This is a genomic window from Sphaerospermopsis sp. FACHB-1194 (genome assembly GCF_014696235.1).
Classification (GTDB): Bacteria; Cyanobacteriota; Cyanobacteriia; order Cyanobacteriales; family Nostocaceae; genus Sphaerospermopsis; species Sphaerospermopsis kisseleviana.
On the sequence record NZ_JACJPU010000024.1, the window covers coordinates 1 to 57,671 of the forward strand.

Below are 57,671 nucleotides of genomic sequence, written 5' to 3' on the forward strand. Positions count from 1 at the left end.
AACCTAAAACCTTGATATATCAAAGGTTAGAGGCTGATAAACACAGAAATTAGTGCAAGGGTTTTGAAGGGTATACCGGAAAAAGTGTGCATTTTTTGGGATTTCAAGAGATGGCAAAGAAATTTTCAAATCTCCTCCTGACTCCTGACTCCTGACTCCTGACTCCTATGCCCTCACGGAAAGACTTTCTCAGCAAACCCCAATTAATAAAAAATGTAGAGACGCTACCTGGAACGTCCCTACAAATTAATTAGCTTATTTCAACGCTAACCGCTTGCAAAAACTGACAATTAATAATGTGCAATTGAAAATTACCTATCCTTGAAAGAAAAAAGATTGACTTGTCCAATGGAAAACTTTGATCTTTTTCCGCTGAAGAAAGGGAGACTTGAAGAATGGATCAATTATCAATTATCAATTATCAATTGTCAATTGGTAAATTAGCGAGATTTAGCCGTAGTTTTTCCGTCACCAGACTGAGCTTGTTGAAGTAACTGTGGTAGTAACTGCTCTAGTTTTTGCGCTGTTTGTTCTTCTTGCTGCAAATTCTGTTGTAGCAACTGTACCACTTGGTTTTGTCCCATCTGTTCAGCACCTTTGATCAAGCACCGATAACAAGCAATTTCCAAATGTTCTACTACTAACTGTCCACCTGCTATTCCCTGTTCGAGAATTTTTGGACTGTCAGCAGCCAAAAGCATGAATTTTTGACCGTCACTGATCACACCAGCAGCAGCATCACAAGTAACTCGTTGTGGTTGTTGTCCCAGAGTGGTGAAAACCTGCTCTAAATTTCTAATTTGTTGCTCAGTTTCGCGGATGTGTGTCTCAATTAAAGACTTCAATTGATTGTTTTGACAACATTGCCACATCATCTGTTGAGCTTCTAAAAAGCGATGTTCAGCATCATACATCGCACCAATTTCGTAAATGAATTTATCTTGTGAGCTAGAGATTTTTTTTACGCCAGGACGTTCGCTGAGTTGAACCATTGTTTTTCTCCTGAAGGTTAAACGCTGTTTCCAACAGTCGTTCCTTATAACCCTACGTTTAGCCTTCAGTATTCTCTTCATACCTAAGATACAGTTTATATGTTACATATAACGGCTATTTTTGTAGACAAACATAAGACTTGGGGTAGATTTGGTTGATTAAGTTAAAGTAAAGATAGGTAAAGATAGTGATTTCATATAAATGACTGCTCCCAACTTAGAGATAATTTCTACTCAGTTAGAAAGTCCAAATTTGCGCGATCGCATGGTAGCCCTTGCCAACCTCCGCGATATTCCCTCAGAAGATGCTGTACCTTTGATTAAAAAAGTATTGGATGATGAATCTCTGCAACTGCGCTCAATGGCTGTATTTGCTTTAGGTATCAAACAAACCCCAGAATGTTATCCTATTCTGGTGCGAATTTTGGAAACTGACCCAGATTATGGTATCCGTGCTGACGCTGCCGGTGCTTTGGGTTATTTGGGTGATAACAGAGCATTGGAAGCACTATCACGGGCATTTTATGAAGATACAGATTGGTTAGTTAGATTTAGTGCCGCTGTGGCGTTAGGTAATATCAAAGACTCCCGCGCCCATGATATTTTAATTCAAGCACTGAATAGCCAAGAAGTAGTTATCCAACAAGCTGCTATTTCAGCCTTGGGAGAAATACGGGATATAGAATCTGTAGATCACATCCTGCGCTTTGCCCAAGCCGAAGATTGGTTAGTACGGCAGCGTCTAGCAGAAGCTTTGGGTAATCTCCCTACTCCCAAGAGTGTTTCAGCCTTGAAATACTTAGAAAAAGATAGTCATCCTCATGTTGCCCAAGCTGCGACGATTTCTCTCAAGAGACTCCAAGAAATAGAAAATCAAGTTTAGGCAACGCTTCCTGTTAACGTTTAATAATAAAAGTGGTAAGCATTCAGCTATCAGTCGTCAGCAGTCAGCTTTTGAGGCTTACGCCCAAAATACCTATTTGATAACCAACAAATTTCTTAAACATTCTGACTCCTGAACGGCAGTTGCTCCACTTGGGTAAACCCCAAGACTGCACTGCCTCCTCCTGACTCCTGACTCCTGACTCCTGACTCCTTACTTACTTTGTATTTTGCGCCAGGATAATTTGATTCATGAATATTGAAGAGTTTTTTGAATTAAGTGCTGGGAAATGGTTCTCTCACCGTACAAGTCACCATTTAGCCTTTAAGCAATCGGAAGATGGTAAATCAGACATCGTGATTGAAATGCTGTCCGCAGATCATCCAGAGGTGATCAAACTGTGTGAACAGTATGAAGTTCATCCCAGTACAGCTTCCTGTGGTGCAAGAGTTACCTGGAAGGGAACAATGGAATGGGATGAAGAAAAACACGAAGGTTCTACGGTTTTAGTTACCGTACCTGATGCAGATAAACCCGGAGAAGGTAAGTTACTGCGAGAAATGGGTTATGCAGAAAAAGCACCCGTAGCAGGAACTTACAAAATGGGTGAAGATGGTGCTTTAACTTTAATTACTGAGTATGAAACCATGTGGTCTGAGGAAAGACTGTGGTTTGCTAGTCCTAATCTGCGGATGCGGGTAAGTGTCCTCAAGCGGTTTGGTGGTTTTAGTATGGCTTCTTTCACTTCTGAGATTCGCATGGGGGCGACGGAAGCATCTAAAAAAGCGATGGAAGCAGCTAATACAGTTAATACAGTTAACGCCAGCGCCGGTTAACACATTAGACTTCTCCGAAAATTACATAAGCGTAACCTGAAACCCATTCGTAGGGACAATTCATGAATTGTCCCTACATCTTTTTCGGAGAGGTCTAATATTTTGAACTCTTGTTTAACAGGCAAGATGCCTGTTCCACTTAGGGGTTGCTGAGAAAGTCTTTCCGTGAGGGCATAGGAGTCAGGAGTCAGGAGTCAGGAGTCAGGAGTCAGGAGTCAGGAGTCAGGAGTCAGGAGTCAGGAGTCAGGAGTCGTAGGGGCGAAGCATTCGGACGACAAATTATCAATTTTATGAAAAGGCTATTTTCCGAATGCTTCGCCCAGTCAGGAGTCAGGAGTCAGGAGGAGATTGGAAAATTTCTTTGCCATCTCTTGAAATCCCCAAAAATGCACACTTTTTCCGGTATACCCTTCAAAACCCTTGCACTAATTTCTGTGTTTATCAGCCTCTAACCTTTGATATATCAAGGTTTTAGGTTTATTCAGCAAGCCCTAAATACTTTCGTTCCCTTTTGCGTAAGTCCTGTTATACTTGGGTATCTTAAAAAAATAAGGCAATTAAACTTCGTGAAAATAACGATTAAATAAAGTCTGTGTAGCTTGACGATGTTGTTCTCTTAATTCAGGTGGAGACAATATTTCTGCTTTGTCCATATACCGATAAACCCAACGAATAAACTCACCTAAAGAACGGGGTGGTAATTCTACATGGTATTCTATAAATTTGTATTCTCCATTATTTTTGTCAATTTCTCCTAGTATAATTTTTTGGTTTAAATGACGACGCTCTCCTTCTAAAATAAAATTGGAGATAGGATAATAAAAGCGTACTTTAACCTTAACAAATTGAAGATTTCCTGTTAATTCTAACTGTTGTGATTCTGGATCACCTAAATTTAATCCCCAGCCATTTTCAAATAATTTATAGGCTTTCGTTAAACTTGCTCTTTGTTTTTCTAGTCCCCGTGCTGGTATTTTTACAGGATAACAATGACTATTAAAACGGTTGACGCGCCCCATTACTAAATGTCCATTTTCACAAAGTTCATATAATAAATACCAGGCAATATCATGATAAATTAATTGTAAAGGAAATACTTGAAAGCGACCAGTACGATTAGTACCATATAAATCTTTAGTACGCGAAATTTCTATAGCTTGTCCTTGACTTATAGCTTGTTCTAATAATGGTAATTGATGAAATAATGTATCTCTGTTTTCTCCTTTGGCGGCCATTTCTTCGGGGTCTGTGTGAATTATGGCACGATTGAGATGCTGACGGGTGGGATAAAAAAATTCTCCCTTGAGTTCCATATCCAAACCCCGCAGTCTTTTACTCAGGGTTTCATAAATACGTCTTGTTTGGGCATCACCTTGATATTGTGCCTGGGATGCCAAGGCGTTAAATGCTACCTTTAGTTCAGCAGTAGACAGCGCACCATTGCCTAAATAATATCCCCATCGATACATTCGTTGATCAAGAATACCGTAGCGTCTGAGTGTTTCTAAATCTTTGCGTAGTGTGGCAACTGCTGGATAATTATCTGGTAATTCTATGTTTAATTCCTGGGCTAATTGCTGTAGACATATTCTCACTATACTAATGGCATCATGATTTTTGTTGTCACCAGACTCTACATATTCTGGACTCCCCACACCTGGATATTTGAGTAAGGTAGCAATTAACACTAATAAACGCTCAAAGGCTAAACGTTCTGTGTAAGGATGAGTAGTTTTTTTAGGCATTGTCAAAATAATTACTTTGTTAGTAATTTATGGAAAATAATCTACGTACAAAAAGAAAATATTGAAACAGTTTTTAAAGTTTAGCTGTAAGTGTTGAAAATCTTGATTTGTAGCCGATTATTATCATAATTCAGTTTATCTTCTTTTCCTGGTTTTTGAGTGATTCTGAAGTTATGGTAGTCAATATCATCACTTTTGTGTCGGGTTTTTATTCATCATGTATATTTCCAGACGTTCCGCTACTGTTAGAAATGTTTCTGTCTCTACTGTTAATGGAACTATTACTCTGGTTATTTTGCTAATTGCACCTTTGGGTTTGGCAGCAGTAATTATGAATACTCTGTTAGTGACTTTTGCTACTTTTTGGATTTCCAGTATGGCGGATAGAATAGTGTTGTGGTTAGAACCAGAACAAAATGCAGAATTAACATCTGGTACTGGAGGTGAACATCGTACAAAGAAATCTAATTTACAACGTTGGTGGCGTTAATTTAATATGCAGACTCTTTATGTTTCTGAGCAGAATTGCTATGTCTGTTTACAGAAAGAATCTTTGATTGTTAAACAAGGTGATACTGTTTATATTGAAGTACAGTTGCCTTTGTTAGAACAGATTTTGATTTTTGGTTATTCTCAAATAACCACCCAAGTAATTCGTGCTTGTTTATGGCGTGATATTCCCATTGCTTATTTATCAAAAATGGGTTACTGCTATGGGAGAATTTTACCAATTTCTAGAGGATACCGACAATTATCACGTTATCAACAACAATTAACCCCTATAGACCGATTAATTACTGCTAGGGCGATAGTTAAAGGTAAATTGAAAAATAGTAGAGTGTTGTTAAGGAGGCAGAAGAAAAAAAGAGAATCTGAGGTTTTAGAACGGGTTTTAGAAAGTTTAGATTATTTAGCTCAACAAGCGGGACAAGCGGATAATTTAGAACGGTTAATGGGGTTTGAGGGTGCGGGTGCTGCTCAATATTTTTCGGCTTTTAGTGAATGTCTGACTAACCCTGATTTTGTGTTTTCCGGTCGTAGTCGTCGTCCGCCAGGAAACCCGGTGAATGCTATGTTAAGTTTTGGGTATCAGGTGCTTTGGAATCATTTATTAGCATTAATTGAAATCCAAGGATTAGACCCTTATTATGCTTGTTTACATCAGGCAAATGATGGTCACGCGGCTTTGGCTTCTGATTTAATTGAGGAGTTCCGCGCTCCGTTGGTAGATTCGTTGGTAATGTGGTTAATTAATCGCAAAATTATGGATGTTCAAGCTGATTTTGAGTTTAAAGATGGGGGGTGTTATTTGAATGATTCAGGTAGGAAAAAGTTTTTACGGGGATTTTTGCAAAGAATGACTGAAGAAATCCAAACGGATGAGGGAATTAAACAACCAAAATGGGATTTATTGACTCAGCAAGTGAGGGCTTTTAAACAATTTGTTTATAATCCCAGTCATGATTATAAACCATATCGAATTGATTGATTTTTGCTGATGTTTATGTTATGTTTTTGTATGTGATTGCTTACGATATTCCTGATGATAAACGACGGAAAAAGATAGCTGATGTATTGGAAGGATATGGACAGCGTGTACAGTATTCTGTGTTTGAATGTCAGTTAAATACAGAGAAGTACAATGATTTACGTCGTCGGTTAAGGAAGATTGTTAAGTTAGAGGAGGATAATGTTAGGTTTTATCCTTTGTCTCGACATACTCTTTCCCAGGTGGAAGCGTGGGGAGTGGGGATACCAGTGATTGAAACGCCGAGTTCGATTATTGTCTAGTTGTTAGGGAGGCGCGGCGTTAGCCGAAGGTCAGGTAAAATGGCTGAGATGTTGATTATTCCGTTGCGAGCTTCGGTTGCTTGCTGGGTAAGGGTTATGGGGATTTTTGAACGCTGTGGGAAGGCAATCTGTCCACCTTTTTTCGTGACCTTCGGAAACCGCCTCTGGACTCCTTGCACTGTCTGGGTTTAAAATGGAGGGGTCCCCACTCGCTGGGGACATTAATTGAATGGAAACTTCTTGAAGCTACGTATACTTGGTAAGCTTCGTTTGATGTTATACCGTCCCCACTCGCTGGGGACATTAATTGAATGGAAACGGAATCTTACTTCCATCCTTGTTGATTGCGGGGTTCATTAGGTCCCCACTCGCTGGGGACATTAATTGAATGGAAACATTATTTTTAAATTCCTATGATTTTATTAATTTCTCTTACTTGAGTCCCCACTCGCTGGGGACATTAATTGAATGGAAACTTGTCTAATCTCACAAAACGGATAACCGTTTTTAGGTCTAATGTCCCCACTCGCTGGGGACATTAATTGAATGGAAACTTTTTAATACTCTTGTTAGCTTTGCTCCATTCGGCAAGTCCCCACTCGCTGGGGACATTAATTGAATGGAAACTCTCTTAAATTGTAGTCAAGAATACTTACATACTGTGTCCCCACTCGCTGGGGACATTAATTGAATGGAAACTTTATCGAAAAGCAGGATATCTAGAAAACACGCAGAAGTCCCCACTCGCTGGGGATATTAACTACATAACCAATTACCGTAGGGGTTTAGCACTGCTGAACCCCTACTTAGGGGTTGCTGAGAAAGTCTTTCCGTGAGGGCATAGGAGTCAGGAGTCAGGAGTCAGGAGTCAGGAGAAGATTTGAAAATTTCTTTGCCATCTCTTGAAATCCCAAAAAATGCACACTTTTTCCGGTATACCCTTCAAAACCCTTGCACTAATTTCTGTGTTTATCAGCCTCTAACCTTTGATATATCAAGGTTTTAGGTTTATTCAGCAAACCCTACTTAATAACATTTGAGTATCAACAAATCGGCATAAAAATACACAATTTGCAATTAATGTCAAAAAATAAACAATATTTTTAATTAAACTAAATAAACACCTCAAAGCCTTATACACAAAGGATTTCAAGGTGATTTATATTGAAAATTAAATATTGTCAATCAATAGACAAATACTAAATCCCGTCATTACAATATAAATATTGGCTACACAGGGGAATCACCGATGACAGCAGAATATTGGCGGGCTAAGATTTGGGGGTTACTGCATGACCCTATACTGAAGGCATTACATAACAATAGCGGACGGGGTAAAAATAGCTTCTATAAAAAGCTAAAAGTAATGCAGCCTTGGGTAGAAATTGACAAAACCCCCGAAGATTCCCGTGGTAAGGCATTAGCAAACATACTGTTAGCAGACCATGTTGCTTCAGCGAGTGATAGATCCGCCATTGGTGGGACTACAGAATTTATCAACTATGCAGAAGGTAACAACCCTGAAAAGGGATTAGAGATTAGACATTTACTATCTGGGGAAAACCAGGATTTTAAAGTTAAGTTCCATCAGGAATTAATCAAAGATAACCGTGCAAAGTTTTTATTTGAAAAAGAAGAAAGATTATTAGAAATACTAGAAACAGCACCACAGAAATTTCAAGAAGATATTGAAAACAACATTCCTAAAATTAAAGAATTATATTGGTGGCTATGGCGTTGTTTACCCCAAGCAACCTGTGATTTATTTGATAAAGATAATTCATTAATGTTAATGCCGGCAGAAACCAGGATTCCCGATGCTTCAATTTGGAGTCATGTTAGTATGACCGCAGCATTAGCTGGTGGGTTTGCTGGATATGATTTAACATTAGATGAAGTCAAAAATTGGCCAAGAGGTAAAGCTGTTTCTCATCCTTATTTAGCGGTATTTAGTTTTAGTCCAGTACAGGAACTAATTAAATCTAGTCGCAAAATGCGCGATTTTTGGGCGGGTTCTTGGTTATTACATTATCTATCAGCTAAAGTTTGTTGGAAACTCGCCAATCAATATGGACCGGATACATTAATGTATCCCAGTTTATATGATCAACCATTAATTGATTATTGGTTATTGCAACAATATCGAGACTTTGCACCATATATAAACCAACCATCACCAGAATCATTATTAACCGCAGGGTTTCCTAACGTTATAGTATTGGTATTACCAGAAGGCAAAGTACAAGCTGCCATGCAGACAGCCCAGCAAACCCTGTTAGAAGCATGGTTAGAAGTTGGTGATTTAGTATTCAAAGAATTGCATGATAAACGTCATTGGATGCCAGGTTTGAACCCCAATCATATCACATGGAAAGGATGGTTAAAATCCCAGTGGCAAACTTATTGGACAGCATTACCCATAGGTAAATCAGGAACAGAATTTAAATTTTCTGCTAACAAAAATAAGAATCAAGAATTTGAAAGCTGGTCAACAGCACAAAATGAAACTTACAACTTAATCAACAATAATAATCGGCTGTTTAAGGAAGAAGAAAAAGATTTATTACAAGAGTCTTATGAAGTTCGTCAACAGATATATAAAAGGGGATTTAGTGCTAACATAGGTTCATGGTGGGGTTATATATTCGATGCTACCCGTGCTAGTTTAGCATCAGTAAAAAACGCGAGAAACTGGGAACTCCCCACAGCTTTTGGACCACGTTCGACAATTTCTGGTATTGGTCCGGTGGTGAATCCTGGTATTAAGGATAAAGCCAAAAAAGATTGGATAACAGAAGGTGATACTAAGGAATTATGGGGAAAACATGATGCAGGGTTTTTTGATGGTACAGAACAACTAAATGCAACGGAAGTATTAAAGCGGGGGTTACATAAAGTATTACCTCACTTGTTGGGAATCCCAGAAAAAGATATTGCCGCATCTTATCCAGATTTAACTTCTGGGGTGGCGGGGTATTTAAAAGTTAATGCAGAAAATCATAAGCATCAAGAAAATTTTGATCATGTCTGTCAAGAAATATTAGCAAAATTTCTTAGTGTTAAAACCATAATTGATGAAATGTCTGAGAAATGGGGTATTCCCTGGATAGATAATCCAAATATTAATCATCATCATTTGCAAGAATATCATTGTCGCTTATTAAATGCTGGTTGGTTAGTAGAAGATTTACAAACTCCAGAATTAAACATATTACAAGTACAATTAGATAAAGCTAATGAAGAAAATAAAGAGGTAATCAGAAAAGAAATCCTTGCCAAAAAACGTGATTATCGTGAGGAAATTCAAAAGATACTTACTAAATATTATCCCAGTAATAATCCATCAGATTGGTATGTATTAGCCGCAGGTGATGGTGATAGCATGAGTGAATGGCTAAAGGGTGCAAAAATGAAACCCTATAGCAAATATATTCCCGATGGTTTTGCTGAAAAAGTTGCCACAGCAGAAAGACCACTAACACATTTTCCAGAGTTCTTAAAACTCACCAAAAGAATGGGACCAAGTACCCACAGCGCATTAAGTCGAGCATTATTAGACTTCTCTAATCAACTTGTACCTTACCTCACTCAAAACCGTTATGCTGGTAGATTAATTTATGGTGGTGGTGATGATGTTTTAGCTTATACGAATCTGTGGGAATGGGATAAATGGTTATGGGATATCCGCCAATGTTTTAAAGGTGCAAAAGATCCCCGTGATCAGTTTAGTAATGAGGGTGATTATTGGAAATGGAGGGATTACTCCACACTACCCAAGGGTATCCATGACCGCCCCCTATTCACAATGGGCAGCGCAGCCACCATCAGCTTTGGTATCGTAATTGCTCATCACTCAGTACCGTTGGCGATCGCCCTCGAAAGTCTCTGGGAAGCAGAAAAAAAAGCCAAAGATCATGTTTATATTGATGAAAACGGTGACAAAAAAGCCAAGGATGCAGTACAAGTGCGGGTAATCTACGGAAACGGTAACACCCTGAAATCCACCGCTAAATTTGATGTTTTCTATCAGTGGCAACAATTAATTCAACAGGATTTAGAAAGTGCGATATTTGAACAAGCAGCGAGTCTGTGGAGTCAGCACCCAGCACCGAGTCAGGAGGCCATAATACCCTGGAGTAGATTGTTTTGCGATCGCCGTGACCAATTCCAAGAAGATAAAGACAACAAAAAGCAATTTCAAGAAGCCCTTGCAGACTTCCTCAAAGCATTGTTTATCACTACCCAAACTGAAGACTTGGACAGCGAAATTCAAAATTGGCTCAAACTTGCGGCTTTCGTTAAACGCAACCGTCACATCAAACTAGGAGGTGATAAATGATGTACTGGTACAAACTGACACCGTTGAATATTTTAATGTTAAGGGATGCCAAACCATTTTCACCACAAGAAAGGGCGTGGGCGGGTAGTGTGTTTCCTCCCAATGGTCATACTATTGCCGGGGCATTGCGGGGGTTGTTGGGAGGTGGTGAATTTGATATTACTGGTCCATTTTTGAGTTATGAAAACACCTTATATTTACCCCGTCCGTTGGGGTTTGCGGGTTCTATAGACCTTGTACCTTTAGTGTGGGCAAAAGAATCTTATATCAATAATGCTCTCTGGGATAAAACTCAACCTTGTCCATTGGTGAAATCCTATAATAGCAAAGATGAGGAGGAAGAAGAAAACTATAATTCTGGCAAAGAACAAAGCCCTGAATTTAGGCAATATTTACCTTATGAAGTTGTCAAAGAATATTTAGAATCTGGTAGAATTAATAAGGAAAATTGGCAAGCCATTGAAGGTAGACACGAAGATAAACCATACACCATAGAAACCCGTTCTCATAATAGCATTGAACCCGGAACAAAACAAGTTAAAGATGCCGATGGTTACTTTGTAGAAAACGCTATTAGATTATATCAAGGTTGGAGTTTGACAATCGGAATCAACGAAGAAATTGAAACACCTGCTACAATCAGATTAGGAGGAGAAGGACACAGGGTAATTGTAGAATCTTGTCCAGAATTGGGGGAACAATGGCAAGAGTTACAACAACTATCCGATGATAATTTTCAACATGATGGTAAAGCAATAGCCTATTTAGTTACTCCTGGAGTTTTTGAAAGACCACATAAATATAATCCTGAACAACGGGCAAATTTATGTCGTCCTTATCCTTGGGAATGGAAACTCAAAGACGGTATTTTTGTGAGTATGTCCACAGATAAAGCTGTACCGATTAGTTGTAGAATTAGGGAGAACGAAGACAATACAAAAAGCATTACAAAAAGCATTACAAAAAGCATTCCTGCACCCCAAGTATTTGCAGCACCACCGGGGAGTTTGTACTATTTGAATAAACCTCAAGGGTTGTTTCAGGATCAAGAAAAAGTAGAAAGGAATGGATCTAATAAAGATAATCGTGTTAATAACTGGCGAAAACTGGGTTACTCAGAAATGTTGTGGATTAAATATCAAGGAAATTAGAGAAATATGAATTATTTAACCTATAGCTATCTTTTGACACCATTACATACAGGTGCTAGTACCCAAGCTGGTAATCTATTAGGAATTGCCCGCGAAGCACAAACAGAATTACCTTATATTCCTTCATCTTCCTTGCGGGGTAAATTACGTTCATCATTAGAATCTATAGCTGAAATAAAGTCCGAAGCTGGATCTTTTTTTGGAGAACGGATTAAAGATGGACAACAACCCACAGAAGGAGAAGTATGGTTTGCAGATGCTACTTTATTATTCTTTCCTGTTGGTTCATTTAGCCATCAATTTCTGTGGATTACTTGCCCATTATGGTTAAGCAGATGGGGGCGTTGGTTAAGAAATGATAAATTAAATCAGTTAATTGAACAATGGCAATCAGATTTATTAACTAATGGTAAAAAAGCTATAACTTCAGCATCAGGTAAACAAATTTATTTACAAGGTGCTATTCTTAATGAAGATAACATTAAGAAGATTGATATCAGTCATGACTGGGATGTATTTAAAGATATTCCTGATGGTAATGGTATTTTAGACTTGAAAAATAAATTAGTCATTCTTTCTAATGAAGATTGTGGAGCAGTAGTAGAAATTGGATTACAGCGAGAAGTGCGTATTGCATTAGATGAAAATGAAAAGATTGTTGCTGGTGGTTCTTTTCGTTCAGAAGAAGCAATACCATCGGAAACTATTATGTTTTTCCCTTGGGGTATGAAGCCAGAAAAAGAAGCTAATAAAACTCATAAAGTTAGAGAATTTCTGATCAAAATTTTGAATGATAGGCTTCAATTTGGTGGGCTAGAGGGATTAGGTAGAGGTTGGACTGAGAATCAAACTATTGCAGTTAATAAAAAGGAGGAATAGTTCATGCAGAAATTAGACACTAGAGAGTTTAGTCGTCATGCTTATAATGGGTTAATTGAAATTAAAAATAAAGTGCGGACAGTTGACCATAAAAAAGCGAGTGGCATTGTTCAAGGACTATCAGCATACATTTCAACATGGGGATTACATCGTCTCTCTGGAGACGGTTTAAAGTATATAAACAGTCGTTCTGATGAAACTAAGTATAAAGGTTACGTATATCAAGAATTTCTCAGAACTTTGCAGACATTAAGTCAAGTAGCTTTTGCTTATGATGATGCCAGTAGTTTAATTAATCTGGAATTAGAGAAATATACTGGTTTAAATCGTTTAGCAATTGAATTAGCAAAAGAGTGGTCATTTTGGGCAGTACCTATTCTTGGGGAGGCAGAACAAGAATGAAAAATCAAAAATCAGAAGCAGATATATGGCGGGATTTTGTCCAAACAGAAGTTAAGAGCAAATCCAAATTAGGAAAAATCTTAGAATCTTCTCAATATGGTGGTTATGAAAAACCAGTATTAACCATTTATTTTCCTGATGAAAATTCTCGTAAAGCTGCCCAAGGACAAACAGAAGCCATTAAGAAAAAACTCAGAGAACAATATAGATTATTGTGTGATCGCATTAACTTTAATTCTGGTTCTACGACTTCTACAATGGTGAGAAATACTCCTGTTCCCAGAGCTAATTCTACATCAGTTTCACGCGCTCCTAAAAATCATAATCCCTTACAAGCTCTGTATTGGGTTGAACCTAATCTTCCAGAAAATGATGCTAGTCAAAGGATGTCAATTCTCAGAGAAACAGTGGCAGCAGAACAAGGTTGTAATCAAATTTATACCAAACTTTATGAACGGACTTTACAACTAGCCAACGGTAAAGAAAATACAGTTTCAGTTTCCTTTAACTGGCGAATGCGTATTGGGGGAACTCGTGGTTTTAGAGAATTACTATTACCAGTATTACATCCTATATTTGGTATTCCCTATATTCCCGCTTCTACATTAAAAGGAGCAGCAAAAGCTTGGGCAAGAAAAAATGACGCACCAGCACGAGTACAAGAACTATTAGGGATGCTCAATGGTAAAGATGCTAAAGCTGCCAAAATTGAATTTTTAGATGCTTTCCCTACTAAACATTGTCTGAGTATAGATGTAGCAACACCTCAATGGGCATGGAAAGATAATAAAGTCATGTATGGACCAGTGCCACATCCTCTTTTAAGTTTAGAACAACCTCAATTTTTAATAGGATTACGTCCTACTAGTAGACAAAATTCTAATTGCCAGGATGATCTTAAAACCGTTAAATCATGGCTAGAAAATGCTCTTAATAGTGGCATAGGTTCTCGCGTCAGTAGTGGTTATGGTAAGGCGTTAGGTACAATTCCTATCACCAATACTCGAAAAAGTTATGACTTTGAATTGTGGACTCAAGGAATGTATGGGAGTAATCCTCCATCAAGAGAAAATAGTTATCAAGGAACTCCAGAATTTAGACCATCTGCTGTGAGAGGAATACTTCGCTATTGGTTTCGTGCTGTAGCATTAGGATTATATGATGTACCAAATTGTCAAAAATTGGAAGAAGAAATATTTGGTAATTTAGGGAAGCAAGGTAAAATTTCTCTTAGCACTAAAGTTAATCCATCCAATAAAAAAGATCCTTGTTTTTATGCTGGTAAAATCTACTTAGAAGCTACTGAAATCAAGTATCTAAATTTAGCAGAGAAATTATTATTTTTAGCAGTACAATTAGGCGGTGTAGGACGTGGTTCTCGTCGTCCTTTGCATTTACTTAATCGTCGTATGCGTGGCTGTCACTGGCAAATAGTAGGAAAAGATTTACCTCTTCATTATGATGTTGAGCAATGGCGTAAATTTTTCACACAAATAACAAACGCATTTGAAAAAATACAAAAACCCATAGGTTCTTATACAATTAGCCCTGGTAGACCTAGAGCAAGACAACAAGATGTATTAGATAAAAACACTCAAATTTGGTTATTAAAATCACCATCACAAATTCATCCTGAAAAAGTCACTAACTGGCAAACCGATGGAAATTCTAGTAAAGTGCGTGGCACAGCATTAGACTTGCTTTATAGTGATCCTCGGTTTAAAGGACAAAGCCAAGGACAAGGAAATGCTAATGTTGGAGGTGCATTAGAAACGCCTTCATTTGTTTGGATTAAGTCAATATTTACTGATAGCTTACCTTATCAAGTTATTACAATTTTTGGCAGTGATTACCCAGATAGAAAAGAGTTTGCTAAGGAGTTAAAAAAACAAGGTGCAATTTTAGTTTTTGGAGAAATGTCACCATCCAAATCTATTATATCTTCTCCTATAAAACAAAAATAATTAATAAAGGATAACCATGAAATCAGTTTTAATTGCCACCATTGGCACTAGAGATTTAATGTTTCAAATCGCATCCGGTGAATGGTTTAATGTTGGTAATGATAGAGTGCAAAATGGGGAAATTATTGCTGAACAATTAGAAGTAATTTCTGATTTAGGCTTAAAGGATAATACGACTTTTCGGGATTTAACTAAATACCTATTAGATAATATTGAAAAATATGTAGATCACATCCAACCGCCAATTATTGGTAATATATTTCTTGAGCAAGCATCAAACATTGAAAAAGTTTATTTGATAGCTACTGATCAAGAAAAAAACGTTACACAAAGAGAAAAAGATACATTATATTCAGCCGAACTAATTAAACAATGGCTGATGCACAAATTTAGTCATTTTCATAGTGACAATATTCACATCATTTTACTGGGACCCGATGGTACTAACCCCTCAATATTTGAGGATATATTTAGTTGGTGGCGCAAAATTTGGAAAAACACAATTACAGTTAATAAGAATCAGTCTATTTGGGTATGCTTAAAAGGAGGTGTAGGTCAAAGTTCTGAAGCAGCAAGAATTTCAGGACTAAGTTTCTATGGCGATCGCATTCAGTTCTTTGAATTTAAGGAAAATACACGCGCAAATCGTAATGGTATCCCATCAGATTATAGTGGTCCATTTTTAGGTACTAACTATCTTTGGGATAGAACCCAAAAACAGGCTTTAAAATTATTAGAAAGCTATGACTATACAGAAGCTTATGATTTACTAGAACCTTATTTTCAACAACCATCTGCTAATTTTGGAACAATACCTGATTTATTAAAAGCTGGTAAATTATGGAATCAAGGACAATTTGAAGGATTCTTATCTCTTGCTCAAAGTTCTACACAAATATCTAGTGTAGAAGGCAGATTATGGATGGCTTATGAACAGGCTTATTTAGGTGTAATTCGTCTTAAACAGATGAATACCACAGAAGCAATGTTACACAGTTATCGAGCTATTGAAGGTTTATTGTATTGGTGGGCTGCTGATTCTTTTCCAGATCATGTTCAAGAAGAGAAACAAGGATGGCCATTAGTTAATATTTCGATATTACAAAAATATCCATTTTTAACAAGTTATTTTAGTAAACCAGAACCTAAAACTGAAGTTAATCTGCAAGGCTGGTTACTAAAAGACCTATTAAATCTTGCTATTCCTGAAACCGCAAATAGTATTGATTTTCAGGCATTTTGGTATTCAGCCAAGACTGCCAGAAATACTTTTTCTCATCGCTTAGGTGGTTTAGCAGAACAAGATGTTTTTACCGCTTGGGGTAAGGATATAACCAACTCACAACAATGGCAAAAAAGGATTTTAAATTGCATTAATTTAGTCACTGGAAAATCATTTAATACCCTATATAAAGCTAGTTTATTTGCTCAAATGCATACTGAAGTTATAGCCACTCTCAAAACCCAAGAAATCAAAATTAACTAAGAAATCCAAATGTTTACTCTATGAAAAAACAATCAAATTAGCACTGTTATTATTACCATACAAACACTAACATTAGGGGAATTTACAAATTAAATGATCATGAGCGATCGCACAATCAGCAATACCTATGATGAGGAATAGAAAATGACCACACCAAACATTTTAGAATTAGCTAAACAAGGAAATACCCAAGCAATTACTACCTTGATGAATAAAGCCTTGGAAACTAAAGAAATAACTGTTCAGATAAGTATTACAGATAGAAGTATGACTGTAGTTGGAGAATCTCTAGCAAATATAGAACAATCATTCTTTGTAAATTATGTGCGTCAAACTATAAAAAAATTAAAATTATCAACAGTAAAAACAGTATATATTCGAGGAAAAATAACCGATAGCAAAAACCCTATTTGGACACAAATTATTGACTTAGAAGATGAAATATTAGTACAAAATGATGCACAAAATGGACAAAGTAATTTTGTTAGTCAGTTAAATAATTCTCAGGGATTCAACATTTTAGTACAGTTTCGAGAAATAATAAATACTATATTTTTAGGAGGAATATTAGGAATACTATTTTTCAACTTATTCTGGGAACAACAACCCAAAACTGTAGAATGGGAATATAAAACTGAAAGTTTTGAAGATGCTATGTTTGATAGCAGTATAAATCTAATTGGTCAACAAGGCTGGGAATTAGTATTTGCCAGAAGAGCATTAACAGGCGGAGAATATTCTCGTCGGGGAATTTATGAGTGCATTTTTAAAAGACCTAAGCAGAAAAGCAATGAAAATAGGATATCTAAATATGAATGATTGCTATAGTCGAATACTTACAGAAACATTACAAAATAAACTGCAAATTTTCCCTCTATGAAAACAACAAATACCAATCAAGTTAGCACCCTAATAATCACCGTAGGAACACGACAAATAGGATGGCGTTGTCAAGATGGTATCATTCGTTCCTTTGGTGCAGATGGTAATATTAGTTATCCTCCACATATCAACGAACTCTATCAAGAATTGGGAATTGAACGAGGTAATCATCAAGATGAAAATGGTAAAACCTATCCTTGGAGTGGTCGGGATTTAGGTCAAAGATATTATGATTATTGTAAAGAATGGTTAGGTGGTGACTTTAGTAATGTGGAATTGCTGTTAGATCAAACTGTCATTGAAGGAGGAGTAAAGCAAGGTTTAAAACATATTATCCTTTGGGGAACAGACCAACCAACAAGTATTACTTGGAATTTTCGCAGGTTAGATACTTTATGGTTAGCAGAATTAATGAAGGGAAAAATTAAAAGTTTATTTCCTGATATTAGAGTTGATGTTCACGCGCCAAAAATTAATGCTGGTAATAGTGATGAAATTCGAGAAGAATTAGAACAACTGGTTTTAAAAGAAGCTATCAATGCTAACGAAAATCAAGAGTTTGTTCTCTGGATACAAACTAAAGGATGTACCCCTGTAATTGCTTCTAATGTAGAAATTTGTGCGGCTGCTTTAGTACGTCAATATCAAGTATTTAATGCCAGTCCCGATGAACCAAAGGAGTTTTTTACCACCTTAGAAAACGGTTTAGTTACTGCTAATCATTCCCAAACTTTCAGTTTAATTTCTATGGCTGAATATTTCTGGGCGTTGGAAAAAGTCAAGATTAAATCAGCTTGGGAAAGAGGGGATTTTTCAGAAGCCCAAATTTGGCTAAAAGTTCATGAAAATCGTCATTCAGTATTATATAAATTAGCTGGTTTTTTAGCAAAATATAATAATTGGGAATCTAATGATGATTTTTATCAAAAACTTAAAGAGTGGATAGGTTCTAATGGTGTTAGTAAAATAACTGATTCAGAACAAATTATCAATTGGAAAACTCAACTCCAAAAAATGCAAACTGATGATATCACCAAGTTATGGGAATCAACAATTATCTTAGAACTTTCTCTAAAACGAGAAAATTACACCACTGCATTTATTCAGTTTGTGCAACTTTTAGAACAGTTATTGTATATTCAATCAACAGCCCAAAATTGGACTGCTAGAGGTTGGATAGTAAGTAATAAAGATGAAGTAAGTCTAGCCGAATTAATGCAGGGTTGGTGTTTATACAAAAAAATTAACCAAGACAATAGATGGTCAAAATTGCTAAAGGCTATTAGAATAAAGCGCAACGAAATTATTCATAAGGGGGAATCTATAACTTCAACAAAAATCGGTGATATTTGGGCTAATAATAACTTTTCAGGTGTATATATACCAACAACTTCAGAAAACATTAAAAACCTGATGACGGATACATTCAAAGAAATCAGCACTCCTCCGAATTTGAATAACTTATTAATGCGTTCTTTGTATCAATGGGGACTGCAATACTTAGAAGATGCAAGTTAATAATAGACTTCTCCGAAAAAGATGTAGGGACAATTCATGAATTGTTCCTAAGAATGGGTTTCAGGTTACGCTTATGTAATTTTCGGACAGGTCTATTAGACATCTCCACAATAGAATGTATTAATTTATCATAAGTTGTAGGGGCGAAGTAGGGGCGAAGCATTCGAGCGATTAATGATCGGTATTCACCAAAGGATATTTTCCGAATGCTTCGCCCTTACAGGGCGATAATTTAACGGAAAAATCAGACATCTAGATATCCCATAAGCTTCGCCCTTGCCCCGATAAATAAGTTCCATAATTTCTTTTCTGGAGATGTCTAACGTACTAAGCCATGTGAACACCATTATCAATCAAACCAAAATCACACTAAATTATGACTGCTAAATCCTTAAACTTTGCCCATAAATCAGACCGTCAAGAATTAGACATCCAAATTTGGTTTATCCTCATTTTAGGACTAATCGTTACCTTTGGTATCTATGCTGCGGTGTTACCTATTAAAAGCACATTTCTAGGAACATTATTATATGAGAGGGGATTCACCCAAATTCTCGCCATATTCTTTGGGGGTATGGTAGTCACTATCACTGTGTTGAAATATGGTAAAATCCAAAGTGAATCCAGGGCATTTAGAAAAGATTTATTGCCGGAAAATATTACATTTGATAATCCCACATCTATTCAACTAGAAAAACTACAACAACTGTTATCTCAGGAAAAAAGTTTATTAGCCCGTCGTTGTAGTCGGGTGATTGCCGCCTATATAGCTTCTGGAAATAAACAATCTGCTACTGAATTTGCAATGGAAGACTCAGCATTTTATAGCAGCACAACAGAAACTTCCTATTCTGTAGCTCGCATTTTAGTTTGGGCAATTCCCCTATTAGGATTCATCGGTACAGTTGTTGGTATTAGTGGTGCTGTCAATGGTTTTAGTGGCTTCTTACAACAGTCTAGTGATATCGAACAAATTAAACAAGGTATTGGTACTGTCACCAGTGGATTAGCCGTAGCTTTTGACACGACACTTTTAGCATTATTTGTGAGTGTTTTGGTGATGATTCCTTTGGTATTAGTCGAAAGACAGGAATCCCGGTTATTATTGGCAATTGATATTTATATTAATGACAGACTTTTACCCCGTCTCAAAGCCGCAGAAAGTTTAGATAGAACCATTGTTGATAATGCCATTTCCCAGGCATTCCAAAAACATCTTCCCTCACCAGAAGTTTTGATTAAACCAGCCCAAGAATACGCTCAACAAGCCGCCGATGCTTTGGCTCAGGGGTTTTTAAGTGAGGTTGGTAAAATCCAAGAAGCAACCAATAAACTCATACAGAAAATGAATTACATTAATCAAATGGCTGTAAAAGATAGAGAAAATTTCATTACTACTCTAACTCAACAACAACAATCAAGTCAAGAATCAAGTCAAGAAATTGTTGAAGAAATGAAACAAATTAATACGACGATTCAAGAAAATTACCAAAATATTAATCATGATTTTAACATACATACAGAGCAAATTTCTGAAGGACTCCAGAAAGCTGCTACATCTTTAGATAGTCGCATTGCTGCTTTAGAAAACTGTGCTGCTCAAATCACCAAGATTGTAGAACTACAACGCAGTTTAGAACAGAGTTTCCAAACGTTAGAAAAAACCGCACAATTAGAACAAGTATTAGGAGAAGTTCGCATTAATTTAGCATTATTAAAACCAGTTTTGGAAAACCTAAATAAACCACGTCGTATTACTTTAGTGGAATCTGACGAAAAACGCTGATAAGATAAATTTATGCCTAAACAAATTTATGCCTAAACGGATTACCAAACGCTCTGTAACTGAAATTGAATTATTTCCATTTTTATCAGTTTTGGCTTGTACTATTGGGGTGCTAATTTTATTGATTATTGTCTTAATGGCGCAAACATTCAGTAATCAAAGACAAGTTACAATTGTTGCCAGAACTGAAAATGGACAAAATCAGAATAAACAACCCCGTTATATTGAGTGTCGTAGTGATGGGATTATTATTCATCCTGGTGAAGAATTTGTGAGTTTAACAGCCCTTAATCTTTCTTATTCTCCACTACAAACATTACTAGAAGAAGTCAAAGTTAACAGAGATACACAATATTTGATTGTAGCCATCAGACCCGATGGAATTGAAGTATTTGATCAGGTTAGGGCATTAATTGAATCTGAGGGTATTGATATTGGTTATGAACCCATTGATGAAGGATGGACTCTGAAAATTGAAGGAAATATCTGATATAATTTAATGGTGTATATATGAGAAGAAAACGTTATTTTACATCCCAGCATCCCCAACAAAATCTAGATTCTTTTTTGGACATCTTAACTAACACTGTTGGGGTGTTAATGTTCATTAGTCTGTTTATTACATTGGTTGCAGTACAATCGAGTACAATAGTCAGAACCCCATTAGCAAAAGAGACTGATAAACAAGTGAATTTCTTTGAAATTAGTGGTAATCGGGTAATTCATTTAGACAACAAATCAGTGAGTCAGCAAATTAAAGATTTAGTCGGAAATTTACCAAACTGTGTTAGACCAAGTTATATTCCAGGGTTAGTTGATAGTTATTTGTATGAATTTAAAGAATATCAAAATTGCGTAGAAACCCAAGTACAACAAATTAAGGATTTCCGAGCAGAGACAAAATATTATGAAATTGAATTAGTAGATTTAAAATCTCTTTCATGGCGATATAATCCAAAATCATCCAATAATGGGGAATCAGGTATAGAATTGAATCGCAGTAATTCTGAATATAAAAATATTTTATCTAAGTTGGAAACCGATCAAGATTATGTAGCATTTTTAGTAAGACCTGATAGTTTTGCTACTTTCCGTCAAGCCAGAGAAATCGCCTGGAAAGCCGGATTTGATGTGGGTTGGGAACCGCAAACACCAGAGACTCCAATTGTCTTTGGTTCTGGAGGGCGAACTGTGGGTGTACAGTAATGATGGCAAAACTCACATTGTAGGCGATCGCCAGTCATCACCACGAAAACCCCACCTGATTTCACGGAGTCAGTAGCACAAGGGTAAAGTTTCCTACTAACCCCCGTAATTTTGCTCTTTTACGGAATAAATATTAGGTTTTATTGATTTAAAATCTCAAACCCACACCACCCTGTAAAGATAAAGCCGTACCTCCACTATTGCGGTAAGCATCAAAAGCAATAATAGCATTACCAAAAATCACAGTCTTACTATTAGGGACAACATAATCAATACCTGGTTGCAAAGCAAAACTAATTTTATTACCTACAGGGGAAGCAGTATCACCACTAGTTAAAACCATTCCCGCACCTAAATAAACATCAGTTTGCCAATTGAGGGGAACATCATAAGAAACTGTAGGTACAATTGCTGTACCTTGACCAATTAAAGCTTGAGCGCGGAAAGATACGGGTGTTTCTAATAATTTGTAACGAAAAGCCAAAACTCCACCCAGTTGGGTATCGTCGTCAGTTAACCCAATTGTAGGACCAATACCCACATAACTACCATAAGCTACTTGAGCTTGTGCAGGTTGATGATTGATTAGCAAACTCAGAACCGCACCGGTACCTAAAACTGCAACTAAAGATTTAAAAGACTTCATATTATCTCAATAACTATGTTATCAATATTACTGCTAACTAATTATGGGTAATGGGTAATTGGTAATTGGTAATTGGTAATTGGTAATTGGTAATTAGGGGTTGCTGAGAAAGTCTTTCCGTGAGGGCATAGGAGTCAGGAGTCAGGAGTCAGGAGTCAGGAGTCAGGAGGAGATTGGAAAATTTCTTTGCCATCTCTTGAAATCCCAAAAAATGCACACTTTTTCCGGTATACCCTTCAAAACCCTTGCACTAATTTCTGTGTTTATCAGCCTCTAACCTTTGATATATCAAGGTTTTAGGTTTATTCAGCAAACCCTAATTAGGTTATTCATCTTCCCAGTCACCAGTCACCAGTCACCAGTCACCAGTCCCCAGTCCCCAGTCACCAGTCACCAGTCACCAGTCCCCAGTCCCCAGTCACCAGTCCCCAGTCCCCAGTCACCAATACTATGGACAACGGGAATGAATACCGCCCTTGGTACAAATGAAAGCTAATTGCTGGGCATCTAAATTTTTAGCATTGCTAAAATCGACACCTTGGACTACGGCAGCTTGTGAACCGAGATCAGAAGTTTCTACAAACCTATCTCCGGGATCTTGTTTACCAGGAAAAAGTATAGTTCCTTGAAAATCTGCACCGTCCAAATTTGCCCCTCGTAAATCTGCACGACTGATATCAGCATTTCGTAGGTTGGCATTTTTCATATTGGCAGAACGTAAAACAGCACCAGCAAGACGAGCCGCACTGAAATTAGCATTGGTGAGATTAGCATGATCTAAATATGCTTCAGATAAATCTGCACCTTGCCAATTGGTGTTAGTTAAATTGGCATAAGATAATTGTGTACCTATGGCAGAAACACGACCTAACTGAGCAGCATACATATCTGCTTCCATTAATTTTGCGTCGCTGATATCTGCTCCTGTGAAAATCGCATCTTCCAAAATTGCCTTTTGCAAATCACTACTGATAAGTTGGGTACTGCTGAGGTTAGCACCCACTAACCGGGCATGAGATAAGTTAGCTTTATTCAGGGTAGCGCGGCTTAAATCACTGCGTTTCATTAACACACGACTAAGGTTGGCTTCGTTGAGGTTGGCTTGTTTGAGTTGAGTTTTAGTCAAATCAGCAATGACATCATCATAAGTATCCCAGCGCCCATCTTCACCTGCACTACGGAAGCGACTACCTTTTAATTGAGCTTGGTTAAGATTGGCAGATTTAAACACAACTCCCGATAAATCAGCATTTTCTAGTACCAAGTTAAATACAGAACTTTCTTCAAAGCTTTTTGCACCCAGTTGGATACTACTTAAATCAATGTCATTAATTTTGCCACTATAAACAGACAAAATCTTGTTGATTGCCTGTTGGTTAAGATTTAATTGTTGTTCTCTGATATTTCCGAAATTGCTGCCTGATTCGAGTTCCCCAGCGAGAAACAGATTCATGCGTTTTAATTCTGGTAAAGCTTGAATTCCAATATTTGCCAGTGCTTGTTGAATAGTATCTAGGATGTTAGGGTCAGTTTCCTTCACCAGTAGATCCACTAGAAATTTGATAGATTGTGTATCATTAATACCACCCAAGGCGAGAATAGCCCTTTGGCGCTCTTCGTCGCTGACACCAGAATCAGGATTAATTGGTTTTACGAGTTCGAGAAATTTTTGAGTGTTAACCAACTGGGTTTTCCGCAGGTTTTCTTGGGTTTGGATGTAAATTTGTGTGCCTACTAAAGTTGACAACACAGCAATCATGCTGGTTACACCAACCACAAACAAGATAAAATTAGGACTGCGGGCTATTTTTAGCTTAGGGATGGACTCCTTAATAGATGTATCTGTTGGTTCTTCATTTTCTGCCTGTGGCGGCTCGCTGGTATTTTCTACAGGTGTTTTGATTGGTTTGTTGATGTCTTTAACATCTATGGTATATGTACCTGCCAACTGATCATGGAAGGCGCGACGACGTTTTTGGGAAGTCCAACCCATGCCTTCACCTAGCACCAAAACTATAGCTAAAAATGTGAATAAGCCTAAATCTGGAAAAGCAAAGCTGTAGCGCCAGAGGATATAAGCAATGGCAACTGGACTAGTCCAGCGCCCTAGCCCTTCACGAACTACAACAGACCTTAAACCAGGAGCTTTACCCTCATCATTAACAACCCGCACCCCAAACCAACGTTTGGGAATGGTGCTGCCGGTTTTACCCAGTAGATACAACTGCCATCCTGAGAGGACCAGAGGTGTTAAGAGGGCGATAGTCCATAAAAAATTAGTGGGACTGGTAACATTACGAATACCATAACTAATTGGTAGGGCTAAAGGCCGGGCGATCGCTCTTTCTGTGAGTACCAACACCGGATTTAAAGGTACTCTTTGCAGATCGCTACGAGAATTGGCATAAACACCAATGCCAAAGGGAATTAACCCGCTGGCTACCACTAATGTAATTTCTGCTGCCCAAGCGCCTAAACGCCTTGTTGCTAAGGGCAGGGATTTAACTTTTTCCGGTTTTTGGGACTTGTTAGATTGATCAATATTTCTCCTCACGGTTGGGGTAGTCATTGCATAATTTCCCTTTGATTCTATGTTTACGCCAATCTATACAAGTTTTTGGCGGCGCGGTTAAAATAAGCTATTGCTTACGTTGCAAGCTATTAGACACCAAAAATTTGTATCCAAGATACACTAACCCCGCCAATAGTGCCAGACTGATCACAGATGCTACCAATCTAAATACTGTTTGCAGTACCATGAAGCCCAAGAGTATTCCTACACCAGTAACGGCAAGCTTTTTTATCCCTGATAAACCTTGAAACCAAATTTGAAAACGCTGAAAATTTCGGTTTAATTTAGCAAACATAGTTTGATTTGGGTAATACGTCTGTTTTTGCGTCTCTTGTGAGTTGGGTTGGGTGGAAAATGAACTTATTTCCGCCTCTAGTTGTTCCAAACGACGCTGCAATTCTTCTTCTGGTTGAGGATTCATAATTTTTTTACCCCAGCTATAGATTCTACAACCGACCAAGTATATCCATATTTGGGGGTTGTGTTAGTGATTTTAGCTAATATCTATAATGTACAAAACCTCTGTAGGTACGGAAATGAATGTATCTTGTCTATAGCCAGAATTTTCTACCTCTCCTGTGTCAATTCAGGATATTTTTATGCTGAGTTACAAATTCACCCAATTTCCAAATCAAAATTAATTAACGAAGGCAGGAGGCAGGAGGCGTTAGCGTAGCGAGACGAAATCCGGTTTTAGACCCGATTATTTCAATAACAACTCAATAAAAATTTATACTTGAACATTGGGAACAATATACCATTGTCTTGAGTCTAATAAACCAGAATAGACTCTCCAAAATAGAATTTAGTAATTTGACAGAAAGACATCTAGATATCCCATAAGCTTCGCCCTGCCCCCATAAATAGGTTCCATAATTTCTTTTCTGGAGAAGTCTAATATATATCACTATATTAATCTATCAATAGTCGGGAGCATGAATAAAAATGAAGACATTAAAACTACTGACTTTTGTTCCCACAACTTTGGTTATGAGTTTGGTATTGAACCAAGCTGTTTTAGCACAAACTCCATTTATCCAAATTAACAAGCAACTCCCGACAGATCCTTTGGTTGTCAATGGCATATCTGGGGGAACAGTTCAGAGTAATTGCGGGAATATTACCACTCAACCCACTCAAGTTCTTCAGGTACAAGAATCTTTACCTTATTTACGCTTAACTGTTGAGGGACAGGGACAGCCTACAATGTTGATTGATGGACCAGGGGGACGCTTTTGTGTGTTGGCAGATAACTACTCTGCAAATAAACCCGAACTGGCTGGTTTTTGGACAATCGGTAACTACTTGGTATATATAGGCAATTTATCAGCAGGAAAGTATAATTATACTCTTTCTATTTCTCAGCAAAAGAAATAAAAATTCAGGAGGCAGGAGGCATAAGGCAGGATCAAGAATTAGTTTTTCTTTCCCTGCTTCCCCTAAACCCTACACCCTATCCCCGGTTATCTATTTGGGCGCGTTGCAAACTACCAGAAAAGTCAACATAAACACTTTTCCATTCTGTGAATATATCTAAAGCAGTAGTTCCTGCTTCCCGGTGTCCGTTACCTGTTTGTTTTACTCCCCCAAAAGGTAAATGTACTTCTGCACCAATGGTAGGACCATTAATATAGGTGATACCAGCTTCGATATCACGCATGGCTGTAAATGCCCGGTTGATATCACGGGTGTAAACTGAAGAAGAAAGACCATAATTAGTGTCATTGAGAATAGCGATCGCCTCTTCAAAACTGCTAATCTCAATTAATGCCACCACAGGTCCAAATATCTCTTCTTGGGCTACTCGCATATTAGGTGTAACTTGATCTAAAATTGTTGGTTCAAAGAAATAACCATTTACTAATTCTCCATCTGTAGCAATTTCTCCACCAATTAAAATTTTTGCACCTTGCTCACGGGCAATATCTATATATTGCTTAACTTTTTGCAGTTGTTTTTCATTAATTATCGGACCAATATCTATATTAGAATCAGTACCAGCACCCAAGCGTAAATTATTGGTACGTTCCAATAACATATTAGTAAATTTCTCTTTGATATCCCGATGCAAAATTAATCGACTTGTAGCTGTACAGCGTTGGCCAGTTGTCCCAAAAGCACCCCAAACAGCCCCATCAAGTGCTAATTCTAAATCTGCATCTTCCATAACCACTTGGGCATTTTTACCACCCATTTCTAAACAAACTCTTTTATGAGTGAGTCCACAAGTTGCACCCACAAAAGCCCCAGTTTCGGAAGAACCTGTAAAGGAAACTAAATCAATATTTGGATGTTCAACTAAAGCTTTTCCTGCTTCTTCTCCTACACCGTGAACCAAATTAATTACCCCTGGTGGTAAACCGGCAGATGCAAAAATTTCTATTAATTTAGTTGCACAAGCTGGGGTATCTTCCGCTGGTTTAAGAATGACAGTATTACCGCAAACTAAAGCCGGCATTGCTTTCCAACAAGGAATAGCTACGGGGAAATTCCAAGGAGTAATTAACGCACAAACCCCTATAGGCATTCTCACCGTCATAGCGAATTTATTAGACATTTCTGAAGGTGTCGTTTGTCCAAATAATCTTCTTCCTTCTCCTGCACTGTAAAAAGCACAGTCAATACCTTCCTGCACATCTCCCCTAGCTTCTGTCAGGGGTTTACCCATTTCTCGACTCATTAACTGGGCAAGTTCTTCTTTATTTTCAAGTAATAATTCTCCCACGCGAAAAATATATTCTGCCCTGGCAGGTGCGGGAACTTTACGCCAACTATGATAAGCTTGACAGGCTGCGGCTACTGCTGCATTAATATCTTCAATTCCTGACCGAGGGAAAATAGCTACAACTTCATTTTTATTAGCTGGGTTGCGACTTTCTAAACTGTGACTTTCTAAACTGGGTTTATGCAACCATTGACCGTTAATATAATTTTGGCAGATGAGTGGAGTTGTCATGTCGCTTCAGTCCAAATTCAAAATTTATAAAGTTGGTATCTTGTAGATTAACCTACAAATTAGCACTCAAAAAAATGCCATTACCGCAGCAGGTGAACCTGAACCACCACGTAACCTGAGAATACCAATTACTAGGGTAGCGCCTTGGGGTGGCAGTTGATCTAAGTTGGTGAGGTTTTCTAGGACAATACGTGGTTTTGCTAGTATCAAACTATTAGTGGTAAAATTATTATCTTGTCCAGAGTCTACGCCGTGGGTATCAATTCCCACCCCGGCAATTTTTCTTTCAGTAATTAAAAACTCGGTGGCTTTACCGCTAAACCCTGGAAAGTGTATATTTCCATCTGCATCCTGGTTTAAGAAGGCGTTTTTATCTAGCCATTTATGTTGCCAACCCGTATAAAGTAACACTATATAACCGGGTTTAATCGTGCCAAATTCTGCTTCCCATGTCAAAATATCAGCTACAGTTAAAAGATAATCAGGGTTTTCTGTAGCTTGTTTACAGATATCTATAACTACCGCAGGTACTACAAGAGACTGGGCGGAATATTCATCAATGCTGATACCGTCACCGTGAAAACTATTAGGGGTATTGATATGAGTAGCACTATGTTCACCCATAGAAAACCGTCGCAGATAATAGCCATCGTCTTGTAGTTCGGCTACAGTGGTAAATTTGACGGGAGGATCACCAGGCCATTGTGGTATGCCTGTGTCAATTATATGACTCAGGTGGATAACACGGGAGTATGTGATATTGTTTGGCTGTTGGGGTTGTATAGTAACGTTCCTCACTCGTTGGGCTACTGCTATTATCATAAAATAATCCCCCAATTCCTGTAAATACCAGGTTGTTTGGGGGTTAACTACAAGTTTAAAATGTTGCAGCAAAAAGTGAATTTAAGCTTAGTGAACACCTAAAAGGTTAATGTTGTGCAAACATAAGATTAAGTTTAGGTAAATTTTCATAATTGATAATTGACAGTTGACAATTGATAATTTTTTTATTCAAGGTTTAAAACTTACCCAAGCAGTAATAATTAAACGCAGATGGACGCAGATAAACGCAGATAATTTTGTACTTCTTGAGATTAGGAAATGTTATATCAGGATGAATAGTGGGATTTTTTGGTGTTTAAGCAGCTAATGTTTAAGAAATTATAACTAAAGGTTGAAAATCTAGGTTAGATAGGTTACATTAATGGAAGTGGTAAAAATATTTCGACACCACAAGCCCGAACCTTGAAAACCGCATAACTTCGTTGAATTGTGTCGATTGTTTACAGGATCAGCGTTTCCAAATCAACTTCCCCGCAAGGGAATGGAAACTTCAGAGTGTAAAGTCCCCAAGGGGGGAGAAAACACCTTTCCAAATCAACTTCCCCGCAAGGGGATGGAAACCCGAACCCGATATTGGTGTTCTTGATTTGAACCCCACTTTCCAAATCAACTTCCCCGCAAGGGGATGGAAACCTCAGTGGCAAGATGGATTATTCGATTTGAGTTTTTTACTTTCCAAATCAACTTCCCCGCAAGGGGATGGAAACCTCGCCTGTGCCGTGATTGTCAAGCGCGTGGATGCTTTCCAAATCAACTTCCCCGCAAGGGGATGGAAACCAGCCATAGGCTTCGATTGTTGTCACCAAATAGGCGACACTTTCCAAATCAATTTCCCCGCAAGGGGATGGAAACTTATGTCAACTCCGTAGCCTGCGATCCGGCAGGAGTTTCTTTCCAAATCAATTTCCCCGCAAGGGGATGGAAACCTTATATATTCCTTGAAGAACCTCAAAGATATTACCTTTCCAAATCAACTTCCTCGCAAGGGGATGGAAAGAAAAAATCTAAATAATAATGGATATTAATTTACAAAAAGAAGAATTTAGCTATGCTTACATTTATGCTATTACCACAGCAGCAGGATATTCCTTTCAAAAATCATCAAGAATTTTAGATGTAGGCGGAATTGATGCCACAATTACAGGTACAGTAACAGACGATACCCTGTATGAACCACAACTAGATTTACAGGTAAAATCTACCTCACTAGATATCCTCAGTGGAGAAACTATTCGCTATCCTTTAAAAATCAAAAACTACAACGAACTCAGAAAAGAAAGAACTGTTGCACCACGAATATTAGTAGTTGTTCTCATCCCTGAAAATCTGCAAGAATGGATTAAACAGTCAGAAACAGAACTGTGTTTACGTCGCTGTGCTTACTGGGTTTCATTACGTGGACAACCCCAAACACAAAACACCGAAACCGTTACTGTTTATATACCCCGCAAAAATGTATTTACAGTTGATGCTTTAAAAAATTTAATGCAAACAATCCAAACAGGAGGGACTTTATGAAAGCAATTATTAATGATGTAGAAATTCTCAATCATTTACAACCTCAACAAATAGATAAATATTTAAAATCTAAAGGTTGGCATGAACAAAGTGTAATTCCTAACAAAGTTTCTATTTGGATACAGAATAACTATTCAGAGAATAAACTCAAAATTCAATTACCTGTAGACCAAAACTTTGATGATTATTCCCAGCGTATATATGATGTAATTGAAACCTTATCTAAAGCCGAAAAACGCTCACAATTCGACATTTTAGGTGAAATTATTACTGATGCACCTAATTTAACTATTCAAGCTGTGGTTAGTCAGATTCAAACACCAAACACCACAGAATTAAAAGGAGAAATTCAATTATTTGGCGTGGTATTTGATAAACTGCGGCAAATCAAAACTATACTGGAAAATCATGATTATATTTTAGCTATTAAAGCCTATCAAGAACGTTTACCAATTCGTTGTACAGGCGATTTGTTTAAGGAAAATGACCAGTTTATTTTACAAAATCCCCACAATTTTCAAATTGATAATATTTGAATGCTTAGGTAGGGTTTAGGTAGAGATATTGATGGGTTTTTGGTGCTGAGGAAGTAAAGTTTTAAGAAATGATAAGTAATATTGTCAATTTCAGGTGAGATGGGTTACATTAATGGAAGTGGTAAAAATATTTCGACACCACAAGCCCGAACCTTGAAAACCGCATAACTTCGTTGACTGGTGTGGATCGTTTACAGGATCAGCGTTTCCGGTTTTACAATGCTTTACTTATTGAGAATTTCTTGGCACTTCTTATTGAGAATCAAAAAAGTGGTGTCGAAATGGGTGTCTGAAACCCTTGCTGTGTAAGGCTTCCAGAGGGTAGGCACGGGGGCGCTACCCCTACATTTCCAAATCAATTTCCCCGCAAGGGGATGGAAACCTCATAGAAGTAGTCCAGCCGAGCAGGTTTATACCAATCAAGGCTTTCCAAATCAACTTCCCCGCAAGGGGATGGAAACCAAAGACATACTGTATTCTGAAGGAATGGGAATAGCCGTCTTTCCAAATCAACTTCCCCGCAAGGGGATGGAAACACTGCTATACTAACTATTATTACAATCGGAAAATGCTAAGATTAAGAGTAATCTAGCTCAACCTAACTTCAACACTATGACTGATATTAATATCACTCTATCTGAAGCCCTAAAAAGTTTTATTGATGAAGAAATTGCCGAAGGTAATTATAATTCAGCGAGTGAATATTTACAACAATTAATTATTCAAGAAGCAAGACGGAAAAGTAAAGGAAATTTAGAAGATTCTGTAATAAAGTATCAAGAATTGGAAATTGCTTTAGATGAATTAGCTGATGATTTTGCAGCGTGTGTTGGTGCAAACGTACCTATTTTATCTGATTATGCTGTTAGTCGTGAAAGTATTTATGAAGACCATTATTAAAAATAGAAAATGGAATATTTAGTAGATACCAATATTTTATTACGTCTTGTGCAACGAAATGATCCATTAAATCCCGTGATTAGAAATGCAGTCAGAAAACTAAGAAATAATGGGAATATATTGTTAATTACTCCTCAAAATTGTGCTGAGTTTTTGAATGTTACTACAAGACCAGCTACAAAAAATGGATTTGGTTTAACACCCAAAGATGCCGATAGACAGTTAAGATTAATTGAACGGATTTTTCCCTTATTATCTGATATACCTACAGTTTACCCAGAGTGGCGCAGATTAGTTGTGAAATTTGGTGTATCAGGTGTTCAAGTACATGATGCGCGTCTTGCAGCCACAATGAAGGCTAATAATATTACGTATATTTTAACAGTTAATACGGGTGATTTTATCCGTTATTACTCTGAGGGAATTATAGCTATTAATCCAAATTCAATGTAAAAGTTCCCTATAATAACAGGACTTACGCAAAACAGAACCAAAGTAGGGGTAATTCATGAATTACCCCTACGCAAGAATAAGGTTTTCAGTCACATCTTGCGTAAGTCCTGCGTAAGTCCTATTTATATCAAACGTCAAAAAGGTAGGGAGCATCCCAAATGTGTAAGTTTATTTTTATCTAAGAACAGAAAATTATCCCAAGCTTGATATGATTGAACCGCAAAGGACGCAAAGTACACAAAGGGAAGAGAGTTAAAGAGAGTTTTTGGAGTTGCGAAGTGTATTTTTTCAAAATTGGGATGCTCCCAAAAGGTAGTCCCCAGTCACCAGTCCCCAGTCACCAGTCACCAGTCCCCAGTCACCAGTCCCCAGTCCCCAGTCCCCAGTCCCCAGTCCCCAGTCCCCAGTCCCCAGTCCCCAGTCCCCAGTCCCCAGTCCCCAGTCCCCAGTCACCTAGTTGCATCAGTAGTGGAGGTTTTCATTTTTTGTGTTATAACCCACTCAGAAAATGAATTTAGACAGTAACGATTATATGGAACTAGACAAATTAACCAGGTTTAAAGAGTACGGTGAGTTTATCCTCCGCAAAATTGACTCTGTACCCCAACGCCCCTCCCAACAAGAAGATTGGGTTCCTACTAGCCTTGATGACTGTCTGGTGCGCTTGCGAGAAGCTGCACAGAAGACTGTGGAAATGGCCACTTCCCCGGTGAAAATTGGTGTGATGGGTGAGTTTAGCAGTGGTAAAAGTTTACTGTTAGGAAGTTTAATTGGTTTTGCGGATGCTTTACCTGTAAGTGAAAACCCGACTACGGGAAATGTGACTGCTATTCATATTAAACCACAAGAAGGTTTTGCTACAACAAAAATAGATAATTACACCGTTGAGTATTTATCTCATGAAGGGGTAAATGAGTGTTTACACTTCATGTTATCAGAAGCAAACCGTCGGGCTGTGGCTGCTGGTTTACCACCTTTACAAGTTGCTAAAATTAAAACTGGTAAAGATATTTCTCTTTGGTGTGAGGAAGCTTGGAAGAGTTCCAATAATTTAGAATTACGCTATTTATTGCGTGAGTTAGTATTATTTTTGCGGGCTTATCAAGCTTATGGTGAGGCTTTGTGTGGTAAGCATTATCATATTGATGCAGCAACGGCAAAGGAAGGTTTACAATTAATTGATTTGCCGATGGCGATTCAAACTTTGAGATTTGATGATTTACCGCCGGCACATATTCGTTTACCGAATGCACCCCAAGTTCTGCAAACTCAATTATTACAAAATAGTTTTTACCTGATTCGTAGAGTTGATATTGAAGTCAAAATATCAAGGGAAATTTGGGATTTAACCGGGGCGGAAGAATTTGTTTTGTTAGATTTTCCCGGTTTAGGTGCGGCTAATTCTGGTGCGCGAGATACATTTTTATCATTGCGAGAATTGGCACAGGTGCAAACAATTTTAGTTTTATTAAATGGTAAATCACCGGGAAGCGATCGCGCCAACAAAATATTTACCATGATGCAGCAACAACGCCCCGGACAAGATTTAAAAGATTTAATTCTGGTTGGTGTGGGACGTTTTGATCAATTACCTTTAGAAAGTGAAGGTGGAGAAAGAATTTTAGATTTTTTAATTGAAGATCATCCTAATTCCCAACCTTTACAAACAGAGGTAGTTTTTCAAAAATTAAAAGTTCTGCAAACTATTATTGATGGTGCAGAGGCTTTTACTACTCAAAAAGATCGCATTGTTTTATTATCGCCCTTGTTAGGTTTATCAGAATTAGCCAAACGTTCTACAAAAGTCAAAGCTGGTTCAGAAGAATTTTTAGCTAATTTAGATTATCCTGATTATTTGGAACGTTCCAAGAAATTACAAGAAAAATGGGGTAAACTCAGCGATAAACTTTTAGAAAATGAACCTCGTAATTCTCTAGGTAAACAGTTAGGTTATTTTGCCCAAGATGGGGGTGTTAGTAAACTGCGGGACTTGATTCAAAATCATGTTAATACCCATGGTTTAAAACAATTATATGAGGATACTCGCAGGGCGGCGGATGTGATTCATCAACAACAAGAACAACTGAAATATATCCTGGCAGAAATTCATGAACAAGGTATACCTACAGCAGATAGTCCAGCTTTAATGGAGTTACGTTTGGCAATTGAAAGTTTAGATAAAACCTACAGAAACTTTCAAAAAGACTTGGGTAAAGAACCACTCAAAGATAGACGGGGAGTGGTTGTGAGTGATGTGATCAAAGATGAATTAACCTATAGGATTCTCAATTGGAGTCAGTGGACATTGTTATTTAATAAATGTCAAAATGGGACAATTGCTTTAGCAGAATCTAAAGGTGCAGCAGGTAAATTATTTGAACGGGGAAATAGAGTAAATAATTCTATTCCTAGCAAAAGTGATGATTTTTATCCAGAGTTTGAAAAAAGCGTTAAAGAATTAGAAGAATTTGCCCGCGATCGCATTCGTCAAGCTGTAGTAGACTTGTTGAATAAATTAGCCCATCAAGTAGTATTAGAACGGGAGAAAATTCAAACAATTCTTAATCCAGAGATGGAAGAATTGATAGAAGATAACTTTGGAGTTGAAGCCGCAGATTTATTTTATAAACTGTTGTTAGGATGTGATCCAAATCAGTGGAAAGAAGCAATTGTTGGAGAAATTAATAATCAAGATAAATCCATTTCTCCTGATATGATGTTTCCCCTAGCGCGACGGGATGAAAAACACAGTATTGGACAAATATTTGATTGGTCTCCTGAAAGAAATCAAACCTCATCTCGCAATGCAAATCATCAACTTTTTGTATTAAGATTGCGGGATGAAATTACAGCTAGTGCTAGTTTACATCTCGTGCAATATGTGAGTGAAGTTAATCAACAAGTAAATGCAGAATTAGAAGGAATTTTAGATCAAATAATTCCCAGTTTGCAAAACCTGTCTAAAAAAGATGAACTACTCAGATATATTGCTGCTGGAGACTCAACCCCAGAATTAGCAATTCCCACTTGGTTAGAAATTCTTGCGGATATTGCATCAATTAATGAGAGTGATATTTATGAGTATATTTAGCTGAAGAAGGGAACAGGGAATAGGGAATAGGGAACAGGGAAGAGGTATTAGTATTAGGCTGTTTTCTGCATCTACCAAAATCCAAAATCCAAAATCCAAAATCTAAAATTCATTTATGCCTGTGGAAATTATACTTCCACCCAAACATCAACTACGAGTTAAAGAAAATCAAAGTTTGGATTTACCTGCTATCCAAATTGTCGCCACCAATAGTAATATTCCCCATATCTCTCGCATTACTTGTAGCGTCAAAGGAACACCCATAGAATTAGCAGCGGAAATTCAACAAACTTATAAACATTTTAACTCTGCTACACCCCAAAAAATCTCTAATTTGTGTCAATTAGGACAATATCCTTATCAGTTAGAGAAACCTTTAAACGAAACAGTCAACTGTGATTTACAGGTGATTGTTGAGTATTTTGATTCTGATGCTACCGGAAAACCGATATTATCTATTAAGAAAAATATGGGTGTTTCCTGTAATCTTTGGTTTACACCTGATTTTCAATCAATAACTCACAAAACCATAACTAACCATAAAACTATGAATCCTTTTGAATTAGATACCTATCTCAATAAATTAAGTCAACAATTGAGTGAAAAACTCAATGAAAAACCCAAAAAAAGATTTCCGGGTTGGTTTGCGGTAGATTTTGGAACTTCTAATTCTACAGTGACACTTTTTGATCCCATTGAAGTACCTATTGCGGAAGTTTTACCCAGAGAACAAGAATTAAGATTGCGTCAAAGATTAGCAGAGTGGTTAAATTCTCCTGCTAATTTAGCTTTACCAGATATCGGTGTGAACGAGTGGGAAAAGTTCATTGCGAATATTAGTAAAAACTTAGAAATTGAACCAGAAGAATTAAGCGAAGTTTTTGAAAATGATAACAAAGAACAATTTTTAGAAGCTATTCGCCAAATTGAATTATGTTTAGGAAATAGTGACAGATTTCGCCGTGCTGTTAGCAAAAAACTTTATCAGATATATCATGAAGTTTTTCGTGTTCCTACGTTAGAATCACAAAATTTGATTCCTGTAGTTTTGGATATTGACAGACGGGAAACAGAAATTCCCAGCGAAATGGAAGTATCCCAAGTTGAACCTTTAAAATTGCAAATGGGGAGAGAAGCAAGAGACAATAGAAAAAAAGCCATTGCCCAAGGTACAATCACTTCAGTTAAAGATATAATCAGCAGATTTCATCACTCACCCAAACGTTATTTTGGACAAAATCGCACCTTCCCAGTCATGTTAGATGACTCAGAACATAACATCCAAGTTAACCAATTAATTCAAGCAGCATGGGCGCATTTAATTGAATTAACAGAAGATTATCGTCAACGTGCCAGAAGAAGATTTTCCGAAGGAGATTTATTAACAGGAGTTTTCACCTATCCTACCGTTGCACCTCCAGTAGTGAGAAAAGAAATTAAAGCATTAGTAGAAGAATTAGGAATAGATGATGTCCAAACAGCTTATGATGAAGCGGTTTCTGTAGCTATCTTTTTTCTTTGGCGAGAATTTGGTGGAAATTTAAATATTGGTATTGAATCTTTTAAAACTCGTTGTCGGCAAGAAAAAAATAAATGGTCACAAAATGTTTTAGTGTTAGATATTGGTGGAGGTACAACAGACTTAGCATTAATTGAACTCACATTAGAAGATAAAACTCCATTTTTTGCAGATCATGAAGATCGGGGTTTAGGTGGAAGATACTATAAACTTACCCCGAAATTATTAGGTTCTTCAGGACATTTACAATTAGGTGGTGAATTAATTACCTTACGCATTTTTAGACTTTTAAAAGTTGCGATCGCTGATTTTCTCTTAACAGCAATAACTAACGGAGACATCGAAAGCGACAAACTAGAAGATTTAATCAACGCCGAATTAAACGAACGCTTTTTAGAAGATGGCAAATTTAAAAGCGGTAGTTTATTAAAATGTGTAGATAAAGAAAATCCTGAAGGTGATGTTGCTTTCAAAGATGCTTTAGATACAGCCGAAAAAGTCTTACCAACCCGATGGCAACAAGCACCCCAACGCCTCCAAACATTTTACACTCTTTGGGATTATGCCGAAGCTGCTAAACTCAAATTAGGGCAAAAATTACCAGGAGATGGTTCTTTATTAACCTTCACCCTTTCCGAACAACAAATTAGTGAAATCCTTGCCCAAAGTGCAGTTAAATTCCAAATTATTATCCCTGATGCTATCTCTATAACCATAGATAGTCAACAATTTGAACGGGCTGCAATTTCGGCTATTAAAGAAGCAATAGGTATTGCTAAAGGTTTGATGGAAAGCCGTTTAAATGCAGACAATAAACAAAAAGTAGATTGGTTAATTCTTTCTGGTAAAACTTGCAATTTAGATTTAGTGCAAAAACAAATTTACCAAGAATTTAGCAAATCTCCTTATTTTGTTTGGAATCCAGAACGGATTACCTTTGTTTTAGAATTTACCAAATTAGCAACTTCCGCAGGTGCTTGTTATGCGGAAAAATTAAGAAGATTAAGATTTGATCCCGAAGAATCAAAAAATTTATTGCGTAAAGGTGCAAACCAACTGGAAATAAATGTCAAAAACCTATTTTATTATCTACCGTGCAACTTTAAACGCAAAACCCAAAGTAACGAACTATTAGGAATATTCAACGCTGGACAAGAATTATATCAACTTGCAGCCTGGGAAAGTGTAGCTAAAGTGCGGACAAATTGGCAAGGTATCCAATTAACAAATATTATCTATCGTCAAGACTATGAAGATGGAGAATTGCGTTTATGGGGTAGCTTTGACGGTAAAACTTTAATGGAGAAATTAGGAATGGAAGAACCAGAATTTCTCAAAAAAATTAAAGTCCAATTTGAAATTGATCAAACTTTGCAATTTAGTGTTTTACTCTGTCAAGGGAATCCCCATTATTTAATAGATGAGAAGGGAATAGATATCAATTCTGTGATTTACAAGGAATCAGAAACAACTGATTTATTCACCGATGGAAAATTAAAATGGAATATTGCCATTGAACAACCTCATCAAGATTTAAAAGATGGTGATATTGCCGTCAACGTATTAGAATCAGCAACAGTAGATCAACCAAATGCTTATCATTTAGTATTTGCAGTTGATAACAATCAAAATCCCAAACTGGAAACATTTCACTATTTACAAGATGGTGTTAATGAACCAGGAAAAGGGTTAATTAGTAATCCTTTACCACCATTCCCCCAAAATGGTCAACACACCTTTTATATTTATCAAACAGATAGCGAAACCAACACTAAAAAATGGATACGCATCGGCGCACTTAGTAAACCAGAAATCACCACAGATTACCCTTGTCAATATCATGTTACACTCGACAATCAAGGTATATTAAGAATGCACGCTGGTGAAGTACCTTATTGGACATCAACTAATCAAGAATGTTTACAAGAAGAAGGATGTGTTTATCGTGCAGAATTAGAATTACAACCTAATGAGATAGATAAAGAACGCGATCCTTTCTGTGGAATACATTAAATCAATTGATAATTGATAATTGACAATTGATAATTGTTTGATTTACAGCAGTTTTCATGTCTTTAGACCACAGTCAGGGCGAAGCATTCGGATGATAGTCTTAGGTAAAAACCGATAATTAATTGTCCGAATGCTGATGCTTCCAGCACCCTTCGCGAACGCCCCTACATTGTTGACACGAAACCTAAATCAAAATGTGGTTTATTTACCTGAAAATAGCTGTAAGGTTGAAACCTCTTCTTTTAAGGGGAATAAGAGAGAAAAACCTTTTCAATTTTCTGCCTTCACTTCAAATTAAATATAATTGTCGATTGTCAATTATTGAATTTCCTCCTGACTCCTCAAATATTTTCTTGCCATGATGCAACATCTACAACAATTATTAGCAACAGAAAATTCTCAAATTTCTCAATTATTAAAATTGAGTTTATACGGATTACAAGCTACTTTAAATCAAGCCCGGATAGAGTATCCAAATGATCCAGGTAATGATTTATGTGAAAATGTCATTCTAGAAATTCACAATCTTTTAGAACCTGAAGTAATTACAGAAAGTCCAGAAAATGTAGTTATTGATGAAGCTAAACCTGAGCAATTATTAAATGTATTAAATGTATTAAATGAACTCAGGGAAGTTTTTAATACAGATTTAGAATTAAATTTTTATTTAGGAAATGCACCCCTACAAAGTCAAAATGATGGTGATTTATGGAATGAAATTCACCGCAAATTGTTAAGAGTTCCTGAAGATTTAGCCACAAATTGGAAAAAACGCGCTTTAGAAATGGCGCAAAAAGTCGGTGCAACAGAAGATTATATAAATATTGAACACTTCCCTTTTGTGCGGGATGAAATTATTTATCCTGGTTTAAATGGTACTGTTCAAGCTAAAGGTTTATGTTTGTCAAAAAAAGCGTTTTTTAAATCAGAAATTGCTCCGTTATATAATTCAGAAGATTTGCAATTATTAGCAGGATTTTTACTTTTATATACTAAATTTATAGAGATAGATCCTGATTTACATCATGCTTTAAAAAGTGTATTTAGTTTTGATGTTGTTTCCTTAAAATCCCAACCAGAACAACGTCAACTTTATTTAGAAGCATTGAGCGATCGCCTACAACGCACCCAAAAAACTGAAGAAAACACTGATCCCATCATTAATCTACGTGCTTGGATTGACATGGATGAAGCCATACATTCCCTAGTGTTTGTTCCCCCAGCAGAACGTTATTCCTGGTGGGGAAAACTACAACAAGAATCACGACGTATATTGAAAAAAGTAGCCAATAAAGCCATAAAAGCCAGTCATGATGTGAAAATTAGACAATTATCAGGACTTTATGCTGATATTTGCGCGTATTCCAAAGATGATGTACAGCTAGATCATGGTGGAACACCTGGAGAAGTATTAACTTGTTTGCGGTTATACACACGAATCAATCAAGAAGAACATCCGGGGCGGGTGCTATTTCGATCCTTACGATGAAAACCGCAATACCATATAATTACTTCTGTTTACTGCATATCAGGTGTAGGAGTGGGTGAAGGAGTAGGAGTAGGAGTTGTAGGAGTGGGATCAGGTTTAGGAGTGGAAGGAGAAGGGGTTTGTTGGGCTAATAGAGTTTGTTGTGTGTTTGCAGCTTGAAACTGTTTGGGTATTGCAATCACCGCAGCAGTTCCCAAAAATGCTAATAAAGCTAAGGGTGCTAAGTGTCTCATATTGTGATTCCTGTCAAGACTTATGCCACCCTATTTTGAAAAATTATCAACTTCTCTATATCTTGCTATAGGTAGCCTTACTGATGTTTCTTTAGGTAGAAAAACACATTTTCAAAAAGTTATAAATTTGCTGTTTCAGGAAGATGTAAAAAATAATTTTACATCTATGGATCTCTGCAACCACAAGATAATATACTAATTTCAAAAGTTGGAAAAGACAAAATTGATTATTCAATTTCTGTAAGCATTCAGCTATCAGTCGTCAGCAGTCAGCTTTTGAGGTTTACGCCAGAAATACCTATTTGATGATTAACAAATTTCTTAAACATTCTGACTCCTGACTCCTGACTCCTTACCAATTTCTAAGCTTATTCACCACCAGAGAAAAACAAAGGTAACACAAAAGCAGCAATAATTCCCAACAAAACAAACACCTCAATAATTCTCAGAACCAAATTACTTTGCATTAACTGATTAAATTTCTCACTCAAATTATTAGGAAAATTACCCCACCAACCACGCAACCGACTAAACCAATTTTTTGGACTATCTTCTGGGCGAAATTGCCATGAAAACATTGATAATAACAAAGGCGCACCACCCACCTTAGCAGACATTAAAAGATGAATGGCTAAACAACAAACCATGATCACCCAAGCTGTTAAATGGAAATAATACCAAATATGATCCAGTTCCCCTACCGGTAGCCATTCTTCCTTCATCATTCTGCCAGATACAACTGCTAAAACTGAAGCAATTAGCATCAAAGTATTTGCTAAACGTTGCAGACTCACCCACCAAATTGGTTTATTAAATTGTGAGAGTTTTTGGATAGAATCTTGTTGTAATAACCGCCTTTCACCAGCATGAAAGCTATAGAGAGCGAAAGCAGGTAATAACAGTAAAAAGAATAAACCCGCAGTACCATGAATACCCTGAATTGGGTCGATTTTAGGAATGGGAAGTTTACCGAATCTTTGATCAAAAGTGTTATAAACTAAGAATCCGGTGATAATAGCTGCAATGACTAAAATGCCATTGACACCGTGTATAATACGTAATAACAGAGGTTGATAGGGTGCTGAACGAGTCATGGTAACAATTTTTAATTTTCATAATGTATAATTTTAAAATATTCTAGTGCTAATCGCAATCTAATCTGATGGATGAATATTTTTTGATGAACGAACCGCAAAGAACGCAAAGGACACAAAGGAAGAAAAAAAGAAGAAGATAAGAAATTTCCAAGTAAATCAAAATTCAAAAGTTAAAATTCAAAAGTTAGCAGTTAGCAAATTGTATATATTTTATGATTAAAAGTCCTCTCCGTTATCCCGGTGGTAAATCAAGAGCAATCAAACAAATAGCCCAACATTTACCAACAAACTTTACAGAATTTAGAGAACCGTTAGTAGGAGGTGGTTCTGTCTTTATTTACCTCAAACAAACCTACCCTAACTTAAAAATTTGGATCAATGATTTAAACAGAGAACTATATTTATTTTGGCATATTGCCCAAAATGATTTATCTAAATTAGTCGCCGAAATTCGTCATATCAAAGAAACCGAGAAAGATGGAAAAAAACTATTTACAGAATTAACCCATATAAAAAATATTAATAAATTGGAAGACTTAGACAGAGCAGTACGTTTTTTTGTCCTCAACAGAATTACCTTTTCAGGAACAATAGAATCAGGTGGTTTTTCCTTAGAAGCATTTCATAAACGTTTCACCCATTCATCAATAGAAAGACTAGAAAAATTAGCAGAAATTTTAACACCAGATATCAAAATTACAAACATAGATTACAGCGAACTATTAAAAGCAGAAGGTAAAGAAGTATTTATATTTCTAGATCCTCCGTATTTAAGTAATAAAAATTCCAAACTATATGGAAAAGATGGATATTTACATACTGTCTTTGATCATGAGCGATTCGCTGAAAATGTTCGTAAATGCCCACATCGGTGCTTAATTACTTATGATAACTCTCCAGCTATTAGAAACTTATTCGGCTGTGCTAATATTAATATTACTGAATGGACTCTTCAGTATGGTATGAATAATTATAAGAAAAAAAATGCTCCTCTTGGAAAAGAGTTAATAATTACGAAATTAATAAATTGCAGTTATCTATAGTCCAGAAAGTCTAATAAACTAAGTATTGATCTATAAAACATACTTATTAAAATAAGTTATCACTGGTCTATTCATTTCATTTATTGACTAAACTTAATCCAATTTAACAATAATTAGCAATTATACATAGGTACATAAATAAAATTACTGTATAATAGCAGAAATAAGTTTATACAGTTAGCTAACTAGCATAATTAATGATCACACCTGAAACTCTCAATGATATTCAAAGGAAGCTTGAAGAAAGATCAGTGGCAGATAAAAGGGTACTAGAAGAACTACGTAGTGAGATTCGACCATTGAAAAGTGAAGTGCGTCGAATTAATCCTAGAACTACTACATCCATTTCTCTTGTAGCTGCTGATGGGGGAAATAATAAAGTTAATTTTGATCCTTACTTGTTTCAAGTGGTTAGGGTTGTAGACTCTTGCGGGAGACAACTGTTATTAGATTTAGCAACTCCAACAACAAATATTGAAGAATTGTCAGAAGGAAACCTAGATAGACAGGGTAATCCTAAATCAGCTTTGGGAGTAATGATGAAAGATTTAGGAATAGAAACCCTTTGGGATCTTAGTCCGATGATACCCAAGCCTGATCAAGAAAATCCCAGTCCTTCATGGGTTCAAGAATATCGTGATTTGGCAGAATGGGCTGCTTTGTATCAGATGCTTAAAGAAGGAGGATTTAAGACAGATACTCTAATTGTTCGTGATGGACTTTTACGAAGCAAAATTTTCTCCAAAAAACTCTTTAAGGATCTTTTAGAAAAGATTGATGCTGCTATTAATGAAATTTATCGCCAGACGAAGAGGCGTGTTTATCTTGTTGGTTTTTCTAAAAAAAGCAAGGTGCTGGCACGATATAGATTAGCATTTGCACTGGAAGGAATATTGACTCAAGGTTATCCTTGTTATGTAGAAATACCACCAGATATTCAGAAAAAAGCCTATATTTGGGAAGAGTATGCTACAGGAAATGAGGCTGAAAAGTTTGTGGGTGGACGTTTATTTATGGTTAGATTTGGCAGTCGTATTAATGACCCTATCTGGCCAATTGATATCTTTATACCTCAACTTGTCCAAACTCCCCAAATTATGGGATCTTTATTAGCAGATGCTAATGATGGTTTTCCAGTTCCCTTCTACCCTCAATGCTTACAGAAAGCTCATGAGCAAGCTGCATTATTTGGTTTTGATATGGAAGTTATGGAAGATTTGATTGTCAATGCCGTTCGCCGATCATTTACTCCTGATGAACAAAATGTTGTAGACCGAGTTAGATTACAGTCAGATGTAGGTATGTTGCGATATGAATAATACACCTTTATTTCCCAAAGAAAAGATATCAGGTATCTTTCGAGGTTTCAGTGAAGGAGGGCTTGAATTTCATGCAGATATTGTACTGCCTTACCAAAATGAATTTCAAAGTATTCCCATGCACGGACAGTTTTTACTGGTACAACTGGCTAGTGAAGATGAAGCCGTTTTAGGAAGAATAACATCGTTCTATTCAGATGGAAAACTCACTAGAGAACATGGTGAAGATTTCAGTTTAAGAGCGATGGGAGAAGACCGAGAAATTCCAGAAGACCTGCGTGAACAATATGTAAAATATCGAGTGAATATTCGAGTTCTTGGGGTTATACGCCATTCAAATGGAAAATTTGTTTTTGTAGCTTCTCATCGTCGTCTTCCTCATGTTGGTAGTAAGGTAGCTTTTCCCAGTAACGAAGTTCTTAGAGAAATAGCAGGTCACAACATTACAGGAGCAGACCTTGGTTTTTTTGCATTAGGAGAATTTGTTTACGCTGGTAGTGATACAAGGCTTGGTGTTGTTGACTGGATGCAAGTGAAATATCCAGAAATTATTACTCATTTTCCAGTCCAAAATTTAGTTTCACGACGATCATTTGTATTTGCACGGGCTGGTTATGGTAAGTCTAACTTAATCAAATTATTGTTTAGTGAACTATACAAAACAACACCAACTAAAAAGAAACGAGATCAAGATATTCCAGTTGGAACTTTAATTTTTGATCCAGAAGGAGAATATTTCTGGCCAGATGACAATGGAAGACCTGGGTTAGCTGATGTCCCTCATTTACAAGATCAGCTTGTAGTTTTTACTCGTCGTGAAGCTCCTAGTGATTTTTATGGTTCTTTTATAGCTGGTGGTGTAAAGCTCGATATTCGCCGCTTAACACCTTCTGAAATTGTTGGTGTTGCATTGTCACCAGAAAGACAAGAGCAGCAAAATGTTCGCAAACTTAGAGGGGTATCTCGTGATAAGTGGATAAAACTTGTTGATTTAGCCTATAAAGATGGTTATAGTGCAAGTATAGATGAGGTAAAAAAGTTACTAAATATAAGTGATGGATCTGATGCTGAAGCTGGAGCAGCTTTAAGCAACATCGTTTATATTGTCAAAACTCTTCATGATCCTAACAGTCGTCTAATGGATTTCTTGAAAAGAAGTTTGAAAGAAGGCAAGCTTTGTATTGTAGATATTTCACAGATGCGGGGAGAACAAGGGCTAACTTTATCTAGCTTGATTCTGCAACAAATATTTAATGAAAACCAGGATAATTTTACTAAAAAAGATGGTAAAACTATTCCTACTATTGCTGTTTTAGAAGAAGCACAAAGTGTTCTAAATAAAGGAAGTGGTTCAAGTGATGGACCTTTTGTAGATTGGTTTAAAGAAGGAAGAAAATATGATTTAGGTGCTGTTATGATTACTCAGCAACCTGGTAGTATTCCTGTTGAATTACTTAGTCAAGGTGATAATTGGTTTGTATTTCACTTATTATCTGCTTCAGATTTAAAGAGTTTACAAAGAGCTAATTCTCACTTTAGTGATGATTTACTTGGTGGTCTTTTAAATGAACCATTACCAGGTCAAGGGGTTATGTGGAGCAGTGTAAGTGCTAACCCTTATCCGGTTTCTTTCCGTGCGCTCTCATTTGAAAAAATATATCCCCAACCTATAGATTCTAAATACGATAAAGAATCTATTGAGACTTTCTCTAGCAAACTCAAGGCAGAATTAAATGGACAGCCTCATAATCTATTTGATATAGAGGATAAAAATATAGAAAATGGTGAAATTTTAGATCAGGAAAGAGAAACTTTTTCAAGAGTAGAAACAGGAGATTTTTTAATTGATAGTATCAATTCCGCCGTCCAACAACTTAAACAACATAATGAATTTCAACAGAAAGTCATTAATGGTAAAGGTTTACCTTGGGGTGTTATGATGGGCTTTATAAAACAGTTTCTTCCAGATGACTTAAAAAATGATAGTAACACAATAAATACTTGTGTAAAACGAACACTAAATGAAACCTTGGGTGAAGAAGGAAAGTATTGGAAATCCCAACCAGGTCCAAAAAGAGGAGGAGGAGAGACTACATGGGTAGTGCGTATAACTGAATAGCTTACTTAGAGTATTTTAATAACTCCAAGTCGGGTTATTAAGAAACAATAGGACACAAATAAATGAGATTTTGAGAGATATATTTTTTAAGTCCTGCTAATTCTTCCTTCGCGCCTTTCCTCCTTAGCGCCTTTGCGCGAAACAAAAAACCTACAACTAAAACACAAACCCCCATTTTTCGGTAAAATCACACACAGCCTAATTACAAAACCCCGAAAATGACAAACTTACCAGATCCTAATATTTGGTCAAACCTACTTAAACAATTATTAGAACACCAATCATTATCCCGCACCCAAGCAGCAGAACTGATGCAAGGATGGATCAACGAAACCATCCCCCCAGAACTATCGGGAGCAATATTAACAGCATTGCACTTTAAAGGCGTTTCTGCCGAAGAACTCACAGGAATGGCAGAAGTATTAAAATCTTTATCTGTTCAAACTACACACGATAACAGCCAAAACCCCATCCCCCTAGTTGACACCTGTGGCACGGGTGGAGACGGCGCATCAACCTTTAATATTTCCACCGCCGTCGCCTTTGTTACTGCTGCTGCGGGTGTACCAGTCGCTAAACATGGTAGTCGTTCCGCCTCCAGCTTAACCGGTAGCGCCGACGTTTTAGAAGCTTTAGGAGTCAACCTCAACGCACCCAGCGAAAAAGTACAAGCAGCAGTGAAAGAAGTGGGAATCACCTTTTTATTTGCCCCTGGATGGCATCCCGCACTGAAAGCCGTTGCCCCACTGCGGAGAAATTTAAAAGTGCGGACAGTATTTAACTTGCTCGGACCCTTAGTAAACCCCATGCGCCCCACAGGGCAAGTAATAGGAGTATTTGATCCCAAACTAATCGAAACCATTGCCCAAGCATTAAACCATTTGGGAACAGAAACAGCAATTGTATTACATGGTAGAGAAAAATTAGATGAAGCCGGGTTAGGGGATATAACTGATTTAGCGGTTTTATCTGAAGGGAAAGTACAGTTAACCACCATCAACCCCGAAGCCGCAGGAGTCACACCAGCACCCATTACAGCCTTAAAAGGTGGGAATGTACAAGAAAACGCCGAAATTTTAACCAACGTCCTTAAAGGAAAGGGAACTCAAGCCCAACAGGATGCAGTGGCGCTAAATGCTTCCTTAGCGTTGCAGGTTGCGGGTGCAGTTCCCTTATTAAATCATGGTCAAGGTGTGACAGTAGCTAAGGAAATTCTACAAAGCGGTAGCCCCTGGAAAAAGTTGGATCAGTTAGTTGAATTTCTGGGGGATTAGATTCGTCTGAGTGGTGTTGGGGACGAAATTCTACAACATCCCGTTTGATGGTAACGTCATATTTACCAAAAAAATCATGTCCTAACAATCCCGTTTCCAATTCTGCACCAGCGATCGCCACAGGAACTTGATTAACCTTTACCCCACCCACTTCCATAGAATCAAGATAGCCAACCGGAAATTCCACACCCTTAGCACTCACAGTATTAGCTTTAGCAATAGCCACAGGCACAACACCTAAAGCCTGTGCTACATCTTGAGTAATTACAGAACCACTAGCACCGGTATCCACAATCATCTCAAAACGCTGCCTACCATTAAAGGTAACTTCCACAATGGGAGTGCCACCAACTCGTCGTTTAATTGGTGCTATGAACACCAGATTATTATAGGCTGTAGTTTCCGCAGCCGGGAAAATCGGATCTGGAGGGGGTAGAGGTTGTACCTTGGCAACAGGAGTAGGAGTTGAATAACGTTGTATTTTGGGTTTTGTTTGGGGAACAGCCACAACTACCTGTTGATCAGGTGCTACGGGAGATGCTAACCTACTGGAGTTAGCTTTTTGTTTAGCTAATTTAATTTGACCCTGGTATTCAGCAATTTTTCTTTGAGCAAAAGGAAAATTAGGACTGTCTCGCCCCACCTGTTTCAAGAGAGCGATCGCATCCTCAAACCTACTCGCCACCAGATGCCAATCATCTGGAGATTGAGCAGATTTACTGATACTCACAGCACCAGTAGCTTTATCCAGTGCCAATTCTAATGGACTGGTTTGTGTACTTTGTTCTAATTTTGGTTTTGGTTTGGCTGATAATGACGCTGGTTGCTTCATTGGCGGCTGTATCGCTGCCAAATTACCAACAGGTATAGATGGTTGACTACCACCAACCCCCGTTGTCTGTTTGTTGTCACTACAGGCAACATTCAAAACCACCAGACTACCGGAAACAAAAATTAGGGCTGCGCGGGATAAAGAAGACTCAAGCATAGTTACTTTCAGGTTAACCGCCCTGGCTCTCTCCAAGTGTACCGCCCCACACAAAAATATGCTCCAGGCTTTATGATTTAATTGGTTATTTGATATTTAACCCAAGTTGCTAGTGATAACTGTTTTTGTATAGCATAATAAACGGTCTTTTGTAGGTGATTCATGATTGGTGACTGGGAAAGACTTTTACCAATTACCAATTACCAATTACCAATTACCAATTACCCATTCCCCATTACCCATTCCCCATTCCCCATTACCTATTATTTATGTCTTTATCTGATGCAATACCCGCTTTACTTGTCTTAGCAGATGGAACAGCTTATCATGGTTGGTCCTTCGGCGCTATGGGAACCACTGTCGGCGAAGTGGTGTTTAACACCGGCATGACTGGATATCAAGAAGTATTAACAGATCCCAGCTACACAGGGCAAATTGTTATTTTTACATATCCCGAATTAGGTAATACTGGCGTTAACCCCGAAGATGAGGAATCAATTAAACCTCATGTCAAAGGAGCGATCGCCCGCAATATCTGTCACAAACCTAGTAACTGGCGCTCTACCCAATCTTTACCAGATTACCTCAAACAGCACCACATCCCCGGTATTTTCGGTATCGACACCCGCGCCCTCACCCGCAAAATTCGGATGTATGGCGCTATGAATGGTGGTATTTCTACATCTATACTAGATGAATCTGAATTATTAGAACTGGTGCAAGCTGCTCCCAACATGACAGGATTAAATCTGGTGCGGGAAGTCACCACCCCAGAAGTTTATGAATGGTCCGAAGCTACGACAGAAGTTTGGGAATTTAACCCAGAATCTGTAGCTAAGATTGGGGAAAAGTTCACAGTCGTTGCTTTAGACTTTGGCGTAAAACGCAATATTTTGCGGCGGTTGGCTAGTTATGGCTGTCGCGTGATTGTTGTTCCTGCCAATACACCAGCAGCGGAAATTCTTAAATATAATCCAGATGGGATTTTCCTCTCCAACGGACCCGGTGATCCAGCAGCAGTCACAGAAGGCATTAGTACCGTTAAAGCACTGCTAGAAAGTCAAAAACCCATGTTTGGTATTTGTATGGGACACCAAATTTTAGGTCATGCTTTGGGCGCAGAAACCTTTAAGCTAAAATTTGGGCATCGTGGTTTAAATCAACCAGCGGGTTTACAACAAAGGGTAGAAATCACCAGCCAAAACCACAGTTTTGCTATTGATCCGGATTCATTACCATCAGCAGTGGTAGAGGTTAGTCATCTGAACTTAAACGATCGCACTGTTGCAGGGGTACGTCACAAGTCTCTACCAGTGTTTTCTGTACAGTATCACCCAGAAGCTAGTCCAGGACCCCACGATGCTGATTACTTATTTGAGCAATTTGTGCTAGAAATTCAAACAGCACGTCAAACAGCGATCGCTTAAGTTAATCAACAATAAAAATGGGTAATGGGTAATGGGTAATTGGTAATTGGTAATTGGTAATTGGTAATTGGTAATTGGGTTATTTATCTTTTTCCCAGTCACCAATCCCCAATCCCCAATCCCCAGTCACCAATCACCAATCACCAGTCACCAATCACCAGTCACCAGTCACCAACCTAGACAACATAAGTCAAAACCATCTATACTTGAGCGTTTACTTTCAGTCAAGAGGACGAGGAGGGAGTTATTGCTGAACCACTGAATCTAACCGTAAGCCTGAGAGGTACTCGCGAAGTCCGGGATAGCTGCCAGCTATTCCGCCTCACAGGTCTGTTAGATGCTTTTTCTGAACCTACATTTCGCAAGGTACTGTCTGGAAAGATTGATGAAGGTCCAAAGCACATAATTCTGGATCTCTCACAAATCGACTTTGTTGATAGCTCTGGTTTGGGTGCGCTGGTACAACTAGCCAAGCAAGCTCAAACCGCCGAAGGCACTTTCCAAATTGTCACCAATGCCCGCGTTACTCAAACGGTCAAGCTTGTTCGCTTAGAAAAGTTTCTCGCCCTACAAACTACAGTTGATGCGGCTCTAGAAAACATCAAGTCGTCTTGATTGCTTGACCACAAAAAATCAATTTAGCTATCCCGATGAGCAGTAGGAAGGTGAGGAAGTTAAAGAAAATATGAAGAATATATTAATTCTCCATCTTCCTCATCTTTCCCAACTCCTCAAAATAGCCACTAGACCTATATTTTCAGACTCACCAATCTCCCCAATCAGGAATTTATATAGTTTTAAGTAATATTTGTTAGTGTTGAATATGCTCGGTGTGCTATGATGGCATACTGCACAAAAAATAAATGTTCGTAAAGATAATCTTCCCAATATTTAGTAGGTCAAGGAATGATGAACAGGTGAATCCCCAGGAGGAAGAAGCAAAAAATGGAGGAGATGAAACTGTAATGCAGTATTCATCTGACATTCCAGCATTGTTGGTAAACACGACGCAATTACCCCAACCATTATCCCAGGCACAAGTACAACAAATTTCTCCTTCTGCCTTAGCTTACTTGGGGGATGCAATTTACGAACTATATGTTAGGATGTTTTTCCTGTGGCCACAGCAAAGGCCAGAAATTTACCATAGTTTGGTAGTAGCGCAGGTCAGAGCAGAAACACAAGCCCTACATTTGCGATCGCTGACTCCTAATTTAACGAGTAAAGAGTTAGAAATTGTCCGCCGAGGTCGTAATGCAGCCGCAGGCCGTCCCAAACGACTAAATCCCGAAATTTATCAACAGGCAACTAGTCTAGAAACTTTAGTTGGCTATCTATACCTCACCGATTACCCCCGTTTAACAGAATTGTTACAAAAACTCCATCTAGAGAAATAGTGAGTAGCTCAATCTCTTGATAGGAAAATCATTTGTAACGGTTCATAAAATTGAGGGAATGTCAATGCTCACCTATTTACTAAACTCAATAATCCCATGACTAACCAACCAAGAAAAATTAATCACGCTGGTGAAGCAAAACGCGGACAACCTATAAAAATCAAGGGTAAACGCGTTATTGCTAATCCTATTCGTACTCAAAGCAACGCAGAAGTTAAACCCATATCTCGCAAACCGCGTCCATCTCGTCAATCTTCCCAACCCTTACCAGAGAGCAAATCCACAGAAGACAGTGATCTCATCTACGGTCGTCATCCTGTATTAAGCGCATTAGAAAATCAGCGCAATCTCAATCGGATTTGGATTACTGCTCGTCTGCGTTATGATCCGCGATTTCATAATTTAATTCTCCAAGCTAAGGATAATGGTACAGTAATTGATGAAGTCGAACCTAAGCGTTTAGACCAAATCACTCAAGGAGCTAATCACCAAGGTATAGCAGCGCAAATTGCGCCTTATGCCTACATGGAATTAGATGATCTGATTACTCAAGCAAAATCAGTCACCGATCCAGTGATTGTTGTTGCTGATGGTATCACTGATCCTCACAATTTGGGGGCAATTATTCGCACAGCAGAAGCCATCGGCGCTCAAGGTTTAGTAATTCCTCAAAGAAGGGCTTCTGGAATCACCTCAACTGTGGTTAAGGTGGCCGCAGGTGCTTTAGAAAACTTTTCTGTAGCCAGAGTCGTTAACCTCAGCCGCGCTTTGGAACAACTTAAAGAAGCTGGTTTTTGGATTTACGGAACAGCAGCCTCTGGTAGCGAACCTGTACATACAGTAAAATTCAATGGACCTATCGTTTTAGTAATTGGTGCTGAAGGTGAAGGTCTGAGTATGTTGACACAACGATCTTGTGATGTTTTAGTCTCAATTCCCTTACAGGGTAAGACTCCTAGCCTAAATGCCTCAGTGGCAGCAGGGATGGCGCTTTATGAAATTTATCGCCAACGGTCGTTAAATACCCACTATCTTGATAAATTACATACATTTTCTTTGAAAAAATAAACCTAAAAGAGTATAAAGAAATGTAAAACTGAATCTATCTAACATATTCTTTAATACCCAGTATCACGTTTATAAATTGGTGAAAACCATGAAAACTATTTGGCATAACCTTAAGGAAGGGCTGATTAGCTTATCTAACGGTCTAGGCTTGGCTTGGTGGGTTGAAATTGTCACCCAGAATCCTCGTTGCACCTACTACTTTGGTCCATTTTTAAGCTCGGTGGAAGCGACATCTGCCAGTAAGGGCTATCTAGAAGATTTAGAAAACGAAGGAGCGCAAGGAATTATAGTCAATGTCAAGCGTTGTAAACCTTATGTTTTAACCATTGCTGAAGACCTGGGGGAAAGGATTGACCGTAAAGTAAAGCCTGCCTTTAGCGGTCAAGTGTAATACAAATCTATAGGCTGTCATCGTTCCTGAGTTAATTTTGAGTTAATTCTGGGAACGATGGGCAACAATAGGTGACTGGGGACTGGGGACTGGGGACACTTCGACAAGCTCAGTGCATCGCTGGGGACTGGGGACTGGGGACTGGGGACTGGGGACACTTCGACAAGCTCAGTGCATCGCTGGGGACTGGGGACTGGGTAATAAATTTTATAAGAAAATGGGCTGAAAACCCTTGAGGTTGAGTTTTGGAGGGTGGCGGAAAAGTTTTAGCTATTTTGACTTTCAAACCTACCTTCCGCACCCTAAACTGTCACACAACGAAGATTGACCGTTTGGGGATTTGAGATTGGCGAACTGCTTGCAGCAGCGCTTCGCTATCGCCACGTAAGATTATTTCATTTACCCGTCTTCCTTGTCTGGTAAAGGATACAGAGTTTCCAAATAAGAAATTAATTTTGCACAGGTACTTACCAATTACCAATTACCAATTACCAATTACCAATTACCAATTACCAACTACCAACTACCAATTACCAATTACCTCTGGATGTGCTGCTAACCAATGGTCAATATCCCAAAGTAACTGTTGGGGAATTTCCCAGGGGAAAAGGTGGGCGGTATTGGGGTAACATTGCCAATGAGAGTTTGTAAGGTGTTTTGCTGTTTCTAAGCTAGAATCAGCTGTAATGTGACGGTCTTCAGATCCAGCCAGTACCAAACTCGGACATGAGATTTTTTCCAAGTCTGAAAGTCGATTGTAACCTGCTTTAATGGCGCTATAAAGAGCGCGAGTAGCATAGCTAGAGGTTTGTAAATAAGCTTGTAGGGCTTCCCTGGCAATGTAACCGTAAGCGGTGGGTGTATGTTGTTGAATTAAATAACGAAAGAGCGATCGCTTGCCAAAAGTTTCAATATTCCAAGACCAACCAGGTTTAATATAGTTTAATATTCCCGCTACACCAGTATAAAGATTATCTTGCCAAGAGATAGGCGGATGATTGCCCCAAGGTCTAGCTGAGGTGGCGATTAAAATCATTCCTGTGACTCGCTGTGGTAAACGCAATGCTAATTCCATCGCCAAAATGCCACCCAGTGACCATCCCAATACAAGGCATTTTTCTATCTGAAAACGGTCTAGGAGAGCTTCTAAATCGTCCAAATGGTCTTGCATATCAAAATTGATATTGCAGCGGCTTTTACCGTATCCGCGCAAATCTGGGGCAATGGTTTGAAAACGTTTTGATAGATGATGAGTAAAAACAGAAAGACTACGGCCAGAACCAGGATGTCCGTGTAAACCGAGTATGGGAAATCCTTGACCTTGGATGTAAACGTTAAGAGGTAATTTATAATTCATAATTCATAATTCATAATTCATAATTCATAGGGAATAGGAAATGGGTAATTGGTAAAAGTCTTTCCCAGTCCCCAGTCCCCAGTCCCCAGTCACCAGTCCCCAGCGATGCACTGAGCTTGTCGAAGTGTCCCCAGTCCCCAGTCCCCAGTCACCAGTCACCAGTCCCCAGTCCCCAGTCCCCAGTCACCAGTCACCTGTTAGCTGTCACCTCTCTCCAAAATACTCTCAATTTCTGATAACTGAACAGGTCCAGTCACATTCTTGCTATTGATAATAAAAGAAGGTGTACCAGAAAGACCCAATTTATAAGCCATTTGTAAGTCTTGTTGAATTGCTTTATCTGCTAAATTGCGATCGCGTTTAAATTTTGCTAAGTCTAAATTGAGATTTTTCGCAATATCTAAATATAAACTTTCTCCCAGTTGTTTTTGATTCGTAAACAAAGCATCATGATATTGCCAAAATTTACCTTGTTGATATGCTGCCCAAGCTGCTTTAGCTGCTGGTAATGCTTGGTCATGAATTTGCACCAAAGGGAAATGTTTATAAACTAAGGTGAATTGATTAGGATATTTTGCTAATAAATCTTTGAGAGTTTTATTTGCTTCGGCACAATAGGGACATTCAAAATCAGAAAATTCAATTAATACAGTTTTTAATTGAGTCGAACCTGTGGTGGGAAAATCGCCTATGATAGCTTTAGTATTTGTTCTGAAATCTTGTAAAAATCCCTGTCTTGCTTGTTGAACTTTTTGTTGCTTTTCTTCCTGATATGCTTGCACACTTTCGATAATTGCTTTGGGATTTCGACGGATAATTTCTAATACTTGCTGTTCTAGTTTGGGGTCAATTTTCGTGTCAGCTTGGGCTGGAAGTGACCAGCTAATAGTCAAAAATATTAAGCTGGTAATTGCCAAAATGCGGAGTTTGTGAAAAATTTTCATCATGGTAATATCTTATGCGGATAGATAAACACTTTCTTAGATTACTAGATATTGGTGATAATGATAGCATGATACAAAAAAATTATTTTTGGTAATTTCGATGGGTATTTTTTAGGGTATAATATATTAAATTTATATCATCAGTAATGCACACAGATACAATATTTTACCAGATTTTTCTCACTTTCCATACTTTACTATTTGAACTTCTGGGAGAACCGACAGAAAAAGCAGAAGGTTACAAATTCACATCTGTAGAAGTGAAGGAAAAAGCCTTTAGATTTGATGGTATATTTATGCCAGATAGTGGAGAAAAACCGATTTATTTTGTGGAGGTGCAATTTCAACCAAAACAGGAATTTTACTGGGAATTTATTACAGAAATCAACATTTACCTCAATCAATATAAACCTCAGCAAGATTGGCAAGCGGTGGCTTTGTTTGCTAAACGTAGTTTAGATGTGGAAGTATTAACTAATTAGGGGTTGCTGAGAAAGTCTTTCCGTGAGGGCATAGGAGTCAGGAGTCAGGAGTCAGGAGTCAGGAGAAGATTTGAAAATTTCTTTGCCATCTCTTGAAATCCCAAAAAATGCACACTTTTTCCGGTATACCCTTCAAAACCCTTGCACTAATTTCTGTGTTTATCAGCCTCTAACCTTTGATATATCAAGGTTTTAGGTTTATTCAGCAAACCCTAATTACCAGCAAGAATTAGTCAATAGTGGTCGCATCAAACGGATTTATTTAGATGAAATATCATCAGGTTCAATTGGGATGGGGTTAATTGAATTAATTGTCAGTAAAGAAAACCAAGCCCCAGAATTAGTTAAGAATTTGATGCAAAGAACGCAAACCGAAATTACCAACAACTCAGAAAGAGAAGGTATTATAGAGTTATTGGAAACTGTGTTGTTGTCGAAGTTTTCGCAATTAACCCGTCAGGAGATAGAAGCGATGTTTTTAGTTAATGATATCAAACAAACAAGGGTATATCAAGAAGCAAAGCAGGAAGGTAGAGAAGTGGAAGCAACAAACTTACTGCTGCGTCAGTTATCTAAGAGGTTTGGAAAATTGACAGATAGTTATATCCAGAAAATCAGTAACCTGAAAATAGCACAATTAGAAGATTTAGGAGAAGCGTTATTAGATTTTCGGGATATCAACGATTTAGATGAATGGTTCAAATCTCATACATAATTATCAGCAATGCACACAGATACAATATTTTACCAAATCTTTCTCACTTTTCATACTCAGCCCCAGAATTAGTTAAGAATTTGATGCAAAGAACGCAAACCGAAATTACCAACAACTCAGAAAGAGAAGGTATTATAGAGTTATTGGAAACTGTGTTGTTGTCGAAGTTTTCGCAATTAACCCGTCAGGAGATAGAAGCGATGTTTTTAGTCAATGATATCAAACAAACAAGGGTATATCAAGAAGCAAAGCAGGAAGGTAGAGAAGAAGGTGAACAAGAGGGAGAGAAAAATTTACTACTGCGTCTGTTATCTAAGAGGTTTGGAAAATTGACAGATAGTTATATCCAGAAAATCAGTAACCTGAAAATAGCACAATTAGAAGACTTGGGAGAAGCGTTATTAGATTTTCGGGATATCAACGATTTAGATGAATGGTTGAAATCCCAAACCTAAATTTAAGCTGGTAAATTTGGGACTTTCAACAAGTCTAAACCTCTCTCAAATATCTCATCAATGGGCAACATTTCCCCAGAATTAGTCATAAATTTATGGTCTTTTGTTGCCCTGATTTTTGAACCATCATCTAAACAATATTCATATAATTCTTGCATTCCCCGATGATGCCATTGGGCAATAGGTTGAGTGTAAACATTACCATTGTTATCAACACTAAATACACTACACTCAATCTGCTTTTCCACAATTTCCCCAATAGGTAAAAAGCCATATTCTACAGTTAAAACCTCAGTTTCATAACTCAAACAATATTCGGCAAACTTCAACATATCCGCAAATAGTTTTTCAGCTACTTGGGGTTTTACACCGTTTTTTGCTGAACCATCTATAAAATTTTGCTTTTGTTTTTCCATCTCCGCTACTTTCTTTTTACCCATAGCGCGACGCAGTAAGTCAGCTTGTCCTAAAGAATAACCTGCCATATCTTGAGCAATTTTCATAATTTGCTCTTGATAAACCATAATTCCATAGGTTTCATTTAATATAGGTTGTAAAAGTTGCGATTCATAATCAATTGCTTCTCTACCATGTTTACGGTTAATAAACTTAGGAATTAATCCCGCATCTAATGGACCAGGTCTATATAATGCCAAAATAGAAGAAATATCTTCAATATTAGAAGGTTTCAAATCTCTCACGATTTGCTTCATTCCTGAAGATTCTAATTGAAAGATACCTTCTAAATCTCCAGATTCTAATAATGAATATGCTTGAGATACATCTTTAGGTAAAGTGCTATGTTCACCTTTAGCTAATATTTTCTGGGCTTTTCTTTCATCACGGGTAATGTCATCAGGATCAATATGATATCCTTTACTTTGTTGTATTAAATCAATGGTTTTTTGAATTAAGGTTAGGTTTCTTAAACCCAAAAAGTCCATTTTTAACAAACCCAGTGATTCT

General features: G+C 37.6%; 57 protein-coding genes, 1 pseudogene and 2 CRISPR repeat arrays (1 of these 60 running past the window's edge). Of the genes and pseudogenes, 42 read left to right on the forward strand and 16 right to left on the reverse strand.

All coding sequences use genetic code 11. From position 1 onward, the window contains the following. Window positions 1-440 precede the first annotated feature (440 nt). Window positions 441-992: a DUF892 family protein gene (locus H6F45_RS14795; protein ID WP_096566173.1), complete on the reverse strand. Its 552-nt coding sequence runs from the start codon at window positions 990-992 to the stop codon at window positions 441-443. A gap of 202 nt (window positions 993-1,194) precedes the next feature. Here H6F45_RS14795 and H6F45_RS14800 point away from each other — a divergent pair, with 202 nt between their 5' ends. The 3 genes from H6F45_RS14800 (at window position 1,195) to H6F45_RS14810 (ending at window position 3,163) form a co-directional block, all read left to right on the forward strand. Further along, the gene (locus tag H6F45_RS14800; RefSeq protein ID WP_137668754.1) at window positions 1,195-1,875 is read left to right on the forward strand and encodes a HEAT repeat domain-containing protein; all 681 of its coding nucleotides are present in this window, start codon (window positions 1,195-1,197) and stop codon (window positions 1,873-1,875) included. 251 nt (window positions 1,876-2,126) lie between these two features. Beyond that, window positions 2,127-2,711: a phycobiliprotein lyase gene (locus tag H6F45_RS14805; RefSeq protein ID WP_137668755.1), complete on the forward strand. Its 585-nt coding sequence runs from the start codon at window positions 2,127-2,129 to the stop codon at window positions 2,709-2,711. Between the two features lie 146 nt (window positions 2,712-2,857). Beyond that, on the forward strand, window positions 2,858-3,163 hold the full coding sequence (locus H6F45_RS14810) for a hypothetical protein (RefSeq protein ID WP_190347549.1): 306 nt from the start codon (window positions 2,858-2,860) through the stop codon (window positions 3,161-3,163). Window positions 3,164-3,268: 105 nt separating this feature from the next. Here the strand turns inward: H6F45_RS14810 and H6F45_RS14815 are convergent, their stop codons facing one another. Next, window positions 3,269-4,456 (reverse strand): WYL domain-containing protein, encoded by a 1,188-nt coding sequence (locus H6F45_RS14815; RefSeq protein WP_190347550.1) that lies wholly within the window; start codon window positions 4,454-4,456, stop codon window positions 3,269-3,271. Between the two features lie 217 nt (window positions 4,457-4,673). On the opposite strand from H6F45_RS14815, the gene csx18 reads away from it, so the two are divergent. The 14 genes from csx18 to H6F45_RS14885 all read left to right on the forward strand — a co-directional run bounded on the left by csx18 (window position 4,674) and on the right by H6F45_RS14885 (window position 21,860). Continuing rightward, window positions 4,674-4,946 (forward strand): CRISPR-associated protein Csx18, encoded by a 273-nt coding sequence (gene csx18 / locus H6F45_RS14820; protein ID WP_137668231.1) that lies wholly within the window; start codon window positions 4,674-4,676, stop codon window positions 4,944-4,946. 6 nt (window positions 4,947-4,952) lie between these two features. Further along, window positions 4,953-5,945 (forward strand): CRISPR-associated endonuclease Cas1, encoded by a 993-nt coding sequence (gene cas1, locus H6F45_RS14825; RefSeq protein WP_190347551.1) that lies wholly within the window; start codon window positions 4,953-4,955, stop codon window positions 5,943-5,945. 20 nt (window positions 5,946-5,965) lie between these two features. Further along, on the forward strand, window positions 5,966-6,247 hold the full coding sequence (gene cas2 / locus H6F45_RS14830; RefSeq protein WP_137668229.1) for a CRISPR-associated endonuclease Cas2: 282 nt from the start codon (window positions 5,966-5,968) through the stop codon (window positions 6,245-6,247). Between the two features lie 201 nt (window positions 6,248-6,448). Continuing rightward, window positions 6,449-7,021: a CRISPR direct-repeat array (repeat unit 36 nt; unit sequence GTCCCCACTCGCTGGGGACATTAATTGAATGGAAAC). Between the two features lie 475 nt (window positions 7,022-7,496). After that, window positions 7,497-10,586, forward strand: coding sequence for a type III-B CRISPR-associated protein Cas10/Cmr2 (gene cas10, locus H6F45_RS14835; protein ID WP_190347552.1), 3,090 nt, complete (start codon window positions 7,497-7,499; stop codon window positions 10,584-10,586). Next, window positions 10,583-11,737 (forward strand): type III-B CRISPR module-associated Cmr3 family protein, encoded by a 1,155-nt coding sequence (locus H6F45_RS14840; protein WP_242052630.1) that lies wholly within the window; start codon window positions 10,583-10,585, stop codon window positions 11,735-11,737. Before cas10 ends, H6F45_RS14840 begins: the two co-directional genes overlap by 4 nt. A 6-nt stretch (window positions 11,738-11,743) precedes the next feature. Then, window positions 11,744-12,616, forward strand: coding sequence for a type III-B CRISPR module RAMP protein Cmr4 (gene cmr4 / locus H6F45_RS14845; RefSeq protein ID WP_190347553.1), 873 nt, complete (start codon window positions 11,744-11,746; stop codon window positions 12,614-12,616). A gap of 3 nt (window positions 12,617-12,619) precedes the next feature. Continuing rightward, window positions 12,620-13,018, forward strand: a complete 399-nt coding sequence (locus H6F45_RS14850) for a hypothetical protein (protein WP_190347554.1) — start codon at window positions 12,620-12,622, stop codon at window positions 13,016-13,018. Further along, window positions 13,015-14,982 carry a type III-B CRISPR module RAMP protein Cmr1 gene (gene cmr1, locus H6F45_RS14855; RefSeq protein ID WP_190347555.1) on the forward strand — a complete coding sequence of 656 codons (1,968 nt, stop codon included), beginning with the start codon at window positions 13,015-13,017 and terminating at the stop codon, window positions 14,980-14,982. Before H6F45_RS14850 ends, cmr1 begins: the two co-directional genes overlap by 4 nt. A gap of 16 nt (window positions 14,983-14,998) precedes the next feature. Next, window positions 14,999-16,468 carry a hypothetical protein gene (locus H6F45_RS14860; protein ID WP_190347556.1) on the forward strand — a complete coding sequence of 490 codons (1,470 nt, stop codon included), beginning with the start codon at window positions 14,999-15,001 and terminating at the stop codon, window positions 16,466-16,468. A 144-nt stretch (window positions 16,469-16,612) separates the two neighbouring features. Continuing rightward, the gene (locus H6F45_RS14865) at window positions 16,613-17,287 is read left to right on the forward strand and encodes a hypothetical protein (protein WP_190347557.1); all 675 of its coding nucleotides are present in this window, start codon (window positions 16,613-16,615) and stop codon (window positions 17,285-17,287) included. 57 nt (window positions 17,288-17,344) lie between these two features. Then, window positions 17,345-18,868, forward strand: a complete 1,524-nt coding sequence (locus tag H6F45_RS14870; protein WP_190347558.1) for a hypothetical protein — start codon at window positions 17,345-17,347, stop codon at window positions 18,866-18,868. A gap of 376 nt (window positions 18,869-19,244) precedes the next feature. Then, window positions 19,245-20,654, forward strand: coding sequence for a MotA/TolQ/ExbB proton channel family protein (locus H6F45_RS14875; protein ID WP_190347559.1), 1,410 nt, complete (start codon window positions 19,245-19,247; stop codon window positions 20,652-20,654). A 28-nt stretch (window positions 20,655-20,682) separates the two neighbouring features. Next, entirely contained in the window at window positions 20,683-21,144 is a 462-nt protein-coding gene (locus H6F45_RS14880; RefSeq protein ID WP_187041645.1) for a hypothetical protein, read from the forward strand. Between the two features lie 20 nt (window positions 21,145-21,164). After that, on the forward strand, window positions 21,165-21,860 hold the full coding sequence (locus tag H6F45_RS14885) for a hypothetical protein (RefSeq protein WP_190347560.1): 696 nt from the start codon (window positions 21,165-21,167) through the stop codon (window positions 21,858-21,860). A 148-nt stretch (window positions 21,861-22,008) separates the two neighbouring features. Here the strand turns inward: H6F45_RS14885 and H6F45_RS14890 are convergent, their stop codons facing one another. After that, the gene (locus H6F45_RS14890; protein ID WP_187041643.1) at window positions 22,009-22,506 is read right to left on the reverse strand and encodes a hypothetical protein; all 498 of its coding nucleotides are present in this window, start codon (window positions 22,504-22,506) and stop codon (window positions 22,009-22,011) included. Between the two features lie 100 nt (window positions 22,507-22,606). Between H6F45_RS14890 and H6F45_RS14895 the strand changes: the two genes are divergently transcribed. Continuing rightward, on the forward strand, window positions 22,607-22,783 hold the full coding sequence (locus tag H6F45_RS14895; protein ID WP_190346881.1) for a hypothetical protein: 177 nt from the start codon (window positions 22,607-22,609) through the stop codon (window positions 22,781-22,783). Window positions 22,784-22,786: 3 nt separating this feature from the next. Next, window positions 22,787-23,002, forward strand: coding sequence for a hypothetical protein (locus H6F45_RS14900; RefSeq protein WP_190347561.1), 216 nt, complete (start codon window positions 22,787-22,789; stop codon window positions 23,000-23,002). Here the strand turns inward: H6F45_RS14900 and H6F45_RS14905 are convergent. Together H6F45_RS14905 and H6F45_RS14910 are read right to left on the reverse strand one after the other, a co-directional pair. Continuing rightward, window positions 22,955-25,075: a pentapeptide repeat-containing protein gene (locus H6F45_RS14905; RefSeq protein WP_190347562.1), complete on the reverse strand. Its 2,121-nt coding sequence runs from the start codon at window positions 25,073-25,075 to the stop codon at window positions 22,955-22,957. The two genes, H6F45_RS14900 and H6F45_RS14905, sit on opposite strands and share 48 nt — an antisense overlap. A gap of 70 nt (window positions 25,076-25,145) precedes the next feature. Beyond that, window positions 25,146-25,499, reverse strand: coding sequence for a hypothetical protein (locus H6F45_RS14910; protein ID WP_096566182.1), 354 nt, complete (start codon window positions 25,497-25,499; stop codon window positions 25,146-25,148). Window positions 25,500-26,023: 524 nt separating this feature from the next. Here H6F45_RS14910 and H6F45_RS14915 point away from each other — a divergent pair. Continuing rightward, window positions 26,024-26,455, forward strand: coding sequence for a hypothetical protein (locus tag H6F45_RS14915; protein WP_190347563.1), 432 nt, complete (start codon window positions 26,024-26,026; stop codon window positions 26,453-26,455). Window positions 26,456-26,531: 76 nt separating this feature from the next. Here the strand turns inward: H6F45_RS14915 and H6F45_RS14920 are convergent, their stop codons facing one another. After that, on the reverse strand, window positions 26,532-28,034 hold the full coding sequence (locus tag H6F45_RS14920; RefSeq protein WP_190347564.1) for an aldehyde dehydrogenase family protein: 1,503 nt from the start codon (window positions 28,032-28,034) through the stop codon (window positions 26,532-26,534). 66 nt (window positions 28,035-28,100) lie between these two features. Beyond that, complete coding sequence (locus H6F45_RS14925; protein ID WP_190347565.1) at window positions 28,101-28,856, reverse strand: cyclase family protein; 756 nt, start codon at window positions 28,854-28,856, stop codon at window positions 28,101-28,103. Between the two features lie 474 nt (window positions 28,857-29,330). Further along, window positions 29,331-29,874: a CRISPR direct-repeat array (repeat unit 36 nt; unit sequence CTTTCCAAATCAACTTCCCCGCAAGGGGATGGAAAC). Window positions 29,875-29,891: 17 nt separating this feature from the next. On the opposite strand from H6F45_RS14925, the gene H6F45_RS14930 reads away from it, so the two are divergent. The 8 genes from H6F45_RS14930 to H6F45_RS14965 all read left to right on the forward strand — a co-directional run bounded on the left by H6F45_RS14930 (window position 29,892) and on the right by H6F45_RS14965 (window position 40,396). Next, the gene (locus tag H6F45_RS14930; protein ID WP_137668937.1) at window positions 29,892-30,395 is read left to right on the forward strand and encodes a DUF4365 domain-containing protein; all 504 of its coding nucleotides are present in this window, start codon (window positions 29,892-29,894) and stop codon (window positions 30,393-30,395) included. Next, window positions 30,392-30,931, forward strand: coding sequence for a hypothetical protein (locus tag H6F45_RS14935; protein ID WP_190347566.1), 540 nt, complete (start codon window positions 30,392-30,394; stop codon window positions 30,929-30,931). Before H6F45_RS14930 ends, H6F45_RS14935 begins: the two co-directional genes overlap by 4 nt. A 612-nt stretch (window positions 30,932-31,543) precedes the next feature. Further along, window positions 31,544-31,831 carry a type II toxin-antitoxin system ParD family antitoxin gene (locus H6F45_RS14940; RefSeq protein ID WP_190347567.1) on the forward strand — a complete coding sequence of 96 codons (288 nt, stop codon included), beginning with the start codon at window positions 31,544-31,546 and terminating at the stop codon, window positions 31,829-31,831. A gap of 9 nt (window positions 31,832-31,840) precedes the next feature. After that, entirely contained in the window at window positions 31,841-32,284 is a 444-nt protein-coding gene (locus H6F45_RS14945; protein WP_137668939.1) for a type II toxin-antitoxin system VapC family toxin, read from the forward strand. Window positions 32,285-32,583: 299 nt separating this feature from the next. Then, window positions 32,584-32,796 carry a hypothetical protein gene (locus tag H6F45_RS14950; RefSeq protein WP_190347568.1) on the forward strand — a complete coding sequence of 71 codons (213 nt, stop codon included), beginning with the start codon at window positions 32,584-32,586 and terminating at the stop codon, window positions 32,794-32,796. A 20-nt stretch (window positions 32,797-32,816) separates the two neighbouring features. After that, window positions 32,817-35,375 (forward strand): dynamin family protein, encoded by a 2,559-nt coding sequence (locus H6F45_RS14955; protein ID WP_190347569.1) that lies wholly within the window; start codon window positions 32,817-32,819, stop codon window positions 35,373-35,375. A 115-nt stretch (window positions 35,376-35,490) separates the two neighbouring features. Continuing rightward, window positions 35,491-38,907, forward strand: coding sequence for a virulence factor SrfB (locus H6F45_RS14960; RefSeq protein ID WP_190347570.1), 3,417 nt, complete (start codon window positions 35,491-35,493; stop codon window positions 38,905-38,907). Between the two features lie 361 nt (window positions 38,908-39,268). Beyond that, window positions 39,269-40,396 carry a hypothetical protein gene (locus H6F45_RS14965; RefSeq protein ID WP_190347591.1) on the forward strand — a complete coding sequence of 376 codons (1,128 nt, stop codon included), beginning with the start codon at window positions 39,269-39,271 and terminating at the stop codon, window positions 40,394-40,396. A 29-nt stretch (window positions 40,397-40,425) separates the two neighbouring features. Here the strand turns inward: H6F45_RS14965 and H6F45_RS26580 are convergent, their stop codons facing one another. Then, window positions 40,426-40,629 carry a hypothetical protein gene (locus H6F45_RS26580; RefSeq protein ID WP_096566199.1) on the reverse strand — a complete coding sequence of 68 codons (204 nt, stop codon included), beginning with the start codon at window positions 40,627-40,629 and terminating at the stop codon, window positions 40,426-40,428. Window positions 40,630-40,997: 368 nt separating this feature from the next. Next, the gene (locus H6F45_RS14975; protein WP_096566205.1) at window positions 40,998-41,723 is read right to left on the reverse strand and encodes a cytochrome b/b6 domain-containing protein; all 726 of its coding nucleotides are present in this window, start codon (window positions 41,721-41,723) and stop codon (window positions 40,998-41,000) included. Window positions 41,724-41,938: 215 nt separating this feature from the next. On the opposite strand from H6F45_RS14975, the gene H6F45_RS14980 reads away from it, so the two are divergent. The 4 genes from H6F45_RS14980 (at window position 41,939) to trpD (ending at window position 47,481) form a co-directional block, all read left to right on the forward strand. Next, window positions 41,939-42,769 (forward strand): DNA adenine methylase, encoded by an 831-nt coding sequence (locus tag H6F45_RS14980; protein WP_190347571.1) that lies wholly within the window; start codon window positions 41,939-41,941, stop codon window positions 42,767-42,769. 197 nt (window positions 42,770-42,966) lie between these two features. After that, a complete protein-coding gene (locus H6F45_RS14985) occupies window positions 42,967-44,088 on the forward strand; it encodes a hypothetical protein (protein ID WP_190347572.1) in 1,122 nt (373 codons plus the stop codon). Beyond that, the gene (locus tag H6F45_RS14990) at window positions 44,081-46,207 is read left to right on the forward strand and encodes a DUF87 domain-containing protein (protein ID WP_190347573.1); all 2,127 of its coding nucleotides are present in this window, start codon (window positions 44,081-44,083) and stop codon (window positions 46,205-46,207) included. The genes H6F45_RS14985 and H6F45_RS14990 overlap by 8 nt, the downstream gene beginning before the upstream one ends. Window positions 46,208-46,425: 218 nt before the next feature. Continuing rightward, complete coding sequence (trpD, locus tag H6F45_RS14995) at window positions 46,426-47,481, forward strand: anthranilate phosphoribosyltransferase (protein WP_096566213.1); 1,056 nt, start codon at window positions 46,426-46,428, stop codon at window positions 47,479-47,481. On the opposite strand, the gene H6F45_RS15000 is transcribed toward trpD, so the two are convergent. Together H6F45_RS15000 and H6F45_RS27040 are read right to left on the reverse strand one after the other, a co-directional pair. Continuing rightward, on the reverse strand, window positions 47,411-48,469 hold the full coding sequence (locus tag H6F45_RS15000) for a retropepsin-like aspartic protease (RefSeq protein WP_190347574.1): 1,059 nt from the start codon (window positions 48,467-48,469) through the stop codon (window positions 47,411-47,413). The genes trpD and H6F45_RS15000 overlap by 71 nt on opposite strands. Window positions 48,470-48,546: 77 nt before the next feature. After that, on the reverse strand, window positions 48,547-48,669 hold the full coding sequence (locus H6F45_RS27040; RefSeq protein ID WP_277876982.1) for a hypothetical protein: 123 nt from the start codon (window positions 48,667-48,669) through the stop codon (window positions 48,547-48,549). Window positions 48,670-48,738: 69 nt separating this feature from the next. Between H6F45_RS27040 and carA the strand changes: the two genes are divergently transcribed. The 5 genes from carA to H6F45_RS15025 all read left to right on the forward strand — a co-directional run bounded on the left by carA (window position 48,739) and on the right by H6F45_RS15025 (window position 52,752). Continuing rightward, the gene (carA, locus tag H6F45_RS15005) at window positions 48,739-49,896 is read left to right on the forward strand and encodes a glutamine-hydrolyzing carbamoyl-phosphate synthase small subunit (RefSeq protein WP_096566217.1); all 1,158 of its coding nucleotides are present in this window, start codon (window positions 48,739-48,741) and stop codon (window positions 49,894-49,896) included. Window positions 49,897-50,154: 258 nt separating this feature from the next. Next, a complete protein-coding gene (locus H6F45_RS15010; RefSeq protein WP_190347592.1) occupies window positions 50,155-50,511 on the forward strand; it encodes an STAS domain-containing protein in 357 nt (118 codons plus the stop codon). Window positions 50,512-50,813: 302 nt separating this feature from the next. Next, window positions 50,814-51,293, forward strand: coding sequence for a ribonuclease III domain-containing protein (locus tag H6F45_RS15015; RefSeq protein ID WP_187041429.1), 480 nt, complete (start codon window positions 50,814-50,816; stop codon window positions 51,291-51,293). Between the two features lie 96 nt (window positions 51,294-51,389). Then, the gene (rlmB, locus tag H6F45_RS15020; RefSeq protein ID WP_096566223.1) at window positions 51,390-52,361 is read left to right on the forward strand and encodes a 23S rRNA (guanosine(2251)-2'-O)-methyltransferase RlmB; all 972 of its coding nucleotides are present in this window, start codon (window positions 51,390-51,392) and stop codon (window positions 52,359-52,361) included. 88 nt (window positions 52,362-52,449) lie between these two features. After that, window positions 52,450-52,752 (forward strand): DUF1816 domain-containing protein, encoded by a 303-nt coding sequence (locus H6F45_RS15025; protein WP_096566225.1) that lies wholly within the window; start codon window positions 52,450-52,452, stop codon window positions 52,750-52,752. Window positions 52,753-52,769: 17 nt separating this feature from the next. Here H6F45_RS15025 and H6F45_RS15030 read toward each other — a convergent pair whose 3' ends face one another. Next, window positions 52,770-52,910, reverse strand: coding sequence for a hypothetical protein (locus tag H6F45_RS15030; protein ID WP_190347575.1), 141 nt, complete (start codon window positions 52,908-52,910; stop codon window positions 52,770-52,772). Next, on the reverse strand, window positions 52,862-53,038 hold the full coding sequence (locus H6F45_RS15035; protein ID WP_190347576.1) for a hypothetical protein: 177 nt from the start codon (window positions 53,036-53,038) through the stop codon (window positions 52,862-52,864). Before H6F45_RS15035 ends, H6F45_RS15030 begins: the two co-directional genes overlap by 49 nt. Before the next feature lie 162 nt (window positions 53,039-53,200). On the opposite strand from H6F45_RS15035, the gene H6F45_RS27340 reads away from it, so the two are divergent. Continuing rightward, on the forward strand, window positions 53,201-53,311 hold the full coding sequence (locus tag H6F45_RS27340) for a hypothetical protein (protein ID WP_347237735.1): 111 nt from the start codon (window positions 53,201-53,203) through the stop codon (window positions 53,309-53,311). On the opposite strand, the gene H6F45_RS15040 is transcribed toward H6F45_RS27340, so the two are convergent. After that, on the reverse strand, window positions 53,276-54,109 hold the full coding sequence (locus H6F45_RS15040) for an alpha/beta hydrolase (RefSeq protein ID WP_190347577.1): 834 nt from the start codon (window positions 54,107-54,109) through the stop codon (window positions 53,276-53,278). The genes H6F45_RS27340 and H6F45_RS15040 overlap by 36 nt on opposite strands. A 197-nt stretch (window positions 54,110-54,306) precedes the next feature. Continuing rightward, on the reverse strand, window positions 54,307-55,056 hold the full coding sequence (locus H6F45_RS15045) for a thioredoxin domain-containing protein (protein ID WP_190347578.1): 750 nt from the start codon (window positions 55,054-55,056) through the stop codon (window positions 54,307-54,309). Window positions 55,057-55,199: 143 nt separating this feature from the next. Between H6F45_RS15045 and H6F45_RS15050 the strand changes: the two genes are divergently transcribed. From H6F45_RS15050 to H6F45_RS15060, 4 genes and pseudogenes are all read left to right on the forward strand, one after another. Then, on the forward strand, window positions 55,200-55,535 hold the full coding sequence (locus H6F45_RS15050; protein WP_236104206.1) for an Rpn family recombination-promoting nuclease/putative transposase: 336 nt from the start codon (window positions 55,200-55,202) through the stop codon (window positions 55,533-55,535). A 220-nt stretch (window positions 55,536-55,755) separates the two neighbouring features. Beyond that, window positions 55,756-56,001, forward strand: a pseudogene (locus H6F45_RS27045) (DUF2887 domain-containing protein); the annotation flags it as partial. A 6-nt stretch (window positions 56,002-56,007) separates the two neighbouring features. Next, window positions 56,008-56,250, forward strand: a complete 243-nt coding sequence (locus H6F45_RS26590) for a DUF4351 domain-containing protein (protein WP_242052635.1) — start codon at window positions 56,008-56,010, stop codon at window positions 56,248-56,250. After that, on the forward strand, window positions 56,229-56,705 hold the full coding sequence (locus H6F45_RS15060; RefSeq protein ID WP_190347579.1) for a DUF4351 domain-containing protein: 477 nt from the start codon (window positions 56,229-56,231) through the stop codon (window positions 56,703-56,705). The genes H6F45_RS26590 and H6F45_RS15060 overlap by 22 nt, the downstream gene beginning before the upstream one ends. Window positions 56,706-56,707: 2 nt before the next feature. Here H6F45_RS15060 and H6F45_RS15065 read toward each other — a convergent pair whose 3' ends face one another. Further along, window positions 56,708-57,671, reverse strand: the end of a protein-coding gene (locus H6F45_RS15065) for a DNA polymerase III subunit alpha (RefSeq protein ID WP_190347580.1). Its footprint extends 1,667 nt past the window's final position; 964 of the gene's 2,631 nt are visible here — the last part of the coding sequence; its start codon lies beyond the right edge, outside the window; its stop codon occupies window positions 56,708-56,710.

Bases quoted from the DNA above. Each gene is read 5' to 3' on its own strand.
- H6F45_RS14850 (WP_190347554.1), top strand. From the start codon at position 12,620: ATGCAGAAATTAGACACTAGAGAGTTTAGTCGTCATGCTTATAATGGG.
- H6F45_RS15050 (WP_236104206.1), top strand. From the start codon at position 55,200: ATGCACACAGATACAATATTTTACCAGATTTTTCTCACTTTCCATACT.
- H6F45_RS14990 (WP_190347573.1), top strand. From the start codon at position 44,081: ATGAATAATACACCTTTATTTCCCAAAGAAAAGATATCAGGTATCTTT.
- H6F45_RS14980 (WP_190347571.1), top strand. From the start codon at position 41,939: ATGATTAAAAGTCCTCTCCGTTATCCCGGTGGTAAATCAAGAGCAATC.
- H6F45_RS14880 (WP_187041645.1), top strand. From the start codon at position 20,683: ATGCCTAAACGGATTACCAAACGCTCTGTAACTGAAATTGAATTATTT.
- H6F45_RS15000 (WP_190347574.1), bottom strand. From the start codon at position 48,469: ATGCTTGAGTCTTCTTTATCCCGCGCAGCCCTAATTTTTGTTTCCGGT.
- H6F45_RS26580 (WP_096566199.1), bottom strand. From the start codon at position 40,629: ATGAGACACTTAGCACCCTTAGCTTTATTAGCATTTTTGGGAACTGCT.
- trpD (WP_096566213.1), top strand. From the start codon at position 46,426: ATGACAAACTTACCAGATCCTAATATTTGGTCAAACCTACTTAAACAA.
- H6F45_RS14795 (WP_096566173.1), bottom strand. From the start codon at position 992: ATGGTTCAACTCAGCGAACGTCCTGGCGTAAAAAAAATCTCTAGCTCA.
- H6F45_RS14960 (WP_190347570.1), top strand. From the start codon at position 35,491: ATGCCTGTGGAAATTATACTTCCACCCAAACATCAACTACGAGTTAAA.
- cmr1 (WP_190347555.1), top strand. From the start codon at position 13,015: ATGAAAAATCAAAAATCAGAAGCAGATATATGGCGGGATTTTGTCCAA.
- carA (WP_096566217.1), top strand. From the start codon at position 48,739: ATGTCTTTATCTGATGCAATACCCGCTTTACTTGTCTTAGCAGATGGA.
- H6F45_RS26590 (WP_242052635.1), top strand. From the start codon at position 56,008: ATGTTTTTAGTTAATGATATCAAACAAACAAGGGTATATCAAGAAGCA.
- H6F45_RS15060 (WP_190347579.1), top strand. From the start codon at position 56,229: ATGGTTCAAATCTCATACATAATTATCAGCAATGCACACAGATACAAT.
- H6F45_RS14885 (WP_190347560.1), top strand. From the start codon at position 21,165: ATGAGAAGAAAACGTTATTTTACATCCCAGCATCCCCAACAAAATCTA.
- H6F45_RS14965 (WP_190347591.1), top strand. From the start codon at position 39,269: ATGCAACATCTACAACAATTATTAGCAACAGAAAATTCTCAAATTTCT.
- H6F45_RS15045 (WP_190347578.1), bottom strand. From the start codon at position 55,056: ATGATGAAAATTTTTCACAAACTCCGCATTTTGGCAATTACCAGCTTA.
- H6F45_RS14870 (WP_190347558.1), top strand. From the start codon at position 17,345: ATGAAAACAACAAATACCAATCAAGTTAGCACCCTAATAATCACCGTA.
- H6F45_RS14915 (WP_190347563.1), top strand. From the start codon at position 26,024: ATGAAGACATTAAAACTACTGACTTTTGTTCCCACAACTTTGGTTATG.
- H6F45_RS14935 (WP_190347566.1), top strand. From the start codon at position 30,392: ATGAAAGCAATTATTAATGATGTAGAAATTCTCAATCATTTACAACCT.
- H6F45_RS14860 (WP_190347556.1), top strand. From the start codon at position 14,999: ATGAAATCAGTTTTAATTGCCACCATTGGCACTAGAGATTTAATGTTT.
- H6F45_RS14905 (WP_190347562.1), bottom strand. From the start codon at position 25,075: ATGACTACCCCAACCGTGAGGAGAAATATTGATCAATCTAACAAGTCC.
- H6F45_RS14840 (WP_242052630.1), top strand. From the start codon at position 10,583: ATGATGTACTGGTACAAACTGACACCGTTGAATATTTTAATGTTAAGG.
- H6F45_RS14920 (WP_190347564.1), bottom strand. From the start codon at position 28,034: ATGACAACTCCACTCATCTGCCAAAATTATATTAACGGTCAATGGTTG.
- csx18 (WP_137668231.1), top strand. From the start codon at position 4,674: ATGTATATTTCCAGACGTTCCGCTACTGTTAGAAATGTTTCTGTCTCT.
- rlmB (WP_096566223.1), top strand. From the start codon at position 51,390: ATGACTAACCAACCAAGAAAAATTAATCACGCTGGTGAAGCAAAACGC.
- cas10 (WP_190347552.1), top strand. From the start codon at position 7,497: ATGACAGCAGAATATTGGCGGGCTAAGATTTGGGGGTTACTGCATGAC.
- H6F45_RS14940 (WP_190347567.1), top strand. From the start codon at position 31,544: ATGACTGATATTAATATCACTCTATCTGAAGCCCTAAAAAGTTTTATT.
- H6F45_RS14955 (WP_190347569.1), top strand. From the start codon at position 32,817: ATGGAACTAGACAAATTAACCAGGTTTAAAGAGTACGGTGAGTTTATC.
- H6F45_RS14945 (WP_137668939.1), top strand. From the start codon at position 31,841: ATGGAATATTTAGTAGATACCAATATTTTATTACGTCTTGTGCAACGA.
- H6F45_RS14985 (WP_190347572.1), top strand. From the start codon at position 42,967: ATGATCACACCTGAAACTCTCAATGATATTCAAAGGAAGCTTGAAGAA.
- H6F45_RS14975 (WP_096566205.1), bottom strand. From the start codon at position 41,723: ATGACTCGTTCAGCACCCTATCAACCTCTGTTATTACGTATTATACAC.
- H6F45_RS14815 (WP_190347550.1), bottom strand. From the start codon at position 4,456: ATGCCTAAAAAAACTACTCATCCTTACACAGAACGTTTAGCCTTTGAG.
- H6F45_RS14800 (WP_137668754.1), top strand. From the start codon at position 1,195: ATGACTGCTCCCAACTTAGAGATAATTTCTACTCAGTTAGAAAGTCCA.
- cas1 (WP_190347551.1), top strand. From the start codon at position 4,953: ATGCAGACTCTTTATGTTTCTGAGCAGAATTGCTATGTCTGTTTACAG.
- H6F45_RS14890 (WP_187041643.1), bottom strand. From the start codon at position 22,506: ATGAAGTCTTTTAAATCTTTAGTTGCAGTTTTAGGTACCGGTGCGGTT.
- H6F45_RS14875 (WP_190347559.1), top strand. From the start codon at position 19,245: ATGACTGCTAAATCCTTAAACTTTGCCCATAAATCAGACCGTCAAGAA.
- H6F45_RS14950 (WP_190347568.1), top strand. From the start codon at position 32,584: ATGCTCCCAAAAGGTAGTCCCCAGTCACCAGTCCCCAGTCACCAGTCA.
- H6F45_RS14865 (WP_190347557.1), top strand. From the start codon at position 16,613: ATGACCACACCAAACATTTTAGAATTAGCTAAACAAGGAAATACCCAA.
- cas2 (WP_137668229.1), top strand. From the start codon at position 5,966: ATGTTTTTGTATGTGATTGCTTACGATATTCCTGATGATAAACGACGG.
- H6F45_RS14910 (WP_096566182.1), bottom strand. From the start codon at position 25,499: ATGAATCCTCAACCAGAAGAAGAATTGCAGCGTCGTTTGGAACAACTA.
- H6F45_RS15040 (WP_190347577.1), bottom strand. From the start codon at position 54,109: ATGAATTATAAATTACCTCTTAACGTTTACATCCAAGGTCAAGGATTT.
- cmr4 (WP_190347553.1), top strand. From the start codon at position 11,744: ATGAATTATTTAACCTATAGCTATCTTTTGACACCATTACATACAGGT.
- H6F45_RS15025 (WP_096566225.1), top strand. From the start codon at position 52,450: ATGAAAACTATTTGGCATAACCTTAAGGAAGGGCTGATTAGCTTATCT.
- H6F45_RS14805 (WP_137668755.1), top strand. From the start codon at position 2,127: ATGAATATTGAAGAGTTTTTTGAATTAAGTGCTGGGAAATGGTTCTCT.
- H6F45_RS14925 (WP_190347565.1), bottom strand. From the start codon at position 28,856: ATGATAATAGCAGTAGCCCAACGAGTGAGGAACGTTACTATACAACCC.
- H6F45_RS14930 (WP_137668937.1), top strand. From the start codon at position 29,892: ATGGATATTAATTTACAAAAAGAAGAATTTAGCTATGCTTACATTTAT.